At 37.8% G+C, this 57,671-nt stretch carries 58 protein-coding genes (2 of these 58 cut by a window edge); 46 read left to right on the top strand and 12 right to left on the bottom strand.

Going from position 1 to position 57,671, the window contains the following annotated elements; all coding sequences use genetic code 11:
• Both NV349_RS14855 and NV349_RS14850 read left to right on the top strand, forming a co-directional pair.
• Window positions 1-307 carry the 3' portion of a YhjD family protein gene (locus tag NV349_RS14855; RefSeq protein WP_271910364.1) on the top strand. Its footprint begins 50 nt before the window's first position, so only the last 307 of its 357 coding nucleotides appear in the window; its start codon lies beyond the left edge, outside the window; its stop codon occupies window positions 305-307.
• Between the two features lie 95 nt (window positions 308-402).
• Window positions 403-885 carry a hypothetical protein gene (locus tag NV349_RS14850; protein ID WP_271910362.1) on the top strand — a complete coding sequence of 161 codons (483 nt, stop codon included), beginning with the start codon at window positions 403-405 and terminating at the stop codon, window positions 883-885.
• A gap of 100 nt (window positions 886-985) precedes the next feature.
• On the opposite strand, the gene NV349_RS14845 is transcribed toward NV349_RS14850, so the two are convergent.
• Window positions 986-1,561, bottom strand: coding sequence for a hypothetical protein (locus NV349_RS14845; protein ID WP_271910360.1), 576 nt, complete (start codon window positions 1,559-1,561; stop codon window positions 986-988).
• An 86-nt stretch (window positions 1,562-1,647) separates the two neighbouring features.
• On the bottom strand, window positions 1,648-1,851 hold the full coding sequence (locus tag NV349_RS14840) for a helix-turn-helix domain-containing protein (protein WP_271910359.1): 204 nt from the start codon (window positions 1,849-1,851) through the stop codon (window positions 1,648-1,650).
• A 160-nt stretch (window positions 1,852-2,011) separates the two neighbouring features.
• Here NV349_RS14840 and NV349_RS14835 point away from each other — a divergent pair, with 160 nt between their 5' ends.
• From NV349_RS14835 to recO, 22 genes are all read left to right on the top strand, one after another.
• Window positions 2,012-2,227 carry a hypothetical protein gene (locus NV349_RS14835; protein WP_271910357.1) on the top strand — a complete coding sequence of 72 codons (216 nt, stop codon included), beginning with the start codon at window positions 2,012-2,014 and terminating at the stop codon, window positions 2,225-2,227.
• A gap of 203 nt (window positions 2,228-2,430) precedes the next feature.
• Entirely contained in the window at window positions 2,431-3,726 is a 1,296-nt protein-coding gene (locus tag NV349_RS14830; protein ID WP_271910356.1) for an FtsK/SpoIIIE domain-containing protein, read from the top strand.
• Window positions 3,727-3,730: 4 nt separating this feature from the next.
• On the top strand, window positions 3,731-4,258 hold the full coding sequence (locus tag NV349_RS14825; RefSeq protein WP_271910354.1) for a replication-relaxation family protein: 528 nt from the start codon (window positions 3,731-3,733) through the stop codon (window positions 4,256-4,258).
• A 13-nt stretch (window positions 4,259-4,271) separates the two neighbouring features.
• The gene (locus NV349_RS14820; protein WP_271910353.1) at window positions 4,272-4,805 is read left to right on the top strand and encodes a hypothetical protein; all 534 of its coding nucleotides are present in this window, start codon (window positions 4,272-4,274) and stop codon (window positions 4,803-4,805) included.
• Between the two features lie 167 nt (window positions 4,806-4,972).
• Window positions 4,973-6,322, top strand: a complete 1,350-nt coding sequence (gene mtaB / locus NV349_RS14815) for a tRNA (N(6)-L-threonylcarbamoyladenosine(37)-C(2))-methylthiotransferase MtaB (protein ID WP_271910351.1) — start codon at window positions 4,973-4,975, stop codon at window positions 6,320-6,322.
• A 351-nt stretch (window positions 6,323-6,673) separates the two neighbouring features.
• Window positions 6,674-7,345 carry a deoxyribose-phosphate aldolase gene (deoC, locus tag NV349_RS14810; protein ID WP_036121676.1) on the top strand — a complete coding sequence of 224 codons (672 nt, stop codon included), beginning with the start codon at window positions 6,674-6,676 and terminating at the stop codon, window positions 7,343-7,345.
• A 125-nt stretch (window positions 7,346-7,470) separates the two neighbouring features.
• Window positions 7,471-7,695 carry a spore coat associated protein CotJA gene (locus NV349_RS14805; RefSeq protein WP_101966494.1) on the top strand — a complete coding sequence of 75 codons (225 nt, stop codon included), beginning with the start codon at window positions 7,471-7,473 and terminating at the stop codon, window positions 7,693-7,695.
• Window positions 7,692-7,955, top strand: coding sequence for a spore coat protein CotJB (locus tag NV349_RS14800; RefSeq protein ID WP_058844755.1), 264 nt, complete (start codon window positions 7,692-7,694; stop codon window positions 7,953-7,955). The genes NV349_RS14805 and NV349_RS14800 overlap by 4 nt, the downstream gene beginning before the upstream one ends.
• A 25-nt stretch (window positions 7,956-7,980) precedes the next feature.
• The gene (locus NV349_RS14795; protein WP_036121670.1) at window positions 7,981-8,550 is read left to right on the top strand and encodes a manganese catalase family protein; all 570 of its coding nucleotides are present in this window, start codon (window positions 7,981-7,983) and stop codon (window positions 8,548-8,550) included.
• Window positions 8,551-8,821: 271 nt separating this feature from the next.
• Window positions 8,822-8,995 (top strand): 30S ribosomal protein S21, encoded by a 174-nt coding sequence (rpsU, locus tag NV349_RS14790; protein ID WP_004227078.1) that lies wholly within the window; start codon window positions 8,822-8,824, stop codon window positions 8,993-8,995.
• 313 nt (window positions 8,996-9,308) lie between these two features.
• The gene (locus tag NV349_RS14785) at window positions 9,309-10,637 is read left to right on the top strand and encodes an NfeD family protein (RefSeq protein WP_058844756.1); all 1,329 of its coding nucleotides are present in this window, start codon (window positions 9,309-9,311) and stop codon (window positions 10,635-10,637) included.
• Between the two features lie 3 nt (window positions 10,638-10,640).
• Window positions 10,641-11,645: a flotillin-like protein FloA gene (floA, locus tag NV349_RS14780; RefSeq protein ID WP_036121665.1), complete on the top strand. Its 1,005-nt coding sequence runs from the start codon at window positions 10,641-10,643 to the stop codon at window positions 11,643-11,645.
• Between the two features lie 25 nt (window positions 11,646-11,670).
• Complete coding sequence (locus NV349_RS14775) at window positions 11,671-12,150, top strand: hypothetical protein (RefSeq protein ID WP_271910346.1); 480 nt, start codon at window positions 11,671-11,673, stop codon at window positions 12,148-12,150.
• Between the two features lie 54 nt (window positions 12,151-12,204).
• On the top strand, window positions 12,205-12,453 hold the full coding sequence (locus tag NV349_RS14770) for a hypothetical protein (RefSeq protein ID WP_036121657.1): 249 nt from the start codon (window positions 12,205-12,207) through the stop codon (window positions 12,451-12,453).
• Window position 12,454: 1 nt separating this feature from the next.
• Entirely contained in the window at window positions 12,455-13,567 is a 1,113-nt protein-coding gene (locus NV349_RS14765; protein WP_036121654.1) for a sporulation protein YqfD, read from the top strand.
• A 2-nt stretch (window positions 13,568-13,569) separates the two neighbouring features.
• Complete coding sequence (locus NV349_RS14760; RefSeq protein WP_036121651.1) at window positions 13,570-14,526, top strand: PhoH family protein; 957 nt, start codon at window positions 13,570-13,572, stop codon at window positions 14,524-14,526.
• Window positions 14,527-14,930: 404 nt separating this feature from the next.
• The gene (locus NV349_RS14755) at window positions 14,931-17,051 is read left to right on the top strand and encodes an HD family phosphohydrolase (protein WP_058844758.1); all 2,121 of its coding nucleotides are present in this window, start codon (window positions 14,931-14,933) and stop codon (window positions 17,049-17,051) included.
• Window positions 17,052-17,059: 8 nt separating this feature from the next.
• Window positions 17,060-17,533, top strand: coding sequence for an rRNA maturation RNase YbeY (gene ybeY / locus NV349_RS14750; RefSeq protein ID WP_036120532.1), 474 nt, complete (start codon window positions 17,060-17,062; stop codon window positions 17,531-17,533).
• The gene (locus NV349_RS14745) at window positions 17,534-17,884 is read left to right on the top strand and encodes a diacylglycerol kinase family protein (RefSeq protein ID WP_036120529.1); all 351 of its coding nucleotides are present in this window, start codon (window positions 17,534-17,536) and stop codon (window positions 17,882-17,884) included.
• Window positions 17,885-17,942: 58 nt separating this feature from the next.
• Complete coding sequence (locus NV349_RS14740) at window positions 17,943-18,356, top strand: cytidine deaminase (RefSeq protein ID WP_080717050.1); 414 nt, start codon at window positions 17,943-17,945, stop codon at window positions 18,354-18,356.
• Window positions 18,343-19,260 carry a GTPase Era gene (gene era, locus NV349_RS14735; RefSeq protein WP_036120526.1) on the top strand — a complete coding sequence of 306 codons (918 nt, stop codon included), beginning with the start codon at window positions 18,343-18,345 and terminating at the stop codon, window positions 19,258-19,260. The genes NV349_RS14740 and era overlap by 14 nt, the downstream gene beginning before the upstream one ends.
• A 240-nt stretch (window positions 19,261-19,500) precedes the next feature.
• Window positions 19,501-20,286 (top strand): DNA repair protein RecO, encoded by a 786-nt coding sequence (gene recO, locus NV349_RS14730; protein ID WP_036120522.1) that lies wholly within the window; start codon window positions 19,501-19,503, stop codon window positions 20,284-20,286.
• Between the two features lie 36 nt (window positions 20,287-20,322).
• On the opposite strand, the gene NV349_RS14725 is transcribed toward recO, so the two are convergent.
• Window positions 20,323-21,711: an S-layer homology domain-containing protein gene (locus tag NV349_RS14725; RefSeq protein ID WP_271910345.1), complete on the bottom strand. Its 1,389-nt coding sequence runs from the start codon at window positions 21,709-21,711 to the stop codon at window positions 20,323-20,325.
• A gap of 1,055 nt (window positions 21,712-22,766) precedes the next feature.
• Here NV349_RS14725 and NV349_RS14720 point away from each other — a divergent pair.
• Window positions 22,767-24,485 (top strand): HD-GYP domain-containing protein, encoded by a 1,719-nt coding sequence (locus tag NV349_RS14720; RefSeq protein WP_089933549.1) that lies wholly within the window; start codon window positions 22,767-22,769, stop codon window positions 24,483-24,485.
• 50 nt (window positions 24,486-24,535) lie between these two features.
• On the opposite strand, the gene NV349_RS14715 is transcribed toward NV349_RS14720, so the two are convergent.
• Window positions 24,536-25,921: a glycine--tRNA ligase gene (locus NV349_RS14715; RefSeq protein ID WP_036120515.1), complete on the bottom strand. Its 1,386-nt coding sequence runs from the start codon at window positions 25,919-25,921 to the stop codon at window positions 24,536-24,538.
• Between the two features lie 429 nt (window positions 25,922-26,350).
• Here NV349_RS14715 and NV349_RS14710 point away from each other — a divergent pair, with 429 nt between their 5' ends.
• From NV349_RS14710 to NV349_RS14635, 16 genes are all read left to right on the top strand, one after another.
• The gene (locus NV349_RS14710) at window positions 26,351-26,983 is read left to right on the top strand and encodes a transcriptional regulator CcpN (protein ID WP_036120509.1); all 633 of its coding nucleotides are present in this window, start codon (window positions 26,351-26,353) and stop codon (window positions 26,981-26,983) included.
• Window positions 26,984-27,000: 17 nt separating this feature from the next.
• Window positions 27,001-27,813 (top strand): pyruvate, water dikinase regulatory protein, encoded by an 813-nt coding sequence (locus NV349_RS14705; protein ID WP_036120506.1) that lies wholly within the window; start codon window positions 27,001-27,003, stop codon window positions 27,811-27,813.
• 205 nt (window positions 27,814-28,018) lie between these two features.
• Entirely contained in the window at window positions 28,019-29,851 is a 1,833-nt protein-coding gene (gene dnaG, locus NV349_RS14700; RefSeq protein ID WP_080717049.1) for a DNA primase, read from the top strand.
• A gap of 32 nt (window positions 29,852-29,883) precedes the next feature.
• Window positions 29,884-31,011, top strand: coding sequence for an RNA polymerase sigma factor RpoD (gene rpoD / locus NV349_RS14695; protein ID WP_004227165.1), 1,128 nt, complete (start codon window positions 29,884-29,886; stop codon window positions 31,009-31,011).
• A gap of 233 nt (window positions 31,012-31,244) precedes the next feature.
• Window positions 31,245-31,811, top strand: a complete 567-nt coding sequence (locus tag NV349_RS14690) for a hypothetical protein (protein WP_036120498.1) — start codon at window positions 31,245-31,247, stop codon at window positions 31,809-31,811.
• Between the two features lie 340 nt (window positions 31,812-32,151).
• A complete protein-coding gene (cccA, locus tag NV349_RS14685) occupies window positions 32,152-32,511 on the top strand; it encodes a cytochrome c550 (RefSeq protein ID WP_036120495.1) in 360 nt (119 codons plus the stop codon).
• A gap of 163 nt (window positions 32,512-32,674) precedes the next feature.
• Complete coding sequence (locus NV349_RS14680; protein ID WP_271910344.1) at window positions 32,675-33,367, top strand: tRNA (adenine(22)-N(1))-methyltransferase; 693 nt, start codon at window positions 32,675-32,677, stop codon at window positions 33,365-33,367.
• A 1-nt stretch (window position 33,368) separates the two neighbouring features.
• The gene (locus NV349_RS14675; RefSeq protein ID WP_036120488.1) at window positions 33,369-34,490 is read left to right on the top strand and encodes a Nif3-like dinuclear metal center hexameric protein; all 1,122 of its coding nucleotides are present in this window, start codon (window positions 33,369-33,371) and stop codon (window positions 34,488-34,490) included.
• Window positions 34,491-34,505: 15 nt separating this feature from the next.
• Entirely contained in the window at window positions 34,506-34,730 is a 225-nt protein-coding gene (locus tag NV349_RS14670) for a hypothetical protein (RefSeq protein ID WP_036120485.1), read from the top strand.
• Window positions 34,731-35,337: 607 nt separating this feature from the next.
• Entirely contained in the window at window positions 35,338-35,586 is a 249-nt protein-coding gene (locus NV349_RS14665) for a DUF2164 domain-containing protein (protein ID WP_036125412.1), read from the top strand.
• A 187-nt stretch (window positions 35,587-35,773) separates the two neighbouring features.
• Window positions 35,774-36,313: an NADPH-dependent FMN reductase gene (locus NV349_RS14660; protein WP_036125410.1), complete on the top strand. Its 540-nt coding sequence runs from the start codon at window positions 35,774-35,776 to the stop codon at window positions 36,311-36,313.
• A 224-nt stretch (window positions 36,314-36,537) separates the two neighbouring features.
• The gene (locus NV349_RS14655) at window positions 36,538-37,083 is read left to right on the top strand and encodes a helix-turn-helix domain-containing protein (RefSeq protein ID WP_036125407.1); all 546 of its coding nucleotides are present in this window, start codon (window positions 36,538-36,540) and stop codon (window positions 37,081-37,083) included.
• Between the two features lie 24 nt (window positions 37,084-37,107).
• Window positions 37,108-39,150, top strand: a complete 2,043-nt coding sequence (locus tag NV349_RS14650; RefSeq protein WP_036125405.1) for a hydantoinase/oxoprolinase family protein — start codon at window positions 37,108-37,110, stop codon at window positions 39,148-39,150.
• Entirely contained in the window at window positions 39,150-40,904 is a 1,755-nt protein-coding gene (locus tag NV349_RS14645) for a hydantoinase B/oxoprolinase family protein (protein ID WP_036125401.1), read from the top strand. The genes NV349_RS14650 and NV349_RS14645 overlap by 1 nt, the downstream gene beginning before the upstream one ends.
• A 2-nt stretch (window positions 40,905-40,906) precedes the next feature.
• Entirely contained in the window at window positions 40,907-41,224 is a 318-nt protein-coding gene (locus NV349_RS14640; protein WP_036125397.1) for a cupin domain-containing protein, read from the top strand.
• A gap of 58 nt (window positions 41,225-41,282) precedes the next feature.
• Window positions 41,283-42,608 (top strand): purine-cytosine permease family protein, encoded by a 1,326-nt coding sequence (locus tag NV349_RS14635; RefSeq protein ID WP_271910343.1) that lies wholly within the window; start codon window positions 41,283-41,285, stop codon window positions 42,606-42,608.
• 184 nt (window positions 42,609-42,792) lie between these two features.
• Here NV349_RS14635 and NV349_RS14630 read toward each other — a convergent pair whose 3' ends face one another.
• Window positions 42,793-42,972 carry a hypothetical protein gene (locus NV349_RS14630; RefSeq protein ID WP_036120467.1) on the bottom strand — a complete coding sequence of 60 codons (180 nt, stop codon included), beginning with the start codon at window positions 42,970-42,972 and terminating at the stop codon, window positions 42,793-42,795.
• A gap of 232 nt (window positions 42,973-43,204) precedes the next feature.
• Between NV349_RS14630 and NV349_RS14625 the strand changes: the two genes are divergently transcribed.
• Window positions 43,205-43,831, top strand: coding sequence for a hypothetical protein (locus tag NV349_RS14625; RefSeq protein WP_271910342.1), 627 nt, complete (start codon window positions 43,205-43,207; stop codon window positions 43,829-43,831).
• Window positions 43,832-43,887: 56 nt separating this feature from the next.
• Here the strand turns inward: NV349_RS14625 and NV349_RS14620 are convergent, their stop codons facing one another.
• The 3 genes from NV349_RS14620 to NV349_RS14610 all read right to left on the bottom strand — a co-directional run bounded on the left by NV349_RS14620 (window position 43,888) and on the right by NV349_RS14610 (window position 47,162).
• Complete coding sequence (locus NV349_RS14620; RefSeq protein WP_036120461.1) at window positions 43,888-44,424, bottom strand: tubby C-terminal domain-like protein; 537 nt, start codon at window positions 44,422-44,424, stop codon at window positions 43,888-43,890.
• 163 nt (window positions 44,425-44,587) lie between these two features.
• Entirely contained in the window at window positions 44,588-45,847 is a 1,260-nt protein-coding gene (locus tag NV349_RS14615) for a dicarboxylate/amino acid:cation symporter (protein ID WP_036120458.1), read from the bottom strand.
• A 265-nt stretch (window positions 45,848-46,112) separates the two neighbouring features.
• Window positions 46,113-47,162: a TRAP transporter substrate-binding protein gene (locus tag NV349_RS14610; RefSeq protein WP_036120455.1), complete on the bottom strand. Its 1,050-nt coding sequence runs from the start codon at window positions 47,160-47,162 to the stop codon at window positions 46,113-46,115.
• 112 nt (window positions 47,163-47,274) lie between these two features.
• Between NV349_RS14610 and NV349_RS14605 the strand changes: the two genes are divergently transcribed.
• Both NV349_RS14605 and NV349_RS14600 read left to right on the top strand, forming a co-directional pair.
• A complete protein-coding gene (locus NV349_RS14605) occupies window positions 47,275-48,855 on the top strand; it encodes an ATP-binding protein (RefSeq protein WP_036120476.1) in 1,581 nt (526 codons plus the stop codon).
• Between the two features lie 18 nt (window positions 48,856-48,873).
• Window positions 48,874-49,575: a response regulator gene (locus tag NV349_RS14600; RefSeq protein WP_036120451.1), complete on the top strand. Its 702-nt coding sequence runs from the start codon at window positions 48,874-48,876 to the stop codon at window positions 49,573-49,575.
• 48 nt (window positions 49,576-49,623) lie between these two features.
• Here NV349_RS14600 and NV349_RS14595 read toward each other — a convergent pair whose 3' ends face one another.
• The 4 genes from NV349_RS14595 to NV349_RS14580 all read right to left on the bottom strand — a co-directional run bounded on the left by NV349_RS14595 (window position 49,624) and on the right by NV349_RS14580 (window position 54,715).
• Window positions 49,624-50,592 carry a 4-hydroxy-3-methylbut-2-enyl diphosphate reductase gene (locus NV349_RS14595; RefSeq protein WP_036120448.1) on the bottom strand — a complete coding sequence of 323 codons (969 nt, stop codon included), beginning with the start codon at window positions 50,590-50,592 and terminating at the stop codon, window positions 49,624-49,626.
• A 73-nt stretch (window positions 50,593-50,665) separates the two neighbouring features.
• Window positions 50,666-51,160, bottom strand: a complete 495-nt coding sequence (gene vrrA, locus NV349_RS14590; protein WP_036120445.1) for a VrrA/YqfQ family protein — start codon at window positions 51,158-51,160, stop codon at window positions 50,666-50,668.
• Between the two features lie 153 nt (window positions 51,161-51,313).
• Entirely contained in the window at window positions 51,314-52,018 is a 705-nt protein-coding gene (locus NV349_RS14585) for a response regulator (protein ID WP_036120442.1), read from the bottom strand.
• 9 nt (window positions 52,019-52,027) lie between these two features.
• The gene (locus tag NV349_RS14580; protein WP_271910341.1) at window positions 52,028-54,715 is read right to left on the bottom strand and encodes a sensor histidine kinase; all 2,688 of its coding nucleotides are present in this window, start codon (window positions 54,713-54,715) and stop codon (window positions 52,028-52,030) included.
• 368 nt (window positions 54,716-55,083) lie between these two features.
• Between NV349_RS14580 and kdpA the strand changes: the two genes are divergently transcribed.
• Both kdpA and kdpB read left to right on the top strand, forming a co-directional pair.
• A complete protein-coding gene (kdpA, locus tag NV349_RS14575) occupies window positions 55,084-56,778 on the top strand; it encodes a potassium-transporting ATPase subunit KdpA (protein ID WP_271910340.1) in 1,695 nt (564 codons plus the stop codon).
• Window positions 56,779-56,793: 15 nt separating this feature from the next.
• On the top strand, window positions 56,794-57,671 hold the start of the coding sequence (kdpB, locus tag NV349_RS14570) for a potassium-transporting ATPase subunit KdpB (protein ID WP_271910339.1). The gene runs 1,186 nt beyond the window's last position; the window shows 878 of its 2,064 coding nt (coding positions 1-878); its start codon is at window positions 56,794-56,796; its stop codon lies beyond the right edge, outside the window.

The raw sequence follows: 57,671 nt of genomic DNA, 5'->3' as shown, positions 1-57,671 counted from the left end.
TATGGCTGTTCAATCCCTGCAGCGTGATTACAAAGTAATTGAAAACCTAAAATTAAGCAAAGTGTATTTGCCAATTTTAGATAAGCTTTTAGACGACATATCCCAAGAGTGTTACAACGCTAAAAGATTGCTGGCAAAAGATAAAATAAAAGTTGTAAGGTGGGTAAAGACTGATGAATATTTTAGCGATCTTGTCATTACAACTCCAGGAGAAGATCAAGTTTTTACCTATGCTAATATGGCACTAAAAACACAAGTAGAAAATTTATTAATCAGTCACCAAAATAAAGACCAGGCGCTCGATTGAGTACCTGGTCAATTTAAGCTTACAGAAGCTGTTGGTATATTTAGTAAATCAGAGTATACTTTATAAATAAATACATAATTAGGAGCGATGAAGCGATGGTTAAAGCCTTGAATTGCCCAAACTGTGCTGCAACTTTTAACCCTCAAGACTCAATGTGTGAGTACTGTGGTAGTTACATAATTACGTCAGAAACAAAACAAACTAATTATAGTTTAAATGAGTTCAAACCTACCTATAAAAAAATCTTCTTTCATGAGATAGAAATGCAGGAAAATGAGCTGCCTGTTCGTTCAGGCTTGGCCAACTTGTACTATAGTGCGACACGTTCAGACGGTGGCCAGCTATTGCTTACAAACAAACGTTTAATTTTCTGCGCTCACGCTTTGAATATTAATCCGAACCTTTATTGGGAAATGAAAATAAGTGAAATAGATCGTACTGAAATGGGCTTGAACCTTCTTATATCGCAAAGAATCAATATTTATGATAAGAAAAATAATAAAACGGTGTTTGTTGTTTATGGAGGGAAAAGTTGGATAGCAGAAGTTGAAAGGGCTGCGGGATTTATAAGAGGATAAAGAAAAATCAAGAACCAGGTGTTAAGGTGCCTGGTTCTTCCGTTATTTTTGTAGACATTGAGATCTATTGGAAAGGCAATGTAAAAAGTTTGTTGAAATCTTAATCCCATAATTCCATTGTTTCTCCAAAGCTTTTTACTTCAGGTGTAACAAAATCAATATCAGATGCAGCAAGAACCAAATCGGCCATTGGTGTTATATCGTCTGGTTTAAATTTTGTAGTATGAACTGTAAATTGCGAAACTTTTATATCGTTTACCCTTATCAATATTGCAATTGTATCGGCTCCTTGTATATCATCTTGTTCTAAAAAATCGAAGGTCTGAGTTAGAACGTTTAATGTCCCCAGACCTGCCTGAGAATCATTTGCTAAATCAATTTTCAAAGTAATATGTTTTGTAAGTTCTCTTGCATCGTCAACTTCAACATTTATAGCATGCTCGAAAACAGAAGTATCAATTACAGTTCCTGATTTATCCTTCTTATCTAGACTATTCTCCTCGACTATAAGACTATCATCTTCATCTTTAAGATTATCTTCTACATTATCTTTCTCAATAATAGTGTTGTCTTCTGCTTCAATAGTGATTTTCTCCTCTTTAGGCTCGGTCTTTTCTTCTCCACATGCTGTAAGTAATAGTACAGACAATGCTCCCATGTATACTAATTTTTTCATTTGTAAATACCTCCCTTTATATTTCCATTTTAGGAAATTTCGCAAAGAAAGTATACAAAAAACAGACAACCTTATTTAGTTATCTGTTACTTAATCTCAAACATTTCGTTCATATCTGTAATTTCAAGAGCTTGTAGAACTTTGGTGATGTGTTCACGATTAATTGAGGTTCTTCTATTAGTTGCAATTTCACTAATCACTGTACGTGTTAATCCTGTCTTTTCTGCTAATTCCACTTGTGACATTCCTCGTTCGTTTAACACTTCTTTTAATTTTACTGTTAGTTCCATGATTTCACCTCTTTAATTATATTCTCCTTAAATCCCATTATACACAAATCCATAAATTTAATAAATATTTTTATTAAATACTTGAATTATTAAATTTGATAATTTATACTCAAATCAACAAATAACTAAATTATTATATTTATTTATGGAGGGGTTCAACATGCATATTTACGTAATCCATTTAATGACAAAGAACGGAAACAAAAGCAAAGGTACAGCAATAGTAGTGGACACAGGTTATAAAAAACTAGAACGTGCTCAAAGTGTTTTAAAGAATATTGGATTTGAAATGGTCGATGAAACTAATTTTAGAAGGTTAACTGGATCTGGTAGTGAGCAAAATGCTCAAATTGTTAAAGTGCATTTTTATGATTAGGAACAACGGAAAATAAGGTGATTTTTATGCTCACATGTATACCTAATCCAATGCCTGATTAATTGCCATGTGAGTATTGAAGTGGGTATAGACGAAATGCTTTAGCATCAATAATTTCAGCCATGTTTTTAATGCCCATAATAAGCAACTCTTACTACGTAAGAGAACCGTGACGCTGATGAAATTAAAGAAGGGATGAAAGTGTGCTGTTTGAAATTTTAACGACTTCATTAATGGGTGGAATTGCTCTGAAAGCTTTCACAAAGAGTAGGGGTTTACCTTCGAATGATTCAGGAAAAATCCAGAGGATTATGTCGCTGTCTGGTTTAAATGTTCGTGATGGCAAGGATACATTAACCACACAGCTTGTAAAAAAGAAACAATGCGAATGGGGGTGGGAATACCGTTATCGAATCCCTTTAGGTCGTTCATTTGCAGATTATGAAGCCAAGCAGCAAGTCGTTGAAGATGGTCTTAACAATCGTCGGAAAAATATTACCTTTAATGACTTACGACAACTGAATTTTAATAAAGACCTTCTTATACAGTTGCAAGAACTGTGGAAGACAAAGCTTACAGAACAAAAAGAAATTGAACTGTCGTATGACGGTCTATTAATTGTGCGCGTGTATGATAAGCCATTAGCAAGTGAAGTAACATTTACACCAGGTCAAGGTTGGAGAGTGCCTGTAGGTGTCACTAGAGAGCGTAATGAGTATAAGTATCATGACTTTGAAATGGTTCCTCATGTCGTCTTAGGTGGTGCGACTCGATACGGCAAAAGTAACTTCATCAATTCAACTATTTGTAGTCTGGTGCAATGTGAACCAGAGCACACAAACCTTTATCTAATTGATCTTAAAGGCGGAGTGGAATTATGCGACTATGAAAATATCAAACAGACGATTTCTATTGCATACGAACCTCACGAGGCCCTCCACACTTTACAGCTGGCATATGACCAAATGCGGAATATACAACGTGAATTAAAGCGCAGAGGAAAGAAGAACGTACAAGTGGCAGGCATAAAGGAACGTTACTTTGTAGTCATTGATGAAGTAGGCGAATTGAATGTAGCAGAAGCAGTGACGAAAGAAGAGAAACGATTAAAACTAGAATGCCAAACAATCATGAGTCAAATTGCAAGGCTAGGTGCTGGACTTGGTTTCAGGCTAGTTGTAGCCACTCAATATCCTGTAGGTGACGTTATCCCTCGCCAGGTTAAACAAAATGCTGATGCCAAGCTATGTTTCCGTGTACAGTCAGGTGTGGCTTCAAGGGTCGTACTGGATACAGAAGGGGCAGAGACATTGCCAATGATTAAGGGCCGTGCAATATACCAAACAGCAGATAAGCGAGAAATACTTCAAACACCACTAATCACACCACAAATTATCCACGATACTATTCAACCTCACATTATCGAGAAAGGGGAGCGCGTTGAGGAAACAGTTATCCAACCGAGACGAACAGATACTGTTACTTTTGAAGAAGTTTGATTTTATGACGCGTGATCAACTCAGTCGATATTTTAACCTTGGAAAGAAACGTAATACAAATAGAGTCCTCCACGATCTATCCAACTATCTATCATCCATTCGAGACGGATACGAAACAATCTACTATTTAAATAATCTAGGACGGCTTTATGTTGACTGCGAGAAGATACGTAAAAAGGGTGGCCATGTACAACATACCATCATGCGTAATGAGTTTTGGCTGTTTTATAAGTGTCCGAGGGATTGGAAAAATGAAGTCAAAATATCAGACGGCACTACCAGTATCATTGTGGACGGTATGTTTTCAAGGAATGGTTTTCAGCATTTTTTAGAGGTCGATAACCTTCAGACCATGAAAGAGAATCGCGAGAAGATTAAACGGTATAAGGAGCTCATGCCAAGCCTTTTGAAGCAATTAGGCTATTACCCATCGCTTGTATGGCTAACCACAACAGAATTGCGTAGGCAACAGCTAGAAGCATCATGTGGAGGACTAAAGTGCAAGGTGTACACATTAAACGATATTCAATAAGGGAGGAATATAGATGTTCAAAAAACGTATTAAAACAGAGGTTGTTCCAGCAAGTGAGTACACGGATTATAGTGATCGTTTCCATGGAGATGAAAAGTATGCAACTTTAAGACACGTAGCTATGGCTGCAACTATACCCTCCACAGTTGCAGTAGGAACAGGTTTATTTATGTTCAACAAGTTTAATGGAGCTCATTCCTCCACAATAACGCCTGTAACTGCTCCAGTTCAACAACCTATATTGGAGCCAATTGTAGCACAAATACCTTCTGCGATACCTGTTAATACTTTTCCTCAACAAACAGGCATAATTGCAGATAAATCACTTGAAATACTAGCAACAGCATTAGATCCTGTCGTTCAAATATTAGTAGCGATTAGTTTTCCGGTAGCTTCGGTAATCATGGTAGGGGCTTGCTTTTGGTTCATGATTGGTAATTCAGAAAAAGCGTGGAATGCCATTATGAATGCAGGTTTAGGATACGTTTTAATAAACCTTAGCCCAATAATCCTACAAATTTTAAAGCAAATAGGAGAGGCAGTGTAAAAGAATAACTAGGTCACGGCGAGTGAACCTAGTCGTTTTAAAAAATCTTTAAAGTTCTGATTTTAAAAGGATTGTGTTATTATAGTTTTCGTATCTAAAATAGGAACACGAAAAATATTAAATAAGTAAACACAATGTAAAGTGAAGTTGAAAGGATGAAATATACTATGAGTGAAACGCTTCCTAAAACCGTATCTCTGTATACTTTAGGTTGTAAAGTAAATCATTACGAAACAGAAGCAATCTGGCAACTGTTCAAAGAAGATGGCTATGATCGTACAGAGTTTGATCATCAAGCAGACGTTTATGTCATTAATACATGTACAGTTACCAATACTGGAGATAAGAAATCTCGTCAGGTGATTCGTCGCGCAGTTCGACAAAATCCTGATGCTGTTATTTGTGTAACGGGATGCTATGCACAGACATCCCCAGCTGAAATTATGGCGATTCCTGGCGTAGATATTGTTGTAGGAACACAGGATCGTACGAAATTATTAGGCTATATCGATCAATATCGTTCAGAACGACAACCGATTAATGCCGTACGTAATATTATGAAAAATCGCGTTTATGAGGAATTAGATGTACCAGCATTTACAGACCGTACACGTGCTTCCTTAAAAATACAAGAAGGCTGTAACAACTTCTGTACATTTTGTATTATCCCATGGGCACGTGGCTTAATGCGTTCTCGTGATCCCCAAGAAGTATTACATCAAGCCCAGCAATTAGTTGAGGCTGGCTATCTTGAAATTGTTTTAACGGGTATTCATACGGGTGGCTATGGACAAGACTTAAAAGATTATAATCTTGCTCAGTTACTACGTGATTTAGAGGCTAATGTAAAAGGCTTAAAGCGTCTTCGTATTTCGTCCATTGAAGCTAGTCAATTGACGGATGAAGTCATCGAAGTCCTTCGTGAGTCGAAGATTGTCGTTAATCATTTACACATTCCAATCCAATCGGGTTCTGATACGGTGTTAAAACGTATGCGTCGTAAATATACAATGGAATTTTTCGGGGAACGTTTAACGAAATTACATGAAGCTTTACCAGATTTAGCTGTAACATCTGATGTTATTGTTGGTTTCCCAGGTGAGACAGAGGAAGAGTTTATGGAAACGTTCAACTTTATTCGTGATCATAAATTCTCTGAACTACACGTCTTCCCATTCTCTCCACGTACAGGTACACCAGCTGCCCGCATGGAGGATCAAATTGATGAAGACATTAAAAATGAGCGTGTACACCGTCTGATCTCTTTAAATGACCAACTGGCAAAAGAATATGCATCTCGTTTTGAAGATCAAGTATTAGAAGTGATTCCTGAAGAATTTGTGCATGATGGCAGTGAAGAGCAAGGTCTTCTAACAGGTTATACTGATAATTACTTGAAAATCGTATTTGAAGGTCCAGAAAGTCTGATTGGACAGCTTGTAAAAGTAAAAATTACACAAGCAGGCTATCCACACTCACAAGGACAATTTGTACGTGTTTTAGAAACAGTTAATTAATATGCAAAGGGTTGCCTGCTTTTGAGGCAATCCTTTTTTATTGGATGAATATTCCACTTTTCTTGTTATAATGAAGAAAATCAAACTGAGAGAGTAGAAATGAATGTGACGAGAGAAGAAATAGAAGAGGATATATCAGTCATTTCTAAGCTTACTGAGCGTTTATCACGACTGGCATAAGGAAGGGTCAGAAAAGCCATTCACTGCGGATTTTCATTTAGTAGAGTTTCAAAAAACAATGACATAGCATTTAATGAATAATTGGCTAAGAAAGAAATTAGACGGCAACGAGAAAAAATGGTATGATTCGAAGAGGTACGTACATCTTGCTTAATGAAGGAGCGTTTAACAATGGAACAAAATTTTGCGCGTATGATTGATCATACATTATTAAAGGCTGAGGCAACAAAGGAACAAATTGAAAAATTATGTGCAGAAGCTAAGCAATTTAACTTTGCTTCAGTATGTGTCAATCCAACATGGGTGAAGCGTAGTAGCGAATTATTGCAAGGGTCAGATGTTTTAGTTTGTACGGTTATTGGCTTCCCACTCGGTGCCAACACACCAGCAGTGAAAGCATTTGAAGCAAAAGATGCGATTGCTAACGGTGCAAAAGAAGTAGATATGGTCATTAATATCGGTGCGTTAAAAGATAAAAACTATGAGCATGTACAAGCTGATATTGCAGCAGTTGTAGAAGCGGCTAAAGGCAGCGCACTTGTGAAAGTGATTATTGAAGCATGTTTATTAACAGATGAAGAAAAAGTGAAGGCATGTGAGCTAGCTGTGGCAGCAGGTGCTGACTATGTGAAAACATCAACAGGTTTTTCAACTGGTGGTGCAACAGCAGAAGATATTGCTCTTATGCGTAAAACAGTAGGTCCTGAATTGGGCGTAAAAGCTTCAGGTGGCGTTCGTAGCCTAGAGGATATGAAAAAAATGGTAGAAGCTGGTGCTACACGTATTGGAGCAAGCTCTGGTGTTGCCATTATGAATGGCTTAATTGCTGATTCCAATTACTAATTTTAAAGCCATAAGCTCTTGCACAGATTTGCATGAGCTTATGGCTTCTTTGTGTTGAATAAACATAATATTTTTTTCCGCACATATACTCCACTGATGAATGTGAAGACAGAAAGGAGGATGCCATGTTTACACAGTATAAGGCTTGGAGACCGTATATTAGCCCTTTTGATCCTTGTAAGCCTATCGAAGTAAAATACTTTGCTACACCACCACAATTATATATGGGTTTTCAACCACCTGGACTACCACAATTCCCAACCCCACGAGAAGCTCTAATGGCAGGAACACTTTGGCCACAGTTATTTAGCCCGTATCCATTTCCCCTAAAAAGGAGGGGTGAAGCATGACTAAAAAGATGCCGCCTGAATTTTATAAGCAATTAGAAGAAATACAGGCAATTGATTTCGTCATTGTGGAATTAAACCTCTATTTAGACACCCATCCACACGATTATGATGCCATCCAGCAATTTAATGAAAATACAGAGAAAAGCATGAAGCTTAAAGTTGATTTCGAACAGAAATATGGACCGCTCATGAATTTTGGAAGAAGCTATTCGAATTACCCGTTTAATTGGATTGATACGCCGTGGCCATGGCAGGTCTAATCAAAAGAACTAGGAGGAATAATTTTTGTGGTATTACGAAAAAAAGCTCCAGTATCCGGTAAAAGTTAGTACATGCAATCCAATGCTTGCTAAGTTTTTAATTGAGCAATATGGAGGAGCAGATGGGGAACTGGCAGCAGCCCTTCGCTATATGAATCAGCGCTATACCATACCAGACAAAGTGGTAGGGCTCTTAACTGATATAGCAACGGAGGAATTTTCACATTTAGAAATGATTGCCACGATGATCTATAAGCTAACAAAAGATGCGACACCTGAAATGCTCAAGGAGGCTGGTCTAGGCGACCATTATGTAAATCATGATCGTGCTTTATTTTATCAGAATGCTTCAGGGGTACCATTTACAGCATCCTATATTCAGGCTAAGGGTGATCCTATTGCAGATTTGTATGAGGATATAGCTGCTGAGGAAAAGGCGCGTGCCACCTATCAATGGATTATTGATTTATCAGATGACACAGATTTAAATGATAGCTTAAAGTTTTTACGTGAACGGGAAATTGTCCATTCCCAGCGTTTTAGAGAGGCTGTTGAAATTTTAAAAGATGATAGAGATCAGAAGAAAGTTTTCTAAAAAGTGGCTGGCTGGATCAAGGGGGACTTGAAACAGCCTTTTTGTTTGTCAATAAATCATGTTTTACTAGAAGGAAGAATAAATATTGGATATATTGCTAGCTAAATACAATTTGAATAAGTTAACAAAAATAAAACCAAAAATTCACTTGATAATTTCGCACACTTTCTATTGACCATTATTAGACAATACGATATAATTTTTTAGTACACAACAGAAGGTAATTTGCCTAATTGTGTATTGACGTGTGTTCGGAGGGAGGGAAAGAGAGATGTCAAAAACTGTCGTTCGCAAAAACGAATCGCTTGAAGATGCTCTTCGCCGCTTCAAACGTACTGTATCAAAAAGTGGTACAATTCAAGAAGTTAGAAAGCGCGAGTTCTACGAAAAACCTAGCGTAAAACGTAAAAAGAAATCAGAAGCTGCACGTAAACGTAAGTGGTAATTTAATTTCCCATTAAAAATCCCTACGTTCATAACACGCAATTGTATGATTCACTGAGCAGACAAAATTATACCTGAAATTAATCACATGGAGGATTGATTTCAGGTATTTTACATTGCTCACGCTTACGTACATATGAAAAAGCCGAATGATATCTTATTGATTCATTCGGCTTTTTTTGTAGCATACTAAGTGTCAATCATTCAAAGGAAATGAATCTTAAATAAACTTAAAAAATTTTAAGATTTGTGAAACTTTTCGCATGATTGACCGTATATACAAGGGAGAAGCATGTTAGAAGGGAGGGAAAAAGATGCGAAGACGGAGAATCCTCAGCTATTTACTAGTAATATGGATGACTTTTTTGTTAGCGTTTCCATTAACGTCAGCTTTTGCAAGTAGTAAGGTCTACCATGTTCCAATTCATAATGAAGTAGAGCGAGGGCTTCATGCATTTTTAGAACGAGCTTTTAAAGAGGCTGAAGAAAACTATGCAGAGGCGATTATCTTAGATATACATACGCCTGGCGGATTTGTGAATGCTGCAAGTGATATCGCCATGCTTATGGATGCAACGGAGATACGTACAATTGCTTATATTAATAAGGATGCGCATTCAGCTGGTGCTTTTTTAGCCTTACATGCGGATGAGATTTACATGGTGCCGAATGGAACAATCGGTGCAGCAGCGGTCATTGATTCAGCAGGTAATGCAGCAGATTTAAAAGCTAATAGTGCCTGGCTTGCTCAAATGCAGGCAGCGGCAGAAACATCAGGTCGCGATCCTAAGTATGCATTAGCAATGGCAGATACCAACTATGAACTACCAGAATACCGTGCTGGCGGAAAGAATTTGTTAACCTTATCTGCTTCGGAGGCATTGGAGGTTCGCTATTCTGAAGGAACGGTTAAAAATTTTCAGGAGCTTTTAGCGAAAACAAACCTTAAGGGTAGTGATATTATTCCCATCGAACCAACATTTTCTGAAAAATTGGCTCGTTTTATTACAAATCCAATCATTGTACCCATTTTATTGTCTATCGCAAGTTTAGGGCTGGTAATGGAGCTATATTCGCCAGGATTTGGCGTTCCGGGTATAATGGGGCTATCAGCTCTTGGTTTATTTTTCTTTGGACATATGGTTGCAGGCTTCGCTGGTTATGAAACATTATTGTTATTTATAGTTGGTTTAGCTCTTGTAATTGCAGAGTTTTTTGTCCCCGGAGGAATTGTGGGAATTTTAGGTGGCGTGCTCATATTACTAAGTCTGATACTGGCAGGTGCAAATATGATGCAAATGATAGTAGCAATTCTCATTGCGCTTGTGATAGCGATGATAGGAATGGTGATTCTGATGAAATTTTTCGGAAAAAAAATGCATGTCTTAAACAGGCTCGTGTTAATGGATGCAACTACGACAGAAGAAGGGTATGTGTCCAATGTCAATCGCACAGAACTGTTAGGAAAAATTGGGAAAACGCTTACACCACTACGTCCATCAGGTACAATGGTACTTGGTAGTGAACGCATTGATATTGTATCAGAAGGTGGCTATATCGATGCCAATCAACATGTAGAAATTATTAAAGTTGAAGGCTCACGTATTGTTGTGAGACAAACAGATAAAGAGATGGAGGAATAGAAAATGGGTTTTGATTTAGCTTTAATTGGTCCAATTGCTGGACTGGTTATTTTATTCATTGTTCTTGCGGTATTCTTTACCTTTGTACCGGTAGCACTGTGGATTTCTGCATTAGCAGCAGGCGTTCGTGTTAGTATTTTCACATTAATTGGGATGCGTTTACGTCGAGTTATCCCTTCTCGAATTGTCAATCCGTTGATTAAAGCACATAAAGCAGGTTTACCTGTTACGATTAATCAGTTAGAGAGTCACTATTTAGCAGGTGGTAATGTTGACCGTGTTGTCAATGCATTAATTGCAGCTCACCGTGCCAATATTGAACTATCTTTTGAACGTTGTGCAGCGATTGATTTAGCTGGTCGAGATGTATTAGAAGCGGTTCAAATGTCTGTTAATCCAAAAGTTATTGAAACACCATTTATTTCAGGTGTAGCAATGAACGGGATTGAAGTTAAAGCAAAGGCACGTATTACAGTGCGTGCAAATATCGAGCGTTTAGTCGGTGGTGCTGGTGAAGAAACAGTTATTGCCCGTGTTGGTGAAGGGATTGTTTCGACAATCGGTTCGGCTGTGCACCATACAGAAGTATTAGAAAATCCTGATATGATTTCACAAACAGTATTATCAAAAGGTTTGGACTCAGGAACAGCCTTTGAAATCTTATCCATTGATATTGCCGACGTAGATATCGGTAAAAACATCGGTGCAGAATTACAGATTGAACAAGCACAGGCGGATAAAAACATTGCTCAGGCAAAAGCTGAAGAACGCCGTGCAATGGCTGTAGCGAATGAGCAGGAAATGATTGCCCGTGTTCAAGAAATGAAGGCGAAAGTAGTAGAGGCTGAAGCAGAAGTACCACAGGCTATGGCTGAAGCATTACGTTCTGGTAATCTTGGCATTATGGATTACATGAATTATCGTAACATTCAAGCGGATACGGCGATGCGCGACTCGATTTCAAAAGTAAGCACTGATAAGCCAGACACGAATGATCCAAATGCTTAAAAACGGAAAGGAGCGGAACTAACATATGGAACAATTAATAATTCTTGCCTTAATTGCCATAGCCAGCTCTATTTTCGGAAAATCAAAAAATAAAAAGCCTCAGAAACAGATGCCTCCTTTTAATAAAGATACAGCGGCAGAGCCTCCAGTTATGGCGGAAACAACGCCGCATCGTGCAGGGAGAGCGCAAAGTTTTGAAGATTTTGCACGAGAGTTTATTGGTGATTGGATTCCTGAAAATGAGAAAGCCGAAGAGCCTAAAAAGTTGGTCGAGGAACAGGTGAAGCAGGAAATACCGAGCTATATGGCCCCGCCAGTTATGCCAACGGATGTTCCTAGTCGTACTTCTATTCGAGAAAGTAGAGGACGTCTAGCTGCTGGGAAAAAAGAGGTGCAAACTGTCGGTACTCCATCGGCTTTTCAATTACCTCAATCGAAAAACGATCTTATGCAAGCGATCGTAATGGCTGAAATATTAGGACCACCTAAAGCAAAAAGAAAATAACTAGCATGTCCTCCTTTTTCGATGCATATATTGCCGAAGAAGGAGGCATTTTTTATGAAAAAATTATTTCAATTAACGCCACTACTCGAATTGTTAGAATACGAATCATTAAAAATTATTGGACCTTATCGGTTTATCCATGCAGATGCTACGACCTGTTCGTTTGTTTATGCAGATTATCATATTACTGTCAATGCAGATTCCGTGAAGATTAATGCTCTAAAAGAAGAAATGCTTCATCTCTCTGTTGATAATCTACAGGAGCTTCAGATGAAAAAGGCAAAGAATATGGATGTGAGCTAAAATGTGGAATAATCGGCCTATCATTATACGTATAAAGCGCCATGAAAATGTTCATCCTTTTATTCAAGCATTGCACGCCCAGCATGTTCCGTTAAAGCGTGTAGTCTTTCGTGAGCAAGAAGTTTCCTTTGAAACAACTATGCATTACTTACCAAAAATTCGCCGTGCTCGAAGACAGTTTCGTTTGAAAATGGCTGTTTTTTATGCAGATGAGCTGCAAGTTTTCCGAGCACAGCTTTGGACTTTGCTTGGCTTAACCTTGATGATTGTCATTCCTATTATCTGCGCACAAGTCATTTGGCGAGTGGACATTGAGGCAGCGACACCCGAACTGGAGCAGCGGCTAGGCAAAACCTTTCAAGAGACCTTTCAACTAGAAACACCGCTCTCTAAAAAAAGTTTACCTTCCAATACCATCATACGTCAAAAGCTGTTAGAGCAACATCGAGAGCTATCATGGGTGCATATTGATAAACATGGCGGACGAGTAATACTGAGACCTCAGGAATCACCGAAGCAAACAGAGCAATCGAATGACAAATTAGCTTCGCATTTAGTCGCAACGAAAAGTGGTGTCATTACTCATTTTAATATACAAAATGGTGAACGGAAGATTTCAATAAATGATACAGCCTATGAGGGAGACGTCCTTGTGAGTGGTGTTATTGAAAGTGGTACAGATCAAGTTTATGTTGGGGCTAAGGGAGAGGTATTTGCAGACTATTGGCTTGAATGCTCGTTCAAAATCCCAACAACGATTACAATGGAAACTGTGCAGCAAAAGCAGTGGCGAGTATTGCTAAAGGGGATACACAAAGAAAAAGTAGATTATGTACAAAAGAAGGATTTACCGAATTGGTTAGACCCCTATGTTTCGATTGTAGAGGAACAACAGACAAATACGATGCAAGTGGAGCTTGATGAATCGAAAATAGAGTCATTGCTAATCCCTCTACTGCATGAAAAAGTGTTACGTTCGTTACCTGCAAAAACAATGATCAAGAAAGAAAACCTTTTACAGGCAAAGTGGGGGAATGGTACAGTTGAAGGGAAAGTTCTATTTTTAGTCAATGAAAACATTGCAAGTCCAATACAAGGCCTACAAGGAGAATGATTATGTCAGAACAGTTAACTGTATTACAGGTGGATAATCCAAACGAAGCGGTTATGCTACTCGGTATTTCAGATGCAAATATGAAATTAGTCGAAGAAGCACTAAATGTTCATATCATTACGCGCGGTGAGCAAATTCAGCTGGCTGGTGAAGAAAATGCTAAGGAGCAGGCAACCTTACTTCTGCATGCACTATTGAAGGTCATTCGCAAAGGAATTAATATTGATCAACGGGATGTTACAACAGCGATTGAAATGATACAAAAAGGCACGATTGAATATTTTGCAGAACTTTATGATGAAGAAATAGCACGCACGACGAAAGGCAAGCCAATCCGTGCAAAAACAATTGGTCAACGAGAATACATACAAGCAATCCGTCATAAAGACGTTGTTTTTGGTATTGGTCCAGCCGGTACTGGGAAAACGTATTTAGCGGTAGTCATGGCAACACAGGCACTTAAAAATGGGCATGTAAAGCGAATTATTTTAACTCGCCCTGCTGTTGAAGCAGGAGAGTCTCTAGGATTTCTGCCAGGAGATTTAAAGGAAAAGGTAGATCCTTATCTTAGACCTCTCTACGACGCTTTAAACGACATTTACGGGGCTGAACAAACACAAAGACTGATTGAACGCGGAACAATAGAAATCGCGCCATTAGCTTATATGCGTGGTCGTACATTAGATGATGCCTTTGTTATTTTGGATGAGGCTCAAAATACAACACATCAGCAAATGAAAATGTTTTTAACACGTCTAGGCTTCGGTTCTAAAATGGTCATTACAGGTGATAAAACGCAAATTGACCTACCTAAAAATACGGAATCTGGCTTGATTGTAGCAGAGCGTACATTAAAATATGTAAAATCCATACATTTCCAAGTATTAGAACAAGGCGATGTCGTACGCCACCCAATCGTAGCCAAAATCATCCAAGCCTACGAAGAACAGCAACTTTAGAATTGCGAAGCAATTCTAAAGTCTGCCCCGTAAGCGAAGCGTCAGGGGCAACGAGGTTTAAAAAGTCTGCCCCGCAAGCGAAGCGCCAGGGGCAACAAGGTTTAAAAAGTCTGCCCCGCAAGCGAAGCGCCAGGGGCAACAAGGTTTAAAAAGTCTGCCCCGTAAGCGAAGCGTCAGGGGCAACGAGGTTTAAAAAATCTGCCCGGCAAGCGAAGCGCCAGATGTGATAGTGTTTTAAAATCATCATTACAAAGCAAATAGCTAAACTACGAAATTAATCAAAATATGGGAAAAAATGTGACGGCTATGCAAAATTGTATAGCTGTTTTTTGCTTTCTTATACATTTTTCGAGAAAAATGTATGTTGAATTGGTATGATAGTAGGTAGATAGAGGAGGTGCCAAATGGAGAAACAACTTCGAAAATTTACAGAGCTTATCGGTTTTCGCTACTTTATTATCATCATTCTCATTTTAACAGGCGGCCTACAGTTTGCGTTTATGTATGGCAATGTTAAGGGAGTTACATATGATTTCAAACCACTACAGCTTGCGCCTGAAACCGTACGATCTACCAAAACGATTGAAGACACTTATAAGACGCAGCTAGAGCGGGAAAAAGCCGCCAATGCAGTGGATTCAGTCTATCAATTTTCGGAGGATGTCGCCAAGCAAAGAGCAGCGATTGTAACATCATTGTTTGATTATGTACTAGAAGTGAAAAAGGATGTTGCAAACAGTAAGGAACCTATACCTATTGCCGATCAAGTTGCACAGCTTCGCAAAAAATTCGAATCAATAGATGAAGACCAGATGCCATTAATCTTTACAGATTCACAGTTGGAAGGTCTGTTAGTGCAAAGTGATGAAGATTTAAACAGAACTAGTACGCAATTATCCAAATTTGTAGAGGACTATTTACAAAAGTCTATCCGACCTGAAAATGTCTTTGTTGCTCAAAATGATTTTGAGACAAAGATTCGAGGGCAACGAGGGTATCCTGATAAAATATTCAATACAGTCGTGTTAATAGGGCGTACAAGTATTATTGAAAATGAAACAATTAACGAAGACCAAACGAAAATTCGCAAAGAGCAGGCGAAGGAAAGCGTCGAGCCGACACGAATCTTACAAGGACAAATCATTGTGCAGGAAGGTCAAATTATTGATAATGAGGCTTACCGACAATTAGAGCTATTGGGTATGGTAAGTAATAAAGCATCCTTGAAGCCAATTGCTGGACTTATTATTTTAACGCTACTGCAAATGATGTTTATGTATATTTTATTTGAGCGTTGGGATGCTGACGAACGAAAAAAACGCAATGCCTTATTAGTGACAGTGATTGTTTATACGTTGTCAATCCTGCTCATGAAATTTATTAGCTTAGTGTCTGGTGGCTTTGATGTAACGATTGCCTTTCTGTTCCCGACGGCATTAGCTACAATGCTTGTACGATTATTAGCGGATGAACGAGCAGCTGTGCTCATTACCGTTATGACCGCAGCCTCAGCAGGTGTTATTTTTCAAGAAGGCTATTCATCTGTTATGCAAATGGAAATTACGTTGTATATTATTTTTGGAGGGCTTGCAAGCCTGTTCTTTTTGCGCAGTGTGGAAAAACGCTCACATATTTTACATGCAGTTGGTGTGATTTCCCTTGTCAACATGGCATTTATCGCCTTTTATTTACTCATGACACAATCATCCTACGGCTTGCCAGAATTAGTGTTTTACTTGATTGCAGCTATGTTATCTGCCTTGCTTTCAGGGGCATTAACAATGGGACTTTTACCATTCTTTGAGTCAGCATTTAGCTTATTATCGTCGCTGCGTTTAATTGAGCTATCCAATCCTAATCATCCTTTATTAAAAAAATTACTAATGGAAGCACCAGGGACATATCATCATAGTGTAATGGTAGCGAATTTAGCAGAAGCTGCCTGTGAAGAAATTGGTGCAGATGGTTTACTAGCGCGTGTTGGTTGTTATTATCATGATATAGGTAAAACAAAGCGTCCTGCCTTTTTCATTGAAAATCAAATGTCAGGTATTAATCCGCATGATTCTTTACCGCCTGAGACAAGTGCAGAAATTATTATCGCCCATACAACAGATGGAGCCGACATGTTAAAACGCTATAAAATGCCGCAAGAAATTATCGATATCGCTTTACAACATCATGGTACAAGTTTATTAAAGTTCTTCTTGTTTAAAGCGAAGGAACAAGGAAAAAGCATTGATGAGGCAAAGCTCCGTTATCCAGGTCCAAAACCACAAACTAAGGAAGCAGCGGTTATTAGTGTTGCTGACAGTGTTGAGGCAGCAGTTCGTTCAATGAAAGAGCCGAATGCTGAAAAAATTCATAAGCTAGTACGAGCGATCATTGATGATCGTGTACAGGATAATCAGTTTGATGAATGCGATATTTCGATAAAAGAGTTAAAATGTATAGAGAGAGTTCTTTGTGAAACGTTGAATGGTATTTTCCACTCACGTATTGAATATCCAAAGGCAGATAAGTAGGAGGATCTATGATTTTAACAATTGATTTTACAGATGAAACAAATGAAGTGGCTACACCACATACAGAGCTTGTTGAAAAGCTTTTACAGCATGCAGCGAGTATTGAAAATATTGAGCCAGAAACTGAGGTTTCAGTGACGTTTGTAACGAATGAGACGATTCAAGATATTAACCGTGAGTATCGTGGCAAGGATCAGCCTACAGATGTCATTTCCTTTGCGTTAGAGGAGCTAGGGGAAGGGGAAATCGAGGTAACTTTTGAAGGAATGCCACGTGTACTAGGTGATATTATCATTTCTACAGACCGTGCCAAAGAGCAGGCTGAGGAATACAATCATTCCTTTGAACGAGAATTAGGTTTTTTAGCTGTACATGGCTTTTTACATTTGCTTGGTTATGACCATATGGAGCCAGAAGAAGAGAAAAAAATGTTTACAAAGCAAGATGAAATTTTACAAACTTTCGGCTTAGGGCGAGACTAAATGGATTTGCGCAAATACTTGCGATCTTTTGGCTATGCATTGGAAGGCATTATCACAGCAAGTAAAGAACAAAATTTAAAATCACATATAATTAGTGCAATCATTGTTATAATGGCTGGTTATTGGACAGGTTTATCTCGTATGGAATGGTATATTGTGCTACTATTAATAGCACTAATGTTTGCGCTGGAAATGATCAATACAGCTATCGAACGGGCGGTTGATTTAGCTTCCCCAGAGATACATCCACTTGCTAAGCAGGCGAAAGATATTGCGGCAGGTGCAGTGCTTGTATTTGCGCTATTCAGTGCTATAATCGGATTACTCATCTTTCTGCCAAAATGGTTTTAATGGAAATGAGTGTCTTCTTAATGAAAATAAACCATAATGTGAGGGAGAATTTGTATAGATGACAGTGGATATGCAAGGATTATTAGAGGAATCAAAAAAAGCACGTGAAAAAGCCTATGTTCCATACTCGAAATTTAAAGTAGGTGCAGCTCTTTTAACAAAAGAGGGAGAGGTCATTCACGGCTGCAATATTGAAAATGCAGGCTATAGTATGACGAATTGTGCGGAGCGTACAGCGTTCTTTAAAGCTGTATCAGAGGGCATTTATGAATTCGAAGCCATTGCCATTGTTGCTGATACGGACGGGCCATGCGCACCGTGTGGAGCATGTCGTCAGGTAATGATGGAGTTTTGTGCGCCAACTATGCCTGTTTATTTAACGAACTTAAAAGGTGATGTGACGGTAACGTCGGTAGGCGAATTACTACCGTTTGCATTTACGACGGAGGATTTAGAGAATGCAGGAAACTAACAATGGCTACAAGTCAGGCTTTATCTCCATTATTGGTCGTCCAAATGTAGGAAAATCGACATTTTTAAATCGTGTCATTGGCCAAAAAATTGCGATCATGAGTGATAAGCCACAAACAACACGAAATAAAGTACAAGGTGTACTGACAACAGATGATAGCCAAATGGTTTTTATTGATACACCAGGTATTCACAAACCAAAACATAAACTAGGCGATTTCATGCTGAAAGTTTCTAAAAATACATTGCGTGAAGTGGATGTTATTATGTTTATGGTCAATGCTGAGCAAAAACTTGGTAAAGGCGATGAATTCATTTTAGAATTGTTGGCGGGGAATCCGACGCCTGTCTTTTTGGTCATCAATAAAATTGATGCCATTCATCCAGACGAATTAATAGGGATTATTGAGAACTATAAAGAGCGCTATAATTTTGCAGAAATTGTACCGATTTCAGCACTACAAGGGAATAATGTAGAAAATTTATTAGCGACGTTAGCAAAATATTTACCAGAAGGACCACAATATTACCCAGCAGATCAAGTGACGGATCATCCTGAGCGATTTATCATCTCAGAGCTGATACGCGAAAAAGTTTTACATTTAACACGTGAAGAAATTCCCCACTCGATTGCAGTGGTGATTGATAAAATTCGCCGTGATGAAGAAAATGCTGACAAAATTCATGTGGCCGCGACGATTATTGTGGAGCGCGATTCTCAAAAAGGCATTGTCATTGGGAAACGTGGAGCCTTGCTGAAAGAAGTAGGGACACGTGCACGAAAGGATATTGAAATGCTGTTAGGCTCAAAAGTCTATTTAGAGCTATGGGTTAAGGTACAAAAAGATTGGCGTAATAAATCTACACATTTACGCGATTTTGGATTCCGTGATGATGAATATTAAGCTGTTGTGATCCTAATCCAGCAGTGTTTATCGGGTGAATTTCTTAGCAGATGTTCAAACGCCTGCTGAATTAAAAATATAGACTTCAGCAGATGTTATAGATTGCCTCCTGGAGGTCTTTTTTCAAATCGTCTGCTCAGTAAAATCTGAGTGTAATTGAGAGGTATTACTTTGAGCTGTCCAAAGCATTTTGGATAGCTCTCTTTTCTTGGATAGCTCTTTTAGGAAAGGAGGAGAACTATGCTTCATAAATGGGAAGGTATTGTATTAAAGGTACGTGCTTATGGGGAATCCAATAAAATTGTCACTCTGCTAACACGAGAAGCTGGCAAAGTGGCTACAATGGCTAGGGGGGCAAAAAAGCCTTCTAGTCGATTGGCGTCCGTCACACAACCCTTTACCTATGGCATGTTTATGGTGCAACATCATACTGGTATGGGGACATTACAACAAGGAGAGCATTTGAACTCGATGCGTCATATTCGTGAAGATATTATGGCCACTGCCTATGCTAGCTATATCATGGAACTGGTGGAACGTGTCGTGGAAGAAGGGAAACCAGAGCCATTTGCTTTTGATGTATTATTACACGCATTACAAGCAATTGAGGAAGGCTATGATCCCGAAGCTATCACACTATTTGTTGAGTGGAAAATGTTACCCTATACAGGTGTGCAACCTATTTTACATGCCTGTGCTGCGTGTGGTGCTGTCGATGGGGAATTTGCTTTTTCCTTTGCACAAGGAGGGTTTTTATGTCATCGCTGTTATCAGTATGACCCCTATATCATTCGTTTAACACCAACACAACTGAAGCTTATACGTATGTTTTATACTGTTCCAATCGATCAAATCGGAAAAATAGAGCTAAAAAAAGAAACAAAATATTTCATCAAAAAAATTATTACAACCATCTATGAAGAACAAACAGGTATCCGCTTTAAGACGAAAAAATTTATTGAGCAACTAGAGCGAACGCCTGAATTGCAAATACGATCTAAAAATGAAATGCCAGAAGACTCATAATGTTCTTCTGGCATTTTGTGCTATTAAAAAATTATTTCAGATATCAAATTCATATAGAAAAGCCCATTGTCCAGCAATTTTTTTACTTTCCACATAGAGATAGACTGTTTCCTCGTTTTTACCTGTTAGATGAAGAATGGCAATACCTTCTGTTTTTGGTGTAACATGTAGTTGTCCATTAAGAATAGTTGCTTTTACAGGCGCTGGCTCAAAGTCAAAAACTTCAAGAGCTACACTAGCTGGCTCGAAAGGTAATACTGGCGTTGATAGTGTTAATTCGTCAGTTAAATGGTACAAATCAATACCGCGAACAAAGTCATAGGCATACACATCAGCCGCCATCTTTTGTTGCTGTGTCCCATCTGAAAATGTAACAATGAACTGTCCATTTTTCGAGATAGTTAATGTTTGATCATTCTGATTAAAGCTGTATAAATTCGATGCAAGTGCCTGCCCGTTCATATTTTGAACTGTTACCTCAGTTGGCACGAATGGTAAATTACTTTCTGCTAAATCAAGTGGTGAATTTTCTGTATAATCCTCTTCCTTTACTTCCTCAAGCGTTACCTTCAGCTTTCCATTGACATTTTTTACATGAACTAAATAAAAAATAGTTGTAAAGTCCTCTGAATCATCAGTAAATCCAGTAATCACTAATTTGCCCGTACCTTCTTTTATAGGGGTAATCGTGATAGACTCTGTCATATCTTCCTCTTCAGTCCATGTGAAAATATCCTCTGCTGGCTCAAGACCACCATAAGACGCAAAGATATAGTCCTGTTTAAATTGACTTGCATAAACGGTTGCATTGCTTAACATTTTTTCAGCACGTACAACGAAGGCAGCCAATTGGGAACGCTTCACAGGACTCTTTGGACCGTATGTAGTGGCTGACGTTCCTTTTGTAATGCCATTGGCAAATAAAGCTTTAATATGAGGTTCGAATTCAGTTCCTTTTTTGACATCTGTAAATGGCAATTGTGTATTACTTGGACTCGTTAATCCAAAGCCCTTAGCAATCATTTTTGACATTTGTTCGCGTGTAATATTTTGATTTGGGTAGAAGTAACCATTTGCCCCATTAATTATTCCTGCATTGGCTAATGCGGCAATCGCTCCGTAATTTTCATCGCCAGGTTTAATGTCCTTAAATTGAGGATTTTTTACATGAACTGTATCTAATTTTAAAATACCTGCTAAAATTTTCGCAGCCTGTGTGCGTGTAATGGGGTTTGCAGGTTTAAACGTTCCGTCCATATAGCCAGAAATAATGCCACGCTCTGCTAACTGAATGATAGCTTTTCCTTCTTCAGTGGATGAATTAACATCAGGAAAAAATGCTGCATATGCTGGTGGTGCGATAACAATCGCACTTGTTGCTAAGGCAGATGCCATGGCTAGTTGAAATAAACGTTGAGACTTCAATTGAATTCCTCCAAATAGTACAATATAAAATTTTATAGTATGAATGTTTCGTTCAGACCTTCCTATGTATCAGTTCAAACTTCCGGACGATTGAATGTTAAAAAGGGGTGTGTCTTTAGCATGTTAATTATTCATTATTTAACAGCTAATACTAACTATAATACCTTATTTATACCAAAAAGTTGGAACTGCGAATAGAGGAAATATCATCCTTGAGCGTGACATTACTGGTAATTAAATGTTTAACAGCAACGAAAAAACTTGATTTGCCTCTTGAACTATACATCTATATGGAGAGAGTTGGATAGGTCAATAGTAGCATTGTTGGTTATACTTTAAGGGAATGAGAGGCGGATTGTAAATGAATAAAATTTCAATTTTTACAAATTAAAATGATTATAGAAAATTAGTTTTATATAATAAAGTTATGATTGTGAAATTTGAGTAAAGGGTCTATTTGACTTTTTATTAATTTTTATTTCGATGATAAATGAAAAATAATAGGTAAAAGGTTTTGTGTTTTTCTTTAGTTTTCAATATATTAATAGTAGAAACCGATCACTTGAGTCCCATATACTAGTTGAAAAGGTATTTTAACCTATGATATTGTAATAAATATAGATAATCGTATTTATATTTTAAAAATATAATTTAGTCGTTTCATCCCCATCGACACAAATGTACGCTAGATCAATTTAGACATGCCTATGAAATGGAAGCCTCTATCAGCAAAACGTATTTTATCTTGATTCAGCAAATGTTTTTTTGTATCAAAAGCACAACATTAGGTACAAAAGCCTCCCTCTCTATAGGGAAAAATAAATGCTTGTTTTGCTTTTTTTAACGGGTGTTTAAACACTGGTTGAATCAAGATAAAGCCTCCGCTAGATGTCACGGTTTTAAAAAAGAAGCTTTTCAAGCAAGCTTGGAAAAATCAGGACATATTCATCTGTGCGAAAGCGAGGAGTCATTGATACGTTATCAGAATAACGCAGTCCTATGGAAGAAGGAGGGAGTCACATAGTGCTTAGTACATTGCGTATGTGGCAGAAAATATGCTACGAAAAGTAACCTTAAGTATTCAGGAAGTTGAAGCGAATGATATATTAGCTGAAGATATTTTCTCAGACTATCGTCTATTAGCTAAAAAAGATTTAGTTTTAACGGAGCGAATTATTGCCTTACTTAAACTTCGAAAAGTAGATGAATTGTCAGTCTATTTACCATCTGATTCAGTTCGAGTTGTTCATGATTTAAGTATTCAACGAACAAGAGAATATGAAGATTTATTTGCTCCATTAATTGAAAAAACTGAACCAGTAGATGAATATAAAGAAACGGTAAGTCAGCTTTTTATGACAACGTTGGAGAATGTTGTGCATGAATTACGATATGGACAAATACTGAAAAGCATGCAAGATACGGCTTATGTACGTGGTGTTTTTGAAAAAATTTTAGAAAAAAAACATCGCTATGAGCTACTTATGCGCTTAAAGGAATGGGATGAATATTCATTTGTCCACTCATTTGATGTATTTGTGTTAGGGACAATCTTTGCTAGATATCTAGGTTTAACGGATATTGAAACATTAGCAAGAGGTTATTTATTCCACGATATTGGGAAGGTCTTTATACCGCAGGAAATATTAAATTTAAAGCGCAAACTCTCTGAAGATGAGTTTGAAATCGTCAAAACACATACAACAAAAGGTTATGACTTACTAATAGAATATCAGGAGGAAGACATTGCCTATTTAGCGAGAGATCATCATGAACGCTTTGCAGGGAAGGGCTATCCAAATCAACTTTGTGCAGATGAAATGAGTGACGGTGTGCAATTATTACAAATTATTGATGTGTATTCAGCCATGACATCGAAAAGAGTCTACCATGTTGGCTACGGTGCTACAGATGCATTAGCTGTTTTATACAGGGATCGTCATTTATATAATGAGAACTTTATGCATAAGTTTGTTGAATGTTTAGGCATTTACCCAGTCAACTCGGTTGTTATGCTATCGGATAATCGTAGTGCACAAGTAGAGCTAGTTTATGATTTATTTCCGACATTACCAAAGGTGAGGTTGCTAGATGAGCAAAAATCTATGAACTTGCCTTTAAACTATAGTGTGAAAATTACGAAGATGATTGACTACAGGGCGAATAGCTTCGAAGAGATTTTTAACTTATTTGTGGAGCAATTAATCCGCTGTGATGAGAATAATCTGAGAATTCATTTTAGTAAATTAATTGATCATTTACATCCTAAAGAAATTGTCTTAAAAATTTTCTTACCAGCGTTTCGTATACTACGTTTGCTAACACGAGAAATACAAACAGATATGACGAAATATAGAAATTCTATTAGTATCTTAAAAAAGCTATTAGAAGAGCAATTAAATGTATTATATATGGATTATCAGCATGAACAAACGACCATTTTAGTGGTGGAGTCTTCCTTACGTGAAAATTTCTTCATTAAACTTGTGCAAAGTATTTTGTATATCGATAAAATAGTACCTTTCTTTATCAATCCAGGTGATGATCAACGTATTACACAATTGATGGGGCATTGTGATGTCAATGTCGCCTATTTTATTGAAGAGGAACAAACTGTTGACAAACGAGTTCGTCCAATGCGAGAAGGTGCCTTTCTTTATTATTCATTAGCTGATATTGAAGAGATACTAGTGAGCTTAGTAGGGATGAGCATGAAAAAGTTTTCATTCGAGGAAAAAATGCAAGAGCGCTTATTTTCCACATATAAAGCATAAAAAGAGGGAGTTGCCAGACTGGCTACTCCCTCTTTTGTTCAGCAAAACGATTAGAATTGAAGATGTTTTTCGATATATGCTTTTACTTCTGCAATTGGCATACGAACTTGCGTCATAGAATCGCGATGACGTACTGTTACTTGGCCATCCTCTTTTGAGTCAAAATCGTATGTGATACAGAATGGTGTACCAATTTCATCCTGACGGCGGTAACGTTTACCGATTGATTGTGATTCATCAAAATCAACAGGGAACGCTTTGCGGAGCTCTGCCCAAACATCTGCCGCTTCATCAGATAATTTTTTAGAAAGCGGTAGAACAGCAGCTTTAAATGGTGCTAGTGCAGGGTGGAAACGTAAAACTGTACGTTTATCGTCACCTTCTAGCTCTTCTTCATCATAGGCATCACATAGGAATGCTAATGTGACACGGTCAGCCCCTAAAGATGGCTCAATACAATAAGGAACATAACGTTCGTTTGATACAGGATCGATATAAGTGAAATCTTCACCTGAGTGTTCCATATGTTGTTTTAAGTCATAATCTGTACGATCAGCTACGCCCCAAAGCTCTCCCCAACCGAATGGGAATTTGAATTCGATATCTGTTGTAGCATTTGAGTAGTGAGATAGCTCATCATCTTCATGGTCGCGAAGACGCATAGATTCTTCTTTCATGCCTAAGTTTAGTAACCAATTTTTACAGAATTCTTTCCAATAGGCGTGCCATTGGAGATCTTCGCCAGGTTTGCAGAAGAATTCTAGCTCCATTTGCTCGAATTCACGTGTACGGAATGTGAAGTTACCAGGTGTAATTTCGTTACGGAAAGATTTACCGATTTGTGCGATACCAAATGGTGTACGTTTACGCATAGAACGTTGAACGTTTTTGAAGTTCACGAAAATACCTTGTGCCGTTTCGGGACGTAAATAAATTTCGTTTGTAGAAGATTCCGTCACACCTTGGAACGTTTTAAACATTAGGTTGAATTGACGAATATCTGTAAAATCCGCTTTTCCGCAATCCGGACATACTACGTCATATTTAATCATTGTTTCTTTCATTTGATCGAATGTCATACCATCCACAATGATTTCATCGCCTTTTGCTAATGCAGCATCCTCGATAATTTTATCTGCGCGATGACGAGCCTTACATGATTTACAGTCGATCATTGGGTCGTTGAAGTTACCAACATGACCAGAAGCAACCCATGCTTTTGGGTTCATTAAGATCGCAGCATCAATACCTACATTGTGTTCTGATTCTTGAACGAATTTTTGCCACCATGCTTTTTTTATATTGTTTTTTAATTCGACACCTAGTGGACCGTAATCCCAAGTGTTTGCTAAACCACCATAGATTTCAGAACCAGGGAAGACAAAGCCTCGATGTTTTGCTAATGATACGATGGTTTCCATTGATTTGTTAGCCATAAAAATAGCCTCCTTCTAAGTTTTTCTTATTGTTCTTTTAGCGGTAAAACGCTAAAGTTATTTCATCTAGTAGTAACTAAATGAAAATAGCACCCGTCTCCGGGCACAATGCATGCCCAGGGACGAGTGCTAAGACCCGCGGTTCCACCCTGATTGTTTTAAACGAATGTTTAAAACCTCTTTTCAAAAAGTTAGCTCAAGGAGTGCCTTTTCTCTGTTGCTGTGTAGACTTTCACCATCTTCTACTCGCTATTGAATGGAACAGATACTTTTTTCCCATCATCGCCTGTATAACGCAATTTTGCTCGAAAATACAGATAGAGCAAGCGTATGTGTCAATATTGTAGCATGCAGTTCTTTAATTCGCAATAATTATTAAAATAGTATATAATAATTGAGCATAAGTATAACACTATTAGATTTGAGGCGGTGAGTCCAATCGAACTCAATAAACGTCAGGAAGACATTTTACAGATTGTGAAAGAAAATGGCCCTATTACCGGGGAACATATTGCGGAACGTCTCAATCTGACACGAGCAACTTTAAGACCAGATTTAGCGATTCTAACGATGGCAGGATTTTTAGATGCGAGACCAAGAGTTGGTTATTTTTATTCAGGTAAAAAAACATCCATTAATTTATTGGATAGTATTCACAATTTAAAAGTGAAAGACTTTCATTCAGGTCCTGTCGTGGTCCCGGAAACAATGACGGTTTATGATGCAATTTGCTTTATGTTTTCAGAAGATGTTGGTACACTCTTTGTCGTAGATAAGAATGAGTTTTTGACAGGCGTACTATCTCGCAAAGATTTACTACGTACAAGTATTGGTACGCAGGATTTAAATAAAATTCCAGTACATATTATTATGACACGTATGCCAAATATTTCGTACTGTGAAAGATCAGATTCATTAGTTGTTGCAGCGAACAAGCTTATTGAACGAGAAGTTGATTCGCTACCAGTAGTTGAACCACAGGAGGGTGGTTTAACCATAGTAGGTCGTCTTACAAAAACAACGATTACACGAGCTTTCTTATCTCTTGCACAAAACGTCTAAATTAGAAGGAGAGCTGCATGAAAAAACTACGCGTATTTGTTGTATCTGATTCTGTCGGCGAAACTGGTGATCAAGTTGCCAAAGCGGTTATTAGCCAGTTCCGACCGGGTTTAGAAAATACTGTGATTCGTCGGTTTCCTCACATTCAGTCCGAGGAGCTAATCCGTAAAATTGTTTTCCTTGCAGCCCAACAACGAGCATTTATCGTCTATACATTAGTTCGTCAAGAAATGCGTAAATTATTACATGATTTATGTGAGCAAGAAAAAATTCAGGCAGTAGATATTTTAGGACCAGCCTTACAAACTATGGCAACCTTTATGGAAGAAAACCCATTAGAAACGCCAGGGATTGTTCATATGTTGGATGATGATTATTTTAAAAAAATTGAAGCCATTGAATTTGCGGTAAAATATGATGATGGCAGAGATCCACGTGGGTTATTACAGGCTGATATCGTACTCGTAGGCGTATCAAGAACATCCAAAACACCACTTTCACAGTATTTAGCCCATAAAAAATATAAGGTGGCAAATGTTCCTTTAGTACCAGAGGTAGAGCCACCGGAAGAGCTTTTACAAATAGATCCGAAAAAATGCTTTGGCTTAATCATTTCACCTGAAAAGTTAAACTTTATCAGAAGAGAAAGATTAATGTCACTCGGATTAAATGATGATGCTATCTATGCACAACATGAACGGATTTTAGATGAGATACAACATTTTGAAAAAATTGTCGGTAAAATAGGTTGTCAAGTTATTGATGTGACTAATAAAGCTGTCGAAGAGACTGCAAATACGATCATTGAACATATTTTTACTCGTAAATAAGATGGAAATTTAAACCACCTCGGTTAGTAGAGGCGGTTTTTTTGAGTGTATTTTGAAAATAGTATAGATAAAAACTAATTTTTGTTTTATAATAATAAAATTGTGGTAAAAATATTTATAAGAGAAAAATCCTAATTTTTTGTCGAGAAATAAAGGAATTTTAAAACGAATAGCGAATTGTGTTTCTAGAACGCAAATATTAAAGATGGTGATGGATTTGGCAGGGAAGATTCCAGAAGAAGTAATTGAACAGATTCGTACACAATCGGATATCGTTGATGTGATTAGTGAATACATGCAGCTGACCAAGCGTGGGCGAAATTGGTTTGGCCTCTGTCCATTTCATGGAGAGCAAACACCGTCTTTTTCTGTATCAACAGACAAGCAAATCTTTCATTGCTTTGGTTGTGGTGCAGGGGGGAATGCTATTACTTTTGTAATGGATATAGAAGGCATTTCTTTTCCTGATGCCGTTGTGAAACTTGGGGAACGTGCTGGCATACACTTAGATGTTGAGCCAAGCTTTCCAGAGGGAACAAAAAAGATATCTAAAGCAGAAGAAAGGATGAAAGAAGCACACGCTTTTGCAGCAGATTTTTTTCATCATCTACTGTTGAATACAGAGGATGGCGAAGAACCTTTAAATTATTTGCTAGAAAGAGGATTTACAAGGGAACTTATAGAATCTAATAACATTGGTTGGTCTCTCCCAAGCTTTGAAGCATTAACAATATTGCTTGAAAGAAAAGGTTATAACTTACAAGAAATTGCGGAAAGTGGCCTCATCATTAAGCGAGAGGGAGAAGAACGCTACTTTGATCGCTTTAGAGGACGTATTATGTTTCCGATTCGAGATGAGAATGGTAAAATTATTGCCTTCTCAGGTCGAATACTTACATCAACTGGTGAAGAAGCGAAATATTTAAATAGTCCAGAATCACCAATATTTCAAAAAAGTGAAGTGCTTTATAACCTAGATAAAGCACGAACTTCTATCAGAAAAAATCGTCAAGTAGTATTGATGGAAGGTTTTATGGATGTTTTAGCGGCCAACTCTGTAGGTGTCATGAATGTGGTTGCGACAATGGGAACTTCGCTAACAAATCAGCATATCACAAAGCTAAAACGCTTAGTAGAGCAAATTACGATTTGCTATGATGGTGATAATGCTGGATTTGATGCAGCGAAACGAGCGGCGCAATTACTGCATACGGAGCGCATGAAAGTCGATATTGCTGTATTGCCAGAAAAATTAGATCCTGATGAATACATTCACTCTTTAGGTGGACAAGCATTTAAGGAACAAATTTTGGAAAATCCTCATGCGTATATTGCTTTTATGATGATGCATGCTAGACGCAATAAGAACTTTCAATTTGAAAATGATACGCTTCAGTATATTCAAGAAGTCCTTGAACAACTAGTAGGGAGATCCTCACCAGTTGAACGAGATTTGTATATACGACAGTTATCAAATGAAACCAATATATCGGAAGAAGCCATTTATGCTCAATTCCGAAAGTTGGAGGCTAATCAGGTACGTTCTGCAAAATCAGAAATGCCTACACAGATGCCTTCAATGCCAGTCACGCAGCAGCAAAAGCCTATGGACGCAGCCGAACGTGCCGAACGTTTATTACTGGCTCATATGCTTCATAATATAGATGTAGTGGACAGGGTATTACGTAGTGAGCAAAAGGAGCCATTTGTACGAGATGCTTATATGGCTGTTTTTGTTCGCTTAGTAGGGTTTTATGAGGAATATGGTCATCCTGATTATCAACGCTTTGTGGAAATTTTGGATGACGCTGAATTACGAAAAATTGTCATGGAAGCAGCTTTAGTTGAGCGAGATCCTGATCAAGCAGAGGCAGAGGTAATGGACTCCATCCGTCAGCTTCAAAAATATAGAATTGAGCAAGAAATTTATCAAAAGATGCATGAGTCAAAGGAAGCGGAGAAGATGCATGAGTATGCACGTGCACTTGAAATCGCCCAACAGATTATTCATTTAAGAAAATCGTTATCGGCGATTTAACCCGATTCGGTTGTTTAGAAGGAGGAAGGTTTATGGCGGACAAGTCAGAACGTTCAAAAGAGATAGAAGTAGAAATTACATTAGATGATGCAAAAAAATTCCTACAAGAAAAAGCGAAAACAGAAGGTGAAATTTCGATGAAAGAAATTTCAGAGAAACTAACACCTTATGAATTGGAAAATGAAGAAATTTTCCATTTTGCTGAGGATCTTGAAAAGCATAAAGACATTCAAATCATTGGAAAAGAAGAATTTGAAGAAGAAAGTCTAATGAAAGAAGAAGCAAATGAAGAAACTTTCGACTTAAACGATTTGAGTGTACCACCAGGTGTTAAAATAAATGACCCTGTACGTATGTATTTAAAAGAAATTGGCCGAGTAGATTTACTATCTGCTGAGCAGGAAATTGCACTTGCAGAGCGTATTGAGCAAGGAGACGAGGAAGCACGTAAACGTTTAGCAGAGGCGAACTTACGTTTAGTTGTATCGATTGCAAAACGTTATGTTGGTCGTGGTATGCTATTCCTTGATTTAATCCAAGAAGGGAATATGGGTCTGATTAAGGCTGTTGAAAAATTCGATTACCGTAAAGGATTTAAATTCTCTACTTACGCTACATGGTGGATTCGTCAGGCAATTACACGCGCGATTGCTGACCAAGCTCGTACGATTCGTATTCCTGTTCATATGGTCGAAACCATTAATAAATTAATACGTGTACAACGTCAACTTTTACAAGATTTGGGTCGTGAGCCTTCTCCAGAAGAAATTGGAGAGGAAATGGATTTAACACCTGAAAAAGTTCGTGAAATTTTAAAAATTGCACAAGAACCAGTATCTCTTGAAACACCAATTGGAGAAGAAGATGATTCACATTTAGGAGACTTTATTGAGGATTCTGAAGCACAATCTCCATCTGACCATGCAGCCTATGAACTGTTAAAAGAGCAATTAGAAGATGTACTAGATACGTTAACAGACCGTGAAGAAAACGTACTTCGTTTACGTTTTGGATTAGATGATGGTCGCACACGTACATTAGAAGAGGTAGGAAAAGTCTTTGGCGTAACTCGTGAGCGTATTCGTCAAATCGAGGCGAAAGCATTAAGAAAATTACGTCATCCTTCTCGCAGTAAACGTTTAAAAGATTTCTTAGAATAAATTTAAATAGATGGAGCTATCCGACTAGTGTAAATATACCTAGTTGGGATAGCTCCTTTTTTATATACTGAAAAGGTAATAAGCCCCGCTACTCGACTTTCTTATTTTCGACAATAATAGATAATTAGAATGAAGGAAATGAAAGATTTGCGACTTTATACAGATGTGTTTTCCAAAATTGTGAGATAAAATTGTAATACAACCATTATTAAGCAATGTTTGGAGCTATCATTATGACAAATCCTCGAAAGAAAATAATCCTTAATGAAATTTTATTTTGGAAGCAAAATAAACTTTTACCAGAGCACTATTGTGACTTTTTAGCAGCTCTTTATACAGAAGGGGCTGATATAGAGGAGTTAGAGCCAGTGCAACATCCTAAACAAGCGATTTTGCCATCAGAAAAAAGAAAAATGGTCCTATTAGTAGTGGGTCTATGTATCGCCATCATGGCTGTTTTGACACTCTATTTTACAATGCAATCTTTGACTTTGATATTAACTGTGGTTGTGGGATTAGGGGCATGCATCTTATTTATTGCTGCATGGCAAATGGCACAAAAAAAACATCTACTGGCGCCTATTTTTCATGTACTGGCAGCCATTCTGCTATTTAGTATGTCTATTCGTATTTGCACTACATATTTTAGTGGAAATAATACGGTTTTGTTTTGTTTGATTGCAGCGAATTGTATAATTTGGCTTTGGTCGGGTATTAAAATGAAACTGCTATATTTCACAGTCTCAGGTGTTTTAGGGTTAGTAGCACTGATTGGATATTATATCATAAATCTATCTTGATACAGCAAATATTATATTGAAATTATTATTACATGAGAATCTGTATGTTGATACAAGACATACAGATTTTTTAATTTTTTGGTATATGTACGTGTGCAAAGGGTATGATAACAACAGAATCGTAATGAAAACAATGGTATGGAAAAGGATAAATATGACCAAATTTTGGGGTTGGCAAGACATATTTTATCCAATAGATACAGAAATGTCGAATTTGTTACAAACAAAGGAAAACTTAGCGAATAGGGCTTTTCGTTTCTTTGTTAATGAAGTACAATATTAGATGTTGACTGATTCTATATTATAATAGAAGTAGACTTAAAATGAGGAGGGGAAACTTATGAAAAACAATCCAGTCGTTCCTTACATCTTAATTCTGGCATTTGGTATTGGTCTTATTTTCTTCATGTCTTTACAAGGTGCAGATAACAAGAAAGAAATTGCTGCTGAACATGAGGGCGGTGGCGAAACTACTGAAACTACAGATGCAAACGATGATGGTGCAGCACTAGTACAATCTTGTATCGGTTGTCACGGTAATGATTTAAGTGGTAGTATGGGTCCAAACCTACATGGCTTAGATGAAGCCCATATCGTTGAAGTTTTAACAAAGGGTATCGAAGGTACTCCAATGCAACCGAACATGAAAACTGAAGAGGAAGCAAAAGCAATCGCTGAATACATTTCTACTTTAGAATAGTATGACTGACAAGTAGCTGTACTGACATAGTACAGCTACTTTTATCTTCAGCTACATAATGAAAATGGGGTTGTCCACAAAAAATGTGGGGCAACTCCATTTGTTTTTTTTCACGACATCATCCATACTATTAATGGACTCTATTGAAGATAGGCGGTATAAAATGAACGCACAAAAACTTTCAAAACGATTAGAAACAGTAGCAAAATTTGTTCCCACAGGAGCTATTATGGCAGATATCGGTAGTGACCATGCCTATCTACCATGCTATTTGGTTCATCAGGGAACTGCTTCTCGTGCCATCGCAGGAGAGGTTGTAAAAGGACCCTATGAATCAGCTGTAGGACAAGTACAAAAGGAAGGCTTAACGGAGAAGATTACCGTACGTCTTGCAGATGGATTAGCAGCGATTGAAATGACTGACCATGTGGACACAGTCACAATTGCTGGGATGGGTGGACCTTTGATTGTTTCCATCCTAGATAAGTATCCTGAAAAGCTTCAAGGTGTCACACGTCTTATTTTACAGCCCAATATTCATGCTAAGGTCATTCGTGAGTGGGCGTTAGCACATCAGTGGGCGATTCTGGATGAAGAGATCTTAGAGGAAGATGATAAAATCTATGAAATCCTTGTATTGCAAAGAGGACAAATGAAGCTATCTACAGCAGAGATTTTATTTGGTCCTAAATTAAGCCAACGCAAATCACCAGCATTTATGAAAAAATGGTTACGCGAAAAAGACAACTGGCAACGAGTGCTACAATCCATTGAAGAGGCAGAACAAACACCTGAAATTGAAGAAAAGCGTGCAGAGTTAATGGCTCTGATACATTTAGTGGAAGGAGTTTTGTAAGATGAAAACCGTGAATGGTCAAGAAATCATTCAAGTGTTCGAAGCATGGTCGCCCAAGAAACTTGCTTGCATGGACAATGATCCAATTGGGTTAGCTATAGGGACACTCAATAAACCTGTCCATAGAGTATTGGTGACGTTAGATGTTAATGATGCTGTTGCAAACGAGGCAATAGAAAAAGGCTGTGAGCTGATTATCGCGCACCATCCACCAATCTTTAGACGTCTGTCGAATATCCGCACAGATCAACCAGCGGGACGCCTATATGAAAAGCTGATTAAACACGATATCGCTGTTTATGCGGCCCATACTAATTTAGATGTAGCTGAAGGTGGGGTCAATGATCTACTAGCAGATGCCCTACAGCTAAAAAATTGTTCCATATTAGAAGAAACGTATGCTGAAAATCTGTTCAAGCTAGCTGTCTTTATACCTACTGCCAATGCAGAAGTATTACGTGAGGCTCTAGCAAAGGCTGGGGCAGGTCGTATTGGTGACTATGAAGCATGCAGTTATACGACGACTGGAGAAGGACGATTCCGTGCATTAGCAGGAGCAAATCCATTCGTTGGCACTATTGATGAATTACATGTGGAGGAAGAGGTAAAGGTCGAGGTCGTATTTCCTGAATCCATCAAAAACCGCGTATTAAAGGCGATGCTTACTAGTCATCCTTATGAGGAACCCGCTTATGATGTGATACGTCTTGAGCAGCAAACTAATGTTATGGGGTTGGGGCGAGTAGGATACTTGCCACAAGAAATGACGCTACAACAATTTGCAGAATTTGTAAAGCAGCAGTTAGAAGTTCCAGCAGTTCGTGTGGTTGGTGATTTACAATCGAAGATTAACAGAGTGGCGCTTGTTGGTGGAGACGGCAATAAATATATTTATGCGGCAAAACGCGCTGGAGCAGATGTTTTCTTAACGGGTGATATGTACTTCCATACAGCACAGGACGCACAAGCCATTGATTTGCAAATTGTAGATCCGGGTCATCATGTAGAAAAGGTGATGATTGCAGGGGTAGCCAAAAAAATGGCTGAACTATGTGAGGATAAAAAATACCATGTTGAATTTGTACAATCAACCATCAATACAGAACCATTTTTATTTGTATAAGCGAGGGGAACAAATGTGGCGAATGATAGACCTGGAGGCAATAAGACGGGTAAGTTATGGATTATAATTGGTTTATTCATTGCTGTTTTTGGCATTGGTATGACGGTGATGACAAATACGATCAATGACAAGAAAATAGATGCGATGACACAGCAATGTGAAAATGATGGTGGACAAGCGATTGTATCAAAGGAAAAAAACTTTTTATCCACTAGCTATTCATTTGAATGTAAACAATAAGATGGTGGCTGAATGCTAGTGGAACTAGTATTCAGCCTATGTTGTTGAAAAAAGGTAATGTCAACGGCAGAATAAGCAATTTTGAAAGGCGAGTATTTGATTTCCATTCCGCCAGCGTCCTTTCCAGGGGGCGTCCGATGAGCCGCTTCACTCACTGCGTTCGCTCCAGCGTCTCCTCTGTGACGCTAAATCCCCTAGGAGTGACGCTGGCTCCACTCCAATCAACCATTCTGCAAAAGATAGCTTCTTATTTTCAATGTGGAGAAGTGATGTGTGACAACACCCCTCCTTAAAAGAGTAGTGAATACCTTCACTTGAACCTTTGCTAAATTTATGGAGTGGAGTGGAAGGCTACTTGGCTCCTGTGGGATAGCGAGACAGGCGAGCCTCTAAACGGAGCGGCTCGGCGCTCGCCCACAGGAAAGCAAGTAGCCTGCAACGGAAATCCTTTTTCACCTTTCACATAAATTCTATGGATGGTTTTGTTTTTCAACACTATGGGCTGAATGCTAGTGGAACTAGTATTCAGCCTTTTTAATAGGCAAAGAATCTATAGGTAGTGATAAGATGGAGGAGAAATCAAAGAATAGGAATGGGGAGATTTGACTTGTTTATTCGATTATCAAAAGATCAGCAAGAAATGATACTGGCTGATATTCAACGGTTTTTCTATAATCAGCGTGATGAAGATATTAGTGAATTTGAAGCAGAGCGTGTATTCGATTTTATCAAGGAACATATTGCTCCTCATATTTATAATGCCGCTCTATCCGATGCCAAATATGTAGTGGAAAGACAATATGCCTCTATTGAGGAGGAATTGGAGGCATTGGAGCAACCTATTAAAATGAAATAATCGCCCCTCTAGTTTAAATAATTGACAGAAAATAAAAAATTATGTTAATTTAATTCTGATTATTCTAGGCTGACAAATTAGTGATGAATAAAGGGGTATGTTCCTGACCAAAATGGTTACGAGTGGCGATCGCGTACAATGAACGATGATGGAGTCACAAGAACGGATGAAAAAGAGGAGGCGTCATATGTTAAAAATCGGCATTATTTTAGGAAGTACGCGAGAGGGTCGTGTAAGCCCACAGGTTGGCACATGGGTAAAGGAAGTGGCAGAAAAACGTCGTGATGCGGAATATGAAATAATTGATATCGCTGATTTTAAATTACCGCTTTTAGGGGAGCCGGGCGGAGATGCTTCAGGAGTAGCGGCCTGGTCAGAAAAAGTCGGAGCATGCGACGGCTTTGTCTTTATTGTTGCTGAGTACAATCACTCCATTACAGGTGCATTAAAAAATGCATTAGATTATTTACGAGTGGAATGGAATAATAAAGCTGCTGGAATCGTTTCTTATGGTTCTGTTGGAGGTGCTCGTGCAGCTGAGCATTTACGAGGTATTCTTGGAGAATTACTAGTTGCCGATGTCCGTGTGCATCCAGCACTATCTTTATTTACTGATTTTGAAAATGGCTCTGTCTTTAAACCAAAAGAGGTGCAAGCAGATTCTGTTCATCAAATGTTAGATCAGCTCGTACCGTGGGCAACCGCTTTAAAAACAATTCGATCATAATTTCATGGCAATATGCACGTTCTATGTGCATATTGTTTTTTTGCTTAAATGTGTTAATAAAATAACTCTTCTCCATTCACTAGTACGGTGAATGGAGTTTTTTATTTTTGTGAAAATACTAAAATTAAAAATATTCTTTCAATTCTGAAAATAATATGATACTATTAAAAAAATTATAGTTATACTTCAAAAAATACAGTGTAATCAAAAAAAGAGGTGGCAATTTGGAAGATATTCATCAAACCATAAAAAAAACAAGGATTGATCAAGGCATGACATTAAAGAATTTAAGTGAAAAAACAAACTTATCGATTAGTTTTCTTTCACAAATAGAAAGGGGGTCATCTTCACTGGCTATTACATCTCTAAAAAAAATAGCTGATGCATTTGGAGTTCCGATCACCTACTTTTTTGAGTCCGATTCAAATAATACGTATGTCGTAAAAGAAACTGATCGCAAACCATTTAAATTAGAAGCATCTTCGATAGAATATACGCGACTTAATGGACATTTTAGTGGAAGAAATCTTGAACCATTGCTTGTGAAGCTGGCCCCGGGTCAAATGGACAAAAATCAAGAATCGAGTCATCCAGGGGAAGAGTTTTATTACGTATTAAAGGGTGCTGTCCTATTTAAGGTTGATGGGCAAGAATATTTTCTTAGAGAAGGTGAAACAATTCATTATCCTTCTGAAGTTCCACATTCATGGGAAAATCCTTTGAATGAAGAAAGTATTGTTTTAAGTGTGTTAACGCCAGTGATTTTCTAAAAAAAGGAAGGTTGGGTGGATGGAATGAGAGTCGCAACAGATATTGGGGGTACATTTACAGATTTAGTGTATGTTGATGAACATGGAAACTTCGGCTATGAAAAAAGTAATACAACTCCTCCAAATTTTGAACAAGGAGTCATTGATGTTATTAAGAAAAGTGGAGTGGATCAACAGCATTTAGAAATGTTTATCCATGGCACAACGGTTATTATCAATGCTTTAACTGAGCGTAAAGGAGCAAAGACGGGTCTAATTACAACTAAGGGGTTTAGGGATGTGTTGGAAATTGCTCGTGGAAATCGACCTGATTTATTTAATGTTAAGTATCAAAAACCACAGCCATTTGTAGAACGATATTTACGCAGAGAAGTAACTGAAAGACTTAATTATAAGGGACAAGTATTAGCAGCTCTGGAAATGAATGAACTAGAAGAAATAGTTGAATATTTCAAGAAGGAACAGGTTGAGGCCATTGCAATCTCTTTTTTACACTCCTATGTTAATAACGAGCATGAAAAAGCAGCTGTAGAAAAAATAAAGGAATTGTGGCCAGAAGTTCAGGTAACCGCTTCCAGTGAAATTACACAAGAGTGGCGTGAATATGAACGCACTAATACAGCGGTTTTAAATGCTTATGTACAACCAACTGCAACAACTTATATTGATCGACTTGAGCAAAAATTACAAGATACTATTGATATAGAGCAAAGTTATATTATGCAGTCAAATGGTGGTACCACTAAATTTGATAATGCGAAGCGTTTACCAATTAATATGGTAGAATCAGGCCCAGTTGCTGGTATTTTAGGTGCAGCGGTACTCGGTGAATTACTAGGAGAAAAAAATATTATTGCTTTCGACATTGGTGGAACAACAGCAAAATGTTCATTGATTGAAAATGGCGAAGTAAAAGTTTCTACAGATTACTATATCGAAAAAGATACTCGACGCGCAGGTTATCCAATTAAAACACCAGTTGTTGATATTGTTGAGATTGGTAACGGTGGTGGTTCCATTGCATGGATTGATGGTGCAGGTTCATTAAAAGTAGGGCCGCAGTCAGCGGGTGCTCGACCAGGCCCAGTTGCGTATGGTCAAGGTGGAACAGAGCCGACCACAACGGATGCAAATTTATTAACTGGTAGATTATCACCGAAGAACTTTGATTACGAGGTGAATTTGAACAATGTGAAAAATGCAATTGAAGAAAAAATTGGGAAACATTTTCATATGTCTGCTGAAGAAGCGGCACTTGGAATTATTCGTATCGCCAATTCCAATATGTTAAATGCTCTAAAGTTGATTTCTATTCGTAAAGGTCATAACCCTCAAGACTTTACCTTGATTGCATTTGGTGGGGGAGGTTCGATGCATGCACCTGCGTTAGCATTGGAATTAGGTGTTAAAAAGGTTATTATTCCAATCGCATCACCGGTGTTTTCCGCATGGGGGATGCTCATGACAGATTTACGTCATGATTATATTCAAACATACATTAAACGAATGAATAATCTTGATTTAACAAAAATGAACTCAATATGGGCAAATATTGAGCGTCAGGCATTCCAACATTTCCAAGAAGAAGGTATGGACAAAGATAATGTATTTTTCCAACGCTATGCAGATATGCGTTATCTAGGCCAGGAGCATACTGTGAAGGTACCTGTAGAGGGCGGTGAATGGAATCAACGAGTGTTAGATAAAGCGATTGCAGATTTTAATTTATTACATGAAAAGAATTTTACATTTAAACTACCAGAAGCAGAGACAGAAATCGTTAATATTCATGTGACGGCCTTTGGGAAGGTTGGTAAACCTAAATTAAAAACGATTGAGCGCCATACTAGCTTACAAGACGCATTAATAGAACAACGCAATGTTTATTTTGAAAATGATGGCTGGGTGAGAACAAATATATATGATCGTGAGCTATTACCTATTGAAATGAAGATAAGTGGTCCTGCTATTGTGGAAGAAAGAGCTGCAGCTACCGTAATCTATCATAAGCAATCACTCTATATAGATGCTTATGGAAATATTGTTATTGAAAAGGAGGAAGCGTAATGACTGCAATCAATCCGCAAATTGATCCATTTACTTTAGAAATTGTGAAGGATGCACTGCTATCTGCTGGAGATGAAATGTTTGTAGCTTTAGCACGAACTTCAATGAGTCCCATTATTTATGAAGTATTAGATTATGCGAGTGGCTTAACAGATTCAGAAGGTAATTTATTAACTCAGGGTAATGGTGTGACAGGTTTTATCGGCATGCTCACTTTTATGGTAAAAGAAACGTTAAAAAAATATCCAGGAGATAAATTAAAAGAAGGAGATATCATTATAATTAATGATCCTTATCAAGGCGGCGGTTCACACCTTTCAGATGTTGGACTCGTAATGCCAATTTTTTATAAAGGTCAATTAATTGCCTTTTCAGCTAATAAAGCTCATTGGACTGAAGTTGGAGGGAAGGATCCGGGTTCATTTACTAACGATTCTGTTGACATATTTCAAGAGGGACTACAGTTTTCATGTATCAAACTTTATGACGAAGGTAAATTGAATGAAGCACTTGTTGAAATAATACGTTCAAATGTGCGGTTCCCAGATCTATCTTTAGGAGATATGTTTGCACAAGTTGCAGCTCTTCGAACAGGAGAAAAACGAGTAAGGGAATTGTGTGATAAATACACATTAGCTACCATATTGGCAGCAATTGAATATCATTTAGATCATGGCGAAGCGATGGCCAAGCAGGAGCTTGCTAGATTACCTAAAGGAGAATTTTACGCAGAAGATTTTATTGATACAGATGGGATTGGTAACGGACCATTTCCAATAAAAGTGAAAGTGACAATATCAGATGATGAATTTATTTGTGATTTTAGGGGAAGTTCTCCTCAAGTACCTGGACCAATGAATTGTTCCTATACAGGTTTAGCATCAGCTGTACGTGCAATCTTCTTAGCTATTACAAATCCAGCGCAGGATGTAAATGATGGTGTGTTTAGACCACTAAAAATAATTGTTGATCCTCAATCAATTATGTCTGCGGAAAGACCAGTACCTGTGTCCAATTATTTTGAAACCTTGCTTGGCAGCTTAGATTTAGTATGGAAAGCCTTGGCACCACATATACCGAGTCGATTAACTGCTGGTCAGTTTTTATCCGTTTGTGCTGTAACGTTAAGTGGTACACATCATGATACAGGAGAGCCATTTTTAATTGTTGAGCCATCAGTAGGTGGATGGGGTGGTGGAAACGATGCTGATGGAGCCTCTGGTCAATTCTGTTTTTCGGATGGTGAGACGTATAATGTGCCAATTGAGGTAGCGGAAACTCGCTATGGTGTGTTAATTGATGAATATTGTTTAAGAGAAGATAGAAATGGAGCAGGGGCTGGAGAATACATTGGTGGCAAAGGAGTAATCAGATCCTATAGAGCCATGACGGACAATCAAGCAGTAACAGTGACCTTTGGTAGGAATAAGTTTTTACCATGGGGGATTGACAATGGACATGAAGGTTCGCCGAATGAATTTTATGTAAAAAAAGCGAATGGCCAGGTAGATGGACCATTCGGGGTCTATCCAAGATATAAACTAGATAAAAATGATGTGGTTCAATTAATGACTGGCACGGGTGGAGGCTATGGCAATCCACTTAAACGTCCAGCGGAACAGGTAGCACATGATGTGAAAAATGGCTATTTTTCAAGAAAAGAAGCAGAAGCTATTTTTCATGTTCTTGTAGATGAGTCAGACTACAGCTTTAAAGAAATGCCAGAAAGAAATCGAGTAGTAAAGGGAGAATAACTATGATTATTAAAGAAGTATCACAGAAAGATATTGTTCAACAGAACCTATTTCAAGACAAATACAACGATAGCCAAATAAAGTTTGGCTTTGTCCAAATAAAACCAGGGGAGCGGTTACCATTAGAAGGGACAACTTCTCATTTAGAAAATGAGTACTCCTTTATTGTAAAAGGTACTTTAACTGGAGAATCCGGTGGAGAAAATTACCGAATTTCACAAGGAGAAGCTTCCTATATTCCTGCTGGAGAACCTCATTGGTGTAAAAATGATAGTGATGAAGTGGTTGAACTTGTCTATGCGTTATTGGATATAAGATAAAGAGAAATAATAGAAAACAAGCTACGAATAAACACAAACAGTAAGGGGGTTAAGTAAAATGAAAAATGAAGTCAACACAGAAAAAACATCTATGCTTGGGAAAGATCCTGCATTAACGCCAATACCAGAGAATGATCGTCAACATTGGATGACACCAACAATGATATTTGGTGGGCTTGAATTTACCATTCCCGTTTTAATGGTAGGAGCAAGTTTATCGGCTAGTTTCGGATTAGGTAAGATTTTTTTAATATTGATCATTGCTTTATTTGTTTTTCAATGGCTTGGTAATGCATTACAAGGATATATCGGTGCAAAAACAGGGCTACCTTCTTCAGTTATTGCCAAAACAAGCTTTGGAACGGTTCAAGCTAAGTTAATAGTTGGATTGACAATATTTATTGTTTCACTTGGCTGGTGGGCATTACAAACGGCTGTTGCTGGAAATGCCATTGCTGCTATGTTTGGGATCGACTATAAACATGACTGGTTAGCTTGGGCAATAGTCACGACAGTGGCAGGTCTTCTTTTTGCTGCACCTTCAATTATTGGCTATGGTTCAATGAAGTGGACAGATTATTTAGCTGTCCCATCGGGTTTATTGTTAATTGTTGGTGGTATTTATTTAGCATTAAAAAATACGGGCTGGCAGACAATTGCATCTTGGAGTCCTGAACCATCGATGACCATAATGGCAGCTATTAGCCTTGTAATTGGTGTCAATGTGTCACAATGGGTAATTGCTTCTGACTACACTCGTTACGCAAAGCCGACTTGGAAAGACAATTTTATTATTCCAAGTGGGATAGTTTTAATTGGATTCCCTCTATTTATTGTAGGAGCCATCATGTCTGTGGGTGTGGGAGATCCTGATATCGTGAATGTTATGATGAATTTAGGTTTTCCAGTTTGGGGCTTTCTCATCTTATGGTTAGCTACTTGGACATCTCAATTGGTTAACAATTACAGTATGGGATTAGCGTTAGCTAATGTTTTAAATGTGACATCAGGTAAGGGGCGTGCGTTACTCACATTTATTGGTACCATAATTGCCATAATCATTGCGTTAATGGGCATTCTAGATTACTTCACAGACTTTCTGTATTTAACAGCTTTGCTTTATCCAGCAATAGCAGGTGTTATGTTTGCTGACTTCTTTTTAATCCGTAAAAGACAATGGGTTGAAATAAAAGGATGGAATTGGATGGCTACCATTGCTGTCGTTGCAGCTGTTATGATTGGGTACTATTTCCAATATGTAAATCCAATGGGTTTACCTGCAGTACTATCTTTATTTGTTTCGATCGTTGTTTATTTAATCGCAATGAAAGTAAAGAAACAAGTGGCCCCTGATCAATTTACAGGAAATAATCTATCGGATTAGGGATTAATCAAAGGATACTGGAGGATCATTTTTGAAGGTAGTTCCATATTAAAATAAAATGCAACTTTACAATGGAAATCGTAACAGGAGTAGAGATTTTTTCTATGAGTTTCAAATTAATAGAACGGCCACTTTCAGTAATACGATCAACATGAAAGTGGCCCTTTGGTTGAGACAGCTACCATTAATGTTTGATTTCTTCAATGACTTTTTCTTTTAAATCATTCTCCATAGAAGATAGTTTTACTGTATTTGTGAGGCGTTCCTTTAATTCTTTATCAGTCATAATGCCACGTTCCTCTAAAATTTGTATAAGTAGATTCAATGTTAGCATATTTTTAATTTCCGCTGCTTTTGTCCCCATATAAAACCCTCCAAAATGATAGAATTACTACCCCTTTAGTGTACTCCTTTTTGAAAAGCGTAACACAGAATGGACAAAAACAAGCAAATTTATTTCGTGTCCCGGAATATGTGGGTAAAAATAAGCAATCCAATGACAAGCTATTCGATGAGATAAATTTGATAGAACAGGACCATGAAAACAGTGAATATTGTTTTGAATGGGGTCATACCTTCGTAACAGGAGGGATTCAATGGTCAAACGGTTTGGGCTTGTTATAGGATTGTTAGTCGTCATCATATCTCTATTGATCCTGTTTGATAAAATAAAAATAGATAATAAATCAGAAACAACAAAAGAGGGACAACCGCTTATTACGAATGAAGAGTTGAGCCTATCTAGATTGAAGGATAAGCTTCTTGAAAAGTATGTTGGCATTGATGTCAAAACGACTGCAGAAAAGGAATTGGTGATCCAGGTTGTAGGCGAAGAAGACTATTTCCAGTCCGTCAAAAAAGATATGGAATCCATTGCAAAAAATGTGATTAAAACCTCCGCATTAAAGGACTATCCGATTGTTTTTGAAAGATGGGAGTTCACTTCATTGCTTGATGACAACAAAATGCTGGGGGCTGATATTAACCTGTTGATGGAAGATTTAATCAAAGGCTTAGAGACTTTTGATGTATACGAATATTTAGTCATTGAAAATCGAACAACCATTACGATTCAAACAACGATAAAGAGTGCCACTCATGAAGATTTACAGTTAGCTATGAGGATGGAACAAGCCATTAAGAAGATTTTACAAACAAATGCATCACCAAATCAGTCCTATGTCATTAACATATTAAATACACAGCGGGAAAAACTAAATTAGCTATCTTAAGTCATGACAAAGGCATCGAGAAATAACGCTCGATGCCTTTGTCATGGCTATGTAGTGAATGCAAAGAGTGCTTGATAAAGGGTTGCTAGGAGTGCAACGAAGTGCATATCGTCTGTTTGGAAAAGCTTAAATAGTATGCCTGTTCGTACTAGTTCGTTTTCAATAGGATTTGCACTGGCAATCTTTTCATCATTGCAATATAAATAAGCTGTAGAGGTAAAATCCTTTTCAAATCGAAAATGTAAATCGTCCATTTTGAATGCATAAGAGGATTCTAATAATTGGACTGTTTTTCGCTGAATCGGTATCGAGCTACCATCAGGCATCCTAATTTGATGGCTGACCCCTTTTGCTAATAGGGTAGATTGTACTTGAAAAAGTGGTGCCCCTGACGTAGTTCGCGTTTCATAACGATACGGTAATGTTTGCTGAGCCGCTACTAGCAGGACGGCATTCAGTATTTTACCAGTAGAGGAACGATCTACTTTTTGAAGCATACATATTGTTTCGTTGTGTTCATTCACGATTGGGATATCCGTAAAGCTTTTAAAAGCTTTTGGATAGGTAAGTGTAAATGTTGCCATAAAGAAACCTCCAGTCATTATCTATACGAGTAAGCAGTCGAGGAGGTTTCAAGAAAATTTACTTACTAAAGAACAAGCCGAGCAATGTAACATAATCACTTTATTTCCAAACAAAGAGGCTGCTGAAATGGCGAATATTTCGCTTTCAGTAGCCTTTTTGTTGTTATGGCATTGAAGTATGTCCTGCAAGAGCACGTTTTTCTTGCTCCGTATCAAATTCTTTTTCCATTTTTGACACGACCACTGTTGCCACGCCGTTTCCAATTAGATTTGTCACTGCACGTGCCTCTGACATAAAGCGATCTACGCCAATTAATAGGGCAATTCCTTCTACTGGAATCATAGGAAAGGCTGCCAATGTTGCGGCAAGTGTAATAAAGCCAGAGCCTGTTACACCAGCTGCTCCTTTAGAGGTAAGCATTAAGATGGCTAGTAACGTAATTTGATGCCAAACATCTAAATCCACCCCATATGCCTGTGCAATAAAGATAGCAGCCATTGATAAATAAATGGAAGTGCCATCTAAATTAAACGAGTAACCAGTTGGGATAACGAGCCCTACTACTTGCTTAGAACAACCATAGTTTTCAAGTTTACGCATCATGGAAGGTAGTGCAGATTCAGATGAAGATGTCCCAATAACGATAAAAATTTCATCTTTAATGTATTTAATAAATTTAAAAATACTAAAGCCGAAGTAGCGTGTAATTAATCCGATAATCACAACAATAAAAATAAACATTGTAGTATAGACGGATAACATTAAAAATCCTAAATTTCCAAGTGATTTAAGTCCGAAGTTTCCGATTGTATAACTCATGGCACCGAACGCACCAATAGGAGAAATTTTCATTACCATGTTAACAATTTTAAAGAAAATATCTGCTACTTGTTCAAAAAATTTAATAACAGGTTTTGCTGGTTCTCCAATCGCTGCTGCAGCTAGTCCAAATAAAACAGCTGAGAATAAGACAGGTAATAATTCACCATTCGCTAATGCACCTACCACATTTTCAGGGATAATTTGCATGATAAAAGCACCTAAGCCATGTTCTGCAGCCGCCGCATCTGTATATTGTGAAACATCAGCACCGCTGGCAGCATCTGTATTAAAGCCTTTTCCTGGTTGAACAATATTGACAACAATTAAGCCAATCGCAAGTGCAAATGTTGAGACAATTTCAAAATAAATTAAAGCCTTCCCACCAATTTTCCCAACCTTTTTGACATCCCCCATACTACCAATACCGATGACGACTGTTAAGAAAATAATCGGTGCTATTAACATTTTAATTAGTTTAATAAAGATGTCCGCTAATATTTTTAGCTTTGCCCCGAACTCAGGGAATGTTGCCCCGACAATGATCCCTAGTACAATGGCAATCAACACTTGTACTGTTAAGTTTTTAAAATTTATCCGCATAATAGTTCTCCCCCTACAACATCTATGAATATTGTGTGAACGCTTTCATGTGGTTATCATAGCTGAAATTTTCCGACAATAGTGTTTATGACCGTAATGTTTGTATTGTTCATTTTGTTCATTTTTTAGGGAGGGGAGAGATAAAGCTAGTAATAACAGGGGTTTCAGGCTGTTTTATAGTAGATTTGAGATTATCTAATCTATTATAATACAAAAGAAAAAATCCTTACGGTTAGTAAGGATCTTTCATTAATGAACAAAAGTATTAAGGCGCAACGATTTTTTCAATCTCTGTTAAGATGCGATCATTTTGAATATGGGCTTTATAAAAATCGTAGACAGGCGCAAGCTGCTCTTTAAAGCGCTGTCTTTCTAGTGGACTCATTGTATAAACATCAAAGTCATCTTGCTGTTTAAGCTTCTGCATATCTTTTTCATTCATCAGTGCAGCCTGTTCAAATTGCCAATCTGTTGTTTCTTTCATGGCATCCAACAATTGGTGTTGAATTTTTACAGGCAAGGAATTCCAAAAGGTTTCGTTCATTAACACAGCATAGCCCAAAATACCATGCTGGGTGATGGTCATATGTTTCTGTACTTTGTAAAAACCTTTTGAGTAAATATTCGATGCTGTATTTTCCTGCGCGTCAATCGCATGCTTCTCTAAATCTGTAAAAACCTCGCTAAAGGAAATGGGCATAGGCGTTGCTTTGACCACTTCAAATTGCTTTTCCAATGTTTTACTAGGCATCGTTCGCACACGTAAGCCCTGTAAATCCTTAAATGTATGGATAGGATGATCAGAAGAGGTTAAATGCTTAAAGCCATTGTACCAAAAGCCAAGTCCCTTAATATGAAACGGCTCTAGTTCGTTGACTAATTGTTCACCTATAGAACCCGTCAGAACCTCCTTGACTTCATCATCTGTCTTAAATAAATAAGGTAAATCCAATACCTGCCAATTAGGAACATAAGCGGTCATCTTCGAAAAAGTAGGAATAATCATTTCTACGTCTCCCTTTTGTAAAGCCTGGAACTCATTTTCATCATTGAATAAAGAAGAATTTGAGTAGACATGTACTTTAACTTTCCCATTTGTTTTTTCTTCTACTAGCTCAGCAAATTTATTGGCCGCTTGTCCTTTAGGCGTATTCTCAGCAACTACATGACTCAAATGAATCGTTATTTGTGTGTCTAACCCATTTTGCTCATCATCATAGGGAAGTGGCTTGGCAAAGAGTAATCCTTGCTGAATACTAATGGTAACGATTAAAGCAAAGACAGTAATCATCGTTCCTATAATAAATTTTTTCATTGAATACACCCAATTTATTCGTATTTTCTGATGTTTTTGTTATTCTAACATATGGAGTACGCTAAAATATAGTAGGAGGGAGGCGGTCATCTTGAAATTTCAAAAGTTATCGATGCAGAGAAAAATCATGTCACTGACGTTTTTTATTCTGATGCTTTCCTTTAGTATTGGTGGTACTTTCTTATTAGGGTTTGTGATGAATGAACAGAAAACAAAACTAAGTGATCAAGCACTACTAGTGGCCAAAACCGTCTCACAGCTTCCTGAAATAAAAACGTATATTGCTAGCGAAAATCACCTCGAGGCCATTCAACATATTAACCCTGTAGTAGAAGAAATCCGTGATATCAATGGAGCAAAGTATATTGTTGTTCTTGATATGGAACGTCGAAAATATTCTCACCCCAATAGCCAGGAACTTGGTCGAATATCGCAATCGGGTGATTTAAACGCTGCGTTTTCTGAGCATTATTATACGTCGATCGCTCGTGGAGAGCATGGTGATATGGTGCGTGCATTTGTACCGATTATGAATCAAGAAGGTCAACAAATCGGTGTTACGGTAGTGGGGTTCAGTGTACTTACAGTAGTGGAATTACTACAATCAATGGAAACAGAGCTGATGATTACTGTTCTATTATCTTTAATCTTTAGTGTATGGGGTGCACGAACTTTAGGGCTTCATATGAAGAAGCAAATGTTTGGATTAGAGCCTCATGAAATTGCCAAAATGTATGTGGAGCGTACAGAAACATTTAATGCCATGCATGAAGGCATCATTGCCATCGACAATGATTTGACCATCACAATTTTTAATGAAAAAGCTTGTGATATATTAGGTGTTCATGAAAAACCCTCTGTACTAATTGGTCAGAAAATCTTTCATGTCCTGCCTGATACACGACTTCCAGAAATTTTAGAGCTAGATCAGCCATTATTTAATCGTGAGCTATATATTAATAATCACAGTATTATGAGTAACCGAATTCCGATACAGGTTAATGGGGAAACCGTCGGGGCAGTAGCCATGTTTAAAGACCGTACGGAAGTGAAAAAGCTTGCAGAAGAACTAACGGGCGTTCGAGCTTTTGTCCAAGCTCTGCGCGTACAAACGCATGAGCATAAAAATAAACTGCATACGATAGCAGGTCTTTTACAGCTCGGTCATCATGAACAGGCACTCACTTATATAACGCAAGTGAAGGAAGAACATGATGAAATCACGAATTTTTTAAATGAACGTATAAAAAATGAAAATATTTCTGGGCTATTGCTTAGTAAAATTTCTTATGCTAAAGAACAAGGAATTCGACTAGAGATTGATCGTGAAAGTCGATTAACATCCTTCCCACCTAATTTGGATCATCATGATTTCGTTATTCTATTTGGTAATTTAATCGAGAATGCATTTGATGCATTAAAAGATGTACAGGTTGAGGAGAAAGTGATTCATGTTTCAGTAGATGAAGATGAGGATGTCCTTGCGATTTTAGTAACGGATAACGGTGTTGGCATGACGGAAGAGGTCAAACAGCACATATTTGACAATGGTTATTCTACAAAAGAGAAAAACTACCGTGGAATAGGGTTGTTCCTAATAAAAGAAATCGTTGAAAAAGGACAGGGTGATATTGAAGTCATCAGTGAACCCAACAAAGGGACAAGTTTTTTAATCACCTTTTATTATTCATAATTGGATGGAGGGCAGACAGTGGCACAAATCAAAGTATTATTAATTGAGGATGATCCAATGGTGCGAGAGGTAAATCGTCAATTTATTGAAAAGGTAGAACATTTTCAAGTGATTGGACAGGCATCTAATGGCTTAGAGGGCATTACACAAATTCGTCATCATCAGCCTGATTTAGTCTTTATGGATATTTTTATGCCCGAGCAAGATGGTATTACGAGTTTACGCAAAATACGCGAGCTGGATTTACCAGTGGATGTCATCACTGTAACGGCTGCGAATGATATGGAGACGGTGAAACAGGTACTGCATCTAGGTGTCTTTGATTATATTATGAAGCCATTTTCATTTGAACGAGTCAAAGGGACACTTGACAATTATTTACGCTTTAAGAAGCAAACACAAATAGAACGAGAGCTTACACAGGGAGAATTGGATCAGTTATTTCATTATCGTGATGAAAAAAATAACATAGAGCTATCACATACACTACAATCAGAGAAAAATCTTCCAAAAGGTTTTAATCGTACAACACTCGAAAAGGTGGTGCACTTTTTACAATCGGTAGATGGTGCATCGGCTGAAGAGGTAGCAAGTGGAATAGGAATTGCCCGTGTAACGGCCAGAAGATATTTGGATTATTTAGAGAAGCAAGAGGAAATTACAATGGATGTCCATTATGGAGGCATTGGTCGCCCTATCAACTATTATTTTAGTAAATAGAGAAAATCCTGATTGTCATCATGGCAACCAGGATTTTTTAGCTATTAATTAATAAGGCAATATTTTATCAACAGGTGTTGGCGTTTTAATTTTCGGCAGGATTTTATTTAATGTTACCGTACGCTTAATCTCGTGTGTAGAAGGGTCATTTTCATCAAATTGATCAAGGAAGGAAATAACCTCTTTTACAATCGGTGTTGGCGTAGAAGCACCTGCTGTGACAGCTACAATGTTAATGCCTTTTAACCATTCTACTTTTAGCTCTGAAACGTCAGCAATTCGATAGGATGGTGTTCCTGCAATTTCTACAGAGACTTGTGTTAAACGGTTGGAGTTATTTGATTTAGGATCACCTACAACAATTAGTAAATCCGCTTCTCCTGCTTGCTGAGCAACAGCTTCTTGACGAACCTGTGTAGCTAAACAAATCTCTTTGTGTACCTCTATATGTGGGAACTTTTCTTTTAAACTATCCATTAAATGGGCGACATCCCATTGACTCATTGTCGTTTGATTTGTGACAAGTAATTTATCGTTCGTTAATTGTAACGCATCAATATCAATAGAGGACTGCACTAAGTGGACATGATCCGGAGCAACGCCAATGGCACCCTCTGGCTCGGGATGTCCTTTTTTACCAATGTAAATAATATCATAGCCTTCTGCAGATTTTTCGCGAATTAAATCGTGAGTAACTGTTACATCAGGACATGTAGCATCAATGGACACTAAGCCTTTTCGCTTCGCAATTTCACGAATTTCTGGTGAAACACCGTGTGCTGTGAAAATGACCGTACCTGTTTCAACTTGCTCAATAATTTCTTGGCGGTTTTCACCATCTAACGTGATGATACCATCCTCTTCAAACGCGTCTGTGACATGTTTATTATGCACAATCATCCCTAAGATGTAGATAGGTCTTGGTAATGTTTTATCAAGTGCGGCATTACGTGCGATCACCATCGCATCGACAACACCGTAGCAATAGCCACGTGGATTAATTTTCAATACTTGCATGGTTGTGACTCCTTTCAAGCTTACCTATCTACATTATAACGGACAGGGACGGTGAATACAAAGAAACGTTCATTTACATAGGTGGTTGGAAAATACGTGGTTTGGATGGAAGTGGTTCAGCTGGCGTAAATGATGCACTTTGCCTAGATGATCGTCTACTTCCAGTAGCGGCCTTACTATCACTACCTGCTGCTTCAGCGCCAGCTCCAGCGGAAGGAAGTCCTTGGAATCCTTTGTACAATTTTAAAAGAGATGGAATATTTTTCACCATCGGCATGGCTTGTTGGATATAAGGGGTATAGGTTTTAGCCGTATTGAATAAACTGTTGGCTTGCTGTAAAAACGAACCGACTTTCGAAGCTTCTTGCACAGGTGGCATCGGCATTTGCCCTCCAAAGGAACCTATTCCATTAGCCATTGGAAAGCCGCCTGGAATTCGTGGTGGAACAGGAAAGCCTCCAGGCGGGAAAAAGGACTGTGGCGACATCTGTGAAGGTGTTGGCATGGGCATGGGCATTCTCATGCCACCCGGATACATAGGGTATGGATAAGGTTGTCGAAATACCATAATGATCTCCTTTCTACTTGTTTTTCATTGATGACATACCTGACTATAGCTATGATATGCAAAGGCTAATGGTAGGGTGCGATAATTTATAAGGTGAATTCATCAATGAAAGAGCAGAAGTGCAGATAAACCTTCTGCTTCGATCTTCTTATTTTATTCATCTTCATGATAGCGAAGCATTCGATAGCCGACTCGCACATGTGTTTGTATAAGTTTAGGCTGTGCTGGGTCGGCTTCTATTTTTTTTCGAAGTGTTGCCATAAAAACTCGTAAACTTGGAATATCTGATTGGAGGGCATTATGCCAGATTTCTTTTAAAATAAAATTATGGGTTAGAACCTTTCCAACATGCTTGGATAAAACAACTAAAAGTTTATATTCAATAGGTGTGACATGTATTTCTTTTCCATTCACTAATACTGTTTGATTGACATAATTGATTTGAAGATAACCATTGGTAAATGTTGAACTTTCCTGTTCAGGTGGATGTTCATAGGCTGCTCTGCGCAATGCTACACGAATTCTTGCTAATAATTCTTCCACACTGAAGGGCTTCGTGACATAATCATCTGCACCTGCATCCAAAGCGTTAATTTTATCATATTCTTCCCCACGCGCACTGACGACAATAATGGGCGTTTGAGTCCAACTTCTAATTTTTGTAATAAGCTCTACACCATCCATGTCCGGTAGTCCTAAATCTAAAATATAAACATCGGGTTTCATGGTAATAGCTTTTTGAAGTGCACTGTTCCCATCTTGAGCAATGTCGAATTCATAATGCTGGGTAGATAATGTCATTTTAATTAAATTGGCAATGGCCACATCATCTTCTACTACTAGAATTCGTTTATTCATCAAATTTCTTTACTCCTTTTTCAGTGAAAAGTTAAAAATTGTTCCTTGCGGTTTATTATCTGAAACAGTTATGTGACTACCATGTAACTTTAAAATTGTTTGACACAGTGCTAAGCCTAGCCCCAGTCCTCGTCTACTATCACTGCGTTGGACCTTGCCAGTCGTAAACGGCTCAAATAAGCTACCTTTTAAGGAATCATCAATTCCTGGCCCATTATCCGAAATGCTGAAATTTACTAAACCATCACATTCCTTCACCGAGATAGTAATGTCACTGCCTGGAGGGGTGTAAGTCAATGCATTATCAATGATATTGACGAAAACCTGTATAATCAATCTAGCATCCATTAGGCTCAATAAAAATTCTGGTTCTATTTGATAGGATATTTTATGAGAATTGTTTTGGTGAACAACATGGGAAAGAGCCTCTTGAATAATATCTTCTACTAATTCCATTTGCATTTCTAAAGCAAATTGTCCATCCTCTAGCTTAGAAACAGCTAGTAAGTTTTCTACCATTTGGACAAGCCATTTTGAATTATTAAAAATATCCTCATATAATTTGTTTTTTTCACTATCAGGTATTAATGATGCATTATTCAGTAAGATATCCGCATTTCCAGAAATAGCAGTAAGCGGTGTTCGAAGGTCATGGGATATGGCCCGTAACAGGTTAGCTCGCATCTGCTCCATTTCAGCCTCTCGCGCTACTTCTTCATTGAGCTTCTGTAAATACCATTTATCCATTGCGAATGAAAAATCATTAATGATGGCGTGCAAAATATTGCGTTCAAATGCAGGTAGAGGCAATAATTTAGACAGTGCAATACCAATAACCCCCTTAACATGACTATTAGAAATAACAGGTATATAGTAAGCACTCACTTCAGGAAATATATCTGTTGATACACCAGCTACATGCTTATTATTCGTCACCCAGCTCACGACGCCATGCTCGTTTGGATTATTGAAAAGTGTAGCTATTTTTTGATTTTCTATTGCAGATATTTTCTCCGTTCGGAAAAAAGTAGATTTCCCAATTACCTGATTGTCTATTTCAAAAAATTGCACAGGTTTTTCTACTAATTTGACAATTTGAGTCATACCTTCCGTAATAATTTCTTCGATAGACTTTGCGTGTTGCAGTCTCCGATTCGTTTCAAGGAGTACTTCCATTCGATAAGATTTCCGTATGGCTATAGTAGTTTGCGCCTTGATCTTTTTCGTTAAACTACTTGTAATTACACCAGAGAGAAACATGATAAAAAAAGTCATAGGATAGTCACGATGATACGCATCAAATGAAAACCGTGGCTCTGTAAACAAATAATTAAAAAGTAAAACAGCAACGATAGAGCTAATAATGCTCATTATCCATCCTGATGACCAAATAGCAAGAATGAGAACACCTAGAATATAAATGGTTATAATATTAGGCTCACTAATATCAATGGAATACAAATATAAGCCGACTATGGATATTACGCTAAATACGATAAACATTTTAAATAGATCAAGCCATTCAAATGCCAGTTTATTTTTGATACTAGGAAAGTAGAATTGTTCATTTTCTTGATCTGGCACTATGTGTATAGATAAATTCGGCACATATTCGTTAAGGCGATCACTAATTTTGGTGTTTGGCTGCCACCATTTTTTTCTCATACTTGTTCGACCGATGACAAGTTTAGTGACACCACTAACTTGAGCATAGTTGGCAAGGGCTGCGGCTACGTCATCTTCTTGAACAATGACAACATGACCGCCAAGCTGTTCAACAAGTTTGATGTGCTGTTGTAAGCGTTCTGAATCGGCGTGATTTCTTTCATGTGCCTGCATGTTTTGAACATAGAGAGCGGTAAATTTGCCATGTAAGGCTTGTGCAAGCCTTGCAGTAGTTCGAATCACTTTTGCATTTGTAGGAGAACTACTGATTCCTACAAGTAAGTGTTCTTCAATTTGTACATAATTTCTGACAGATTCGTTACTGTTTAATTGTTGATAGTTGATTGTATCGGCTGTTCGTCGTAATGCGATTTCCCGTAGTGATACTAAATTTTGTCTGCGGAAAAAAGAATGTAAAGCTTTCTCTGCCTGTTGCTTGACATATACCTTTCCATCTTGCAGACGTTGAATTAATTCGTCTGGTTCAATATCGACCACTTTTATTTGTGCAGCTTGATCAATTAAATAATCAGGAATACGTTCTCGCACTTTAATCTCAGTGATTTCTTCTACTAAATCATGAAGACTTTCAATATGCTGAATATTTACAGTTGTAAAAACATGTATCCCTTTAGCAAGTAGTTCTTCAACATCTCCAAAACGCTTCTTGTGCCGCATCGTTGGCACGTTAGAATGGGCCAATTCATCGATCAGGACAATTTCTGGTTGGCGCTGCAATACGGCATCTATATCCAATTCCTGAAATATTTTTCCCTTGTAGGTTATTATCTTTGTAGGAATTTGCTCAAGTCCTTCTAGTAATGCTAACGTTTCTGGACGAGGATGCGGCTCCACATAGCCAACCACTACATCTTTACCGAGTTTTTGTGCCTGATGTGCCGCATCTAACATGGCATAAGTTTTACCTACCCCTGCAGCATAGCCGAGAAAGATTTTTAATTTCCCTTTAGTTTGTTCCTCCTGTTGAAGCCTCGCAAGAAACATCTCTGGAGTTGGGCGTTTATCTTCCATCCTCTTTCACCTCATTTGTATTATAGCGTTAACTTCCATTAAGAAAGTGTAAAGATTTTGCTTCTTTATCCTTTCTTAATAGAAAAAAGGATTTCCTAACACTACATTAATTTGAAAGTCAGTATGATGAGAGCATCCTTAAGGAGAAGAGGTGTTACGATTGATGGATTTTTTTATGATGGGCTTACTAATCATAAGCTTTGCTTGTGTTTTGGCGTTAACAGTATGGTGCTACAAACTAGTAGAAGAGTAACGAGGAGGAAGTCAATTTGTGGATTTTTATGGGAGTAGTACTAGTATTTCTATTTGGTTATTTAGGGCATGCATTACTTTATCCAGAAAATTATTAAAGGCTGGGGGGACACACTATGTGGCAAATAGCCATCGTACTCATTATCTATCTACCGCTCGTTATTTTAACGGGTCATTATTTATATCGAGTAACATTACAACAAAAAACTTGGCTTGATCCTCTATTAGATAAAGTCGACGCAGCAATTTATAAAGTTTGCGGCATTAAACGACTTGATATGACGGGCAAAGAATATGTACTTTCATTAATTATTTCAAATGCCATGATGGTGTTTGTGGGATATATAATACTACGCATTCAAGCATTACTATTTTTAAATCCAAATAATATTGACAACATGGAAGCTACTCTTTCGTTTAACACAATTATTTCTTTTATAACGAATACAAATCTTCAGCATTATAGTGGTGAATCTGGACTCAGCTATTTATCACAGATGCTAGTCATTACTTTTATGATGTTTACATCAGCAGCTACAGGTTATGCCGCTTGTATGGCTTTCTGTCGTAGATTAGTAGCTAAAACAGATACGATAGGGAATTTTTTTGTCGATTTTGTTCGTGTTATTACTCGTATTTTAATGCCTTTTTCCATTGTTGTGGCTCTTATTTTAGTATCTCAAGGATCACCTCAAACCTTCAATGGCAATCAAACAGTACAAACAATAGAGGGTAAATTGCAAGATATTGCACTTGGACCTATTGCTTCTCTTGAATCTATTAAACATATAGGGACAAATGGTGGTGGTTTTAACGGAGCCAATTCAACCACACCTTTTGAAAATCCGACCGTTCTTTCAAATATAGTAGAGATGTTATCTATGATGTTATTACCAGGGGCATGTGTCATCGCTTTTAGTCTGATGGTTGCCTACAGAAAAGAGAAAACTATTTTTGGAAAACAGGGGTTAGCTATTTTTACGGCAATGAGTATATTGTTCCTCGTAGGATTAGTGACTGTGTACATTGCAGAGAAGGCTGGTAATCCATTCATTAGTGAACTCGGCATTACACAGGAGCTTGGGAGTATGGAAGGAAAAGAAATACGCTTTGGGGTAGCACAATCGGCATTATTTACGACTGTAACGACTGCATTTACTACAGGGTCTATTAACAATATGCATGATACTTTAACGCCACTTGGTGGTCTAGTACCTATGTTTAATATGATGCTCAATGTTGTGTTCGGAGGCAAAGGAGTTGGCCTGATGAACATGATGATGTATGTCCTGCTGACCATTTTCATTGCCTGTCTAATGATTGGTCGATCTCCACAGTTTTTAGGTAAAAAAATCGAAGAAAAAGAAATGAAATTAATTGCTCTTTGTATTCTAATTCATCCTGCTATTATTTTGCTCTTTTCAGCACTTGCGGTTGCAACACCATCTGGAATAGCTGGAATAACGAATCCAGGGGCACATGGATTATCACAAGTTCTATATGAATTTGCCTCTGCCTCTGCCAACAATGGCTCTGGCTTCGAAGGTTTAGCGGATAATTCAACCTTTTGGAATATAACAACAGGTTTTGCTATGTTCTTTGGTCGTTATGTAACTATAATTATTCAATTAGCTATCGCTTCTTTACTTGCTAATAAAGTAAGGCATAGCGATTCAGTAGGGACATTAAAAACGGATACGACAACTTTTACTTTTTTACTTGTGGCTGTCGTTTTGATGATTGGTGCGCTGACATTTTTACCAGCTTTAGCACTTGGTCCAATTACAGAGCACTTACAACTTTATTCTTAATGAGGAGAGACACATATGGAAACAGCAAGAAAAAGTTTTATGACTGGCGTCATACTAAAAAGAGCATTAATAGATGCTTTTAAGAAATTTAGCCCCATATATATGCTGAAGAATCCTGTTATGTTTGTTGTGGAGGTAGGATTTTTGTTCGTGTTACTATTAGTTCTTTTTCCAAATTTGTTTGGTAATGAGAGTGGAGAACATGCACGATTATATAATGGTATTGTAGCTATTATTCTATTTGTTACGATTCTATTTGCCAATTTTGCAGAGTCGATTGCAGAAGGAAGAGGGAAAGCACAGGTCCAAACATTAAAAAAAACAAAGACAGTGACACAGGCACGTGTTTTGCTAAATGATGGTTCTGAAATTTTTAAACTGGCACATGAATTAAAAAAAGGAGATATGGTGTTAGTTCAAGCTGGAGAGGTCATTCCCAATGATGGGGAGGTCATTGACGGAATTGCTACTGTAGATGAATCCGCAATTACAGGTGAATCTGCTCCTGTAGTGAAAGAACGGGGCGGAGATTTTTCGTCAGTTACGGGCGGGACGACGGTGACAAGTGATTGGTTGATAATCGAAATTACTTCCATGCCTGGTGAATCATTTCTAGATAAAATGATAACGCTTATTGAAGGAGCTAGTCGCAAGAAAACACCAAATGAAATAGCACTTAACACACTTCTTGTAAGTTTAACGATTATTTTTCTATTAGTTGTGGTGTCACTCTACCCAATGACAACTTATTTAAATGTGCCGATTTCTATCGCTACATTAATTGCCCTGACAGTTTGTCTAATTCCGACAACAATTGGTGGATTATTGTCGGCGATCGGAATTGCAGGAATGGATAGAGTAACACAATTTAATGTTATTGCGATGTCTGGTAG

The organism is Lysinibacillus sp. OF-1, from assembly GCF_028356935.1.
In the GTDB taxonomy this organism is placed as follows: domain Bacteria; phylum Bacillota; class Bacilli; order Bacillales_A; family Planococcaceae; genus Lysinibacillus; species Lysinibacillus fusiformis_D.
The sequence above is the reverse complement of the archived record's forward strand: the minus strand, read 5'-3'. Positions and strand labels throughout refer to the sequence as shown.

What these genes read in the sequence shown, in the direction of transcription:
- NV349_RS14675 (WP_036120488.1), top strand. Translation starts at nt 33,369, where the DNA reads ATGAAAACCGTGAATGGTCAAGAAATCATTCAAGTGTTCGAAGCATGG.
- NV349_RS14820 (WP_271910353.1), top strand. Translation starts at nt 4,272, where the DNA reads ATGTTCAAAAAACGTATTAAAACAGAGGTTGTTCCAGCAAGTGAGTAC.
- NV349_RS14680 (WP_271910344.1), top strand. Translation starts at nt 32,675, where the DNA reads ATGAACGCACAAAAACTTTCAAAACGATTAGAAACAGTAGCAAAATTT.
- NV349_RS14835 (WP_271910357.1), top strand. Translation starts at nt 2,012, where the DNA reads ATGCATATTTACGTAATCCATTTAATGACAAAGAACGGAAACAAAAGC.
- era (WP_036120526.1), top strand. Translation starts at nt 18,343, where the DNA reads ATGCAGGAAACTAACAATGGCTACAAGTCAGGCTTTATCTCCATTATT.
- NV349_RS14845 (WP_271910360.1), bottom strand. Translation starts at nt 1,561, where the DNA reads ATGAAAAAATTAGTATACATGGGAGCATTGTCTGTACTATTACTTACA.
- NV349_RS14620 (WP_036120461.1), bottom strand. Translation starts at nt 44,424, where the DNA reads ATGGCAACATTTACACTTACCTATCCAAAAGCTTTTAAAAGCTTTACG.
- NV349_RS14650 (WP_036125405.1), top strand. Translation starts at nt 37,108, where the DNA reads ATGAGAGTCGCAACAGATATTGGGGGTACATTTACAGATTTAGTGTAT.
- NV349_RS14640 (WP_036125397.1), top strand. Translation starts at nt 40,907, where the DNA reads ATGATTATTAAAGAAGTATCACAGAAAGATATTGTTCAACAGAACCTA.
- NV349_RS14625 (WP_271910342.1), top strand. Translation starts at nt 43,205, where the DNA reads ATGGTCAAACGGTTTGGGCTTGTTATAGGATTGTTAGTCGTCATCATA.
- NV349_RS14610 (WP_036120455.1), bottom strand. Translation starts at nt 47,162, where the DNA reads ATGAAAAAATTTATTATAGGAACGATGATTACTGTCTTTGCTTTAATC.
- NV349_RS14770 (WP_036121657.1), top strand. Translation starts at nt 12,205, where the DNA reads ATGAAAAAATTATTTCAATTAACGCCACTACTCGAATTGTTAGAATAC.
- NV349_RS14840 (WP_271910359.1), bottom strand. Translation starts at nt 1,851, where the DNA reads ATGGAACTAACAGTAAAATTAAAAGAAGTGTTAAACGAACGAGGAATG.
- mtaB (WP_271910351.1), top strand. Translation starts at nt 4,973, where the DNA reads ATGAGTGAAACGCTTCCTAAAACCGTATCTCTGTATACTTTAGGTTGT.
- NV349_RS14800 (WP_058844755.1), top strand. Translation starts at nt 7,692, where the DNA reads ATGACTAAAAAGATGCCGCCTGAATTTTATAAGCAATTAGAAGAAATA.
- NV349_RS14595 (WP_036120448.1), bottom strand. Translation starts at nt 50,592, where the DNA reads ATGCAAGTATTGAAAATTAATCCACGTGGCTATTGCTACGGTGTTGTC.
- NV349_RS14775 (WP_271910346.1), top strand. Translation starts at nt 11,671, where the DNA reads ATGGAACAATTAATAATTCTTGCCTTAATTGCCATAGCCAGCTCTATT.
- deoC (WP_036121676.1), top strand. Translation starts at nt 6,674, where the DNA reads ATGGAACAAAATTTTGCGCGTATGATTGATCATACATTATTAAAGGCT.
- NV349_RS14645 (WP_036125401.1), top strand. Translation starts at nt 39,150, where the DNA reads ATGACTGCAATCAATCCGCAAATTGATCCATTTACTTTAGAAATTGTG.
- NV349_RS14705 (WP_036120506.1), top strand. Translation starts at nt 27,001, where the DNA reads ATGAAAAAACTACGCGTATTTGTTGTATCTGATTCTGTCGGCGAAACT.
- NV349_RS14785 (WP_058844756.1), top strand. Translation starts at nt 9,309, where the DNA reads ATGCGAAGACGGAGAATCCTCAGCTATTTACTAGTAATATGGATGACT.
- NV349_RS14825 (WP_271910354.1), top strand. Translation starts at nt 3,731, where the DNA reads ATGACGCGTGATCAACTCAGTCGATATTTTAACCTTGGAAAGAAACGT.
- rpsU (WP_004227078.1), top strand. Translation starts at nt 8,822, where the DNA reads ATGTCAAAAACTGTCGTTCGCAAAAACGAATCGCTTGAAGATGCTCTT.
- NV349_RS14765 (WP_036121654.1), top strand. Translation starts at nt 12,455, where the DNA reads ATGTGGAATAATCGGCCTATCATTATACGTATAAAGCGCCATGAAAAT.
- cccA (WP_036120495.1), top strand. Translation starts at nt 32,152, where the DNA reads ATGAAAAACAATCCAGTCGTTCCTTACATCTTAATTCTGGCATTTGGT.
- rpoD (WP_004227165.1), top strand. Translation starts at nt 29,884, where the DNA reads ATGGCGGACAAGTCAGAACGTTCAAAAGAGATAGAAGTAGAAATTACA.
- NV349_RS14740 (WP_080717050.1), top strand. Translation starts at nt 17,943, where the DNA reads ATGACAGTGGATATGCAAGGATTATTAGAGGAATCAAAAAAAGCACGT.
- NV349_RS14720 (WP_089933549.1), top strand. Translation starts at nt 22,767, where the DNA reads ATGCTACGAAAAGTAACCTTAAGTATTCAGGAAGTTGAAGCGAATGAT.
- recO (WP_036120522.1), top strand. Translation starts at nt 19,501, where the DNA reads ATGCTTCATAAATGGGAAGGTATTGTATTAAAGGTACGTGCTTATGGG.
- NV349_RS14755 (WP_058844758.1), top strand. Translation starts at nt 14,931, where the DNA reads ATGGAGAAACAACTTCGAAAATTTACAGAGCTTATCGGTTTTCGCTAC.
- NV349_RS14585 (WP_036120442.1), bottom strand. Translation starts at nt 52,018, where the DNA reads ATGAATAAACGAATTCTAGTAGTAGAAGATGATGTGGCCATTGCCAAT.
- NV349_RS14660 (WP_036125410.1), top strand. Translation starts at nt 35,774, where the DNA reads ATGTTAAAAATCGGCATTATTTTAGGAAGTACGCGAGAGGGTCGTGTA.
- NV349_RS14615 (WP_036120458.1), bottom strand. Translation starts at nt 45,847, where the DNA reads ATGCGGATAAATTTTAAAAACTTAACAGTACAAGTGTTGATTGCCATT.
- NV349_RS14630 (WP_036120467.1), bottom strand. Translation starts at nt 42,972, where the DNA reads ATGGGGACAAAAGCAGCGGAAATTAAAAATATGCTAACATTGAATCTA.
- NV349_RS14635 (WP_271910343.1), top strand. Translation starts at nt 41,283, where the DNA reads ATGAAAAATGAAGTCAACACAGAAAAAACATCTATGCTTGGGAAAGAT.
- vrrA (WP_036120445.1), bottom strand. Translation starts at nt 51,160, where the DNA reads ATGGTATTTCGACAACCTTATCCATACCCTATGTATCCGGGTGGCATG.
- kdpA (WP_271910340.1), top strand. Translation starts at nt 55,084, where the DNA reads ATGTGGCAAATAGCCATCGTACTCATTATCTATCTACCGCTCGTTATT.
- NV349_RS14760 (WP_036121651.1), top strand. Translation starts at nt 13,570, where the DNA reads ATGTCAGAACAGTTAACTGTATTACAGGTGGATAATCCAAACGAAGCG.
- NV349_RS14690 (WP_036120498.1), top strand. Translation starts at nt 31,245, where the DNA reads ATGACAAATCCTCGAAAGAAAATAATCCTTAATGAAATTTTATTTTGG.
- NV349_RS14745 (WP_036120529.1), top strand. Translation starts at nt 17,534, where the DNA reads ATGGATTTGCGCAAATACTTGCGATCTTTTGGCTATGCATTGGAAGGC.
- NV349_RS14580 (WP_271910341.1), bottom strand. Translation starts at nt 54,715, where the DNA reads ATGGAAGATAAACGCCCAACTCCAGAGATGTTTCTTGCGAGGCTTCAA.
- dnaG (WP_080717049.1), top strand. Translation starts at nt 28,019, where the DNA reads ATGGTGATGGATTTGGCAGGGAAGATTCCAGAAGAAGTAATTGAACAG.
- NV349_RS14805 (WP_101966494.1), top strand. Translation starts at nt 7,471, where the DNA reads ATGTTTACACAGTATAAGGCTTGGAGACCGTATATTAGCCCTTTTGAT.
- NV349_RS14605 (WP_036120476.1), top strand. Translation starts at nt 47,275, where the DNA reads ATGCAGAGAAAAATCATGTCACTGACGTTTTTTATTCTGATGCTTTCC.
- NV349_RS14715 (WP_036120515.1), bottom strand. Translation starts at nt 25,921, where the DNA reads ATGGCTAACAAATCAATGGAAACCATCGTATCATTAGCAAAACATCGA.
- ybeY (WP_036120532.1), top strand. Translation starts at nt 17,060, where the DNA reads ATGATTTTAACAATTGATTTTACAGATGAAACAAATGAAGTGGCTACA.
- NV349_RS14850 (WP_271910362.1), top strand. Translation starts at nt 403, where the DNA reads ATGGTTAAAGCCTTGAATTGCCCAAACTGTGCTGCAACTTTTAACCCT.
- floA (WP_036121665.1), top strand. Translation starts at nt 10,641, where the DNA reads ATGGGTTTTGATTTAGCTTTAATTGGTCCAATTGCTGGACTGGTTATT.